59 protein-coding genes, 3 pseudogenes and 1 riboswitch are annotated in these 54907 nt (G+C 47.6%); of the genes and pseudogenes, 24 read left to right on the forward strand and 38 right to left on the reverse strand.

Going from position 1 to position 54907, the window contains the following annotated elements; all coding sequences use genetic code 11:
- Positions 1–143: 143 nt before the first annotated feature.
- Positions 144–1331: an amidohydrolase gene (locus ABD734_RS09900; protein ID WP_344703856.1), complete on the reverse strand. Its 1188-nt coding sequence runs from the start codon at positions 1329–1331 to the stop codon at positions 144–146.
- 180 nt (positions 1332–1511) lie between these two features.
- Here ABD734_RS09900 and ABD734_RS09905 point away from each other — a divergent pair, with 180 nt between their 5' ends.
- Positions 1512–2813 carry an acetamidase/formamidase family protein gene (locus ABD734_RS09905; RefSeq protein ID WP_344703858.1) on the forward strand — a complete coding sequence of 434 codons (1302 nt, stop codon included), beginning with the start codon at positions 1512–1514 and terminating at the stop codon, positions 2811–2813.
- A gap of 35 nt (positions 2814–2848) precedes the next feature.
- Here ABD734_RS09905 and ABD734_RS09910 read toward each other — a convergent pair whose 3' ends face one another.
- The 4 genes from ABD734_RS09910 to ABD734_RS09925 form a co-directional block, all read right to left on the reverse strand.
- Positions 2849–3214 (reverse strand): PH domain-containing protein, encoded by a 366-nt coding sequence (locus ABD734_RS09910; RefSeq protein ID WP_344703860.1) that lies wholly within the window; start codon positions 3212–3214, stop codon positions 2849–2851.
- Positions 3215–3341: 127 nt separating this feature from the next.
- Positions 3342–4679, reverse strand: coding sequence for a sodium/glutamate symporter (locus ABD734_RS09915; protein WP_344703862.1), 1338 nt, complete (start codon positions 4677–4679; stop codon positions 3342–3344).
- Between the two features lie 101 nt (positions 4680–4780).
- Positions 4781–5755, reverse strand: coding sequence for an MsnO8 family LLM class oxidoreductase (locus ABD734_RS09920; protein ID WP_344703864.1), 975 nt, complete (start codon positions 5753–5755; stop codon positions 4781–4783).
- 26 nt (positions 5756–5781) lie between these two features.
- Positions 5782–7560: an SLC13 family permease gene (locus ABD734_RS09925; RefSeq protein WP_344703866.1), complete on the reverse strand. Its 1779-nt coding sequence runs from the start codon at positions 7558–7560 to the stop codon at positions 5782–5784.
- A 258-nt stretch (positions 7561–7818) separates the two neighbouring features.
- On the opposite strand from ABD734_RS09925, the gene ABD734_RS09930 reads away from it, so the two are divergent.
- From ABD734_RS09930 to ABD734_RS09940, 3 genes are all read left to right on the forward strand, one after another.
- On the forward strand, positions 7819–8034 hold the full coding sequence (locus tag ABD734_RS09930) for a hypothetical protein (protein ID WP_344703868.1): 216 nt from the start codon (positions 7819–7821) through the stop codon (positions 8032–8034).
- Between the two features lie 86 nt (positions 8035–8120).
- Complete coding sequence (locus ABD734_RS09935) at positions 8121–8594, forward strand: glutathione peroxidase (protein ID WP_344703870.1); 474 nt, start codon at positions 8121–8123, stop codon at positions 8592–8594.
- Positions 8595–8657: 63 nt separating this feature from the next.
- Positions 8658–9236: a pyridoxamine 5'-phosphate oxidase family protein gene (locus tag ABD734_RS09940; protein WP_344703872.1), complete on the forward strand. Its 579-nt coding sequence runs from the start codon at positions 8658–8660 to the stop codon at positions 9234–9236.
- A gap of 39 nt (positions 9237–9275) precedes the next feature.
- On the opposite strand, the gene ABD734_RS09945 is transcribed toward ABD734_RS09940, so the two are convergent.
- The 3 genes from ABD734_RS09945 to ABD734_RS09955 all read right to left on the reverse strand — a co-directional run bounded on the left by ABD734_RS09945 (position 9276) and on the right by ABD734_RS09955 (position 12118).
- Positions 9276–10727 carry a protein adenylyltransferase SelO gene (locus ABD734_RS09945; protein ID WP_344703874.1) on the reverse strand — a complete coding sequence of 484 codons (1452 nt, stop codon included), beginning with the start codon at positions 10725–10727 and terminating at the stop codon, positions 9276–9278.
- Positions 10728–10884: 157 nt separating this feature from the next.
- The gene (locus tag ABD734_RS09950) at positions 10885–11403 is read right to left on the reverse strand and encodes a hypothetical protein (protein ID WP_344703876.1); all 519 of its coding nucleotides are present in this window, start codon (positions 11401–11403) and stop codon (positions 10885–10887) included.
- Positions 11381–12118: an SDR family NAD(P)-dependent oxidoreductase gene (locus tag ABD734_RS09955; RefSeq protein WP_344703878.1), complete on the reverse strand. Its 738-nt coding sequence runs from the start codon at positions 12116–12118 to the stop codon at positions 11381–11383. The genes ABD734_RS09950 and ABD734_RS09955 overlap by 23 nt, the downstream gene beginning before the upstream one ends.
- A gap of 155 nt (positions 12119–12273) precedes the next feature.
- Positions 12274–12372, forward strand: a riboswitch (TPP riboswitch).
- A gap of 61 nt (positions 12373–12433) precedes the next feature.
- Here ABD734_RS09955 and ABD734_RS09960 point away from each other — a divergent pair.
- On the forward strand, positions 12434–13012 hold the full coding sequence (locus tag ABD734_RS09960; RefSeq protein ID WP_344703880.1) for a YkoF family thiamine/hydroxymethylpyrimidine-binding protein: 579 nt from the start codon (positions 12434–12436) through the stop codon (positions 13010–13012).
- 37 nt (positions 13013–13049) lie between these two features.
- On the opposite strand, the gene ABD734_RS09965 is transcribed toward ABD734_RS09960, so the two are convergent.
- Positions 13050–13481: a VOC family protein gene (locus ABD734_RS09965; RefSeq protein WP_344703882.1), complete on the reverse strand. Its 432-nt coding sequence runs from the start codon at positions 13479–13481 to the stop codon at positions 13050–13052.
- A gap of 191 nt (positions 13482–13672) precedes the next feature.
- Between ABD734_RS09965 and ABD734_RS09970 the strand changes: the two genes are divergently transcribed.
- Positions 13673–14590, forward strand: a complete 918-nt coding sequence (locus ABD734_RS09970) for a DUF7916 family protein (protein WP_344703884.1) — start codon at positions 13673–13675, stop codon at positions 14588–14590.
- 87 nt (positions 14591–14677) lie between these two features.
- Positions 14678–16167: pseudogene (locus tag ABD734_RS09975) on the forward strand (glycosyltransferase).
- A 75-nt stretch (positions 16168–16242) separates the two neighbouring features.
- Here ABD734_RS09975 and ric read toward each other — a convergent pair.
- Complete coding sequence (ric, locus tag ABD734_RS09980; RefSeq protein ID WP_344703886.1) at positions 16243–16935, reverse strand: iron-sulfur cluster repair di-iron protein; 693 nt, start codon at positions 16933–16935, stop codon at positions 16243–16245.
- 474 nt (positions 16936–17409) lie between these two features.
- On the opposite strand from ric, the gene ABD734_RS09985 reads away from it, so the two are divergent.
- Entirely contained in the window at positions 17410–18483 is a 1074-nt protein-coding gene (locus ABD734_RS09985; RefSeq protein WP_344703888.1) for a YkvI family membrane protein, read from the forward strand.
- Positions 18484–18525: 42 nt separating this feature from the next.
- Here the strand turns inward: ABD734_RS09985 and ABD734_RS09990 are convergent, their stop codons facing one another.
- On the reverse strand, positions 18526–18729 hold the full coding sequence (locus ABD734_RS09990; protein ID WP_344703890.1) for a hypothetical protein: 204 nt from the start codon (positions 18727–18729) through the stop codon (positions 18526–18528).
- 173 nt (positions 18730–18902) lie between these two features.
- On the opposite strand from ABD734_RS09990, the gene ABD734_RS09995 reads away from it, so the two are divergent.
- On the forward strand, positions 18903–19091 hold the full coding sequence (locus ABD734_RS09995; RefSeq protein ID WP_344703892.1) for a hypothetical protein: 189 nt from the start codon (positions 18903–18905) through the stop codon (positions 19089–19091).
- Between the two features lie 31 nt (positions 19092–19122).
- Here ABD734_RS09995 and ABD734_RS10000 read toward each other — a convergent pair whose 3' ends face one another.
- On the reverse strand, positions 19123–20601 hold the full coding sequence (locus tag ABD734_RS10000; protein ID WP_344703894.1) for an aldehyde dehydrogenase family protein: 1479 nt from the start codon (positions 20599–20601) through the stop codon (positions 19123–19125).
- Between the two features lie 113 nt (positions 20602–20714).
- Between ABD734_RS10000 and ABD734_RS10005 the strand changes: the two genes are divergently transcribed.
- Positions 20715–21920, forward strand: coding sequence for an RNA polymerase factor sigma-54 (locus ABD734_RS10005; protein WP_344703896.1), 1206 nt, complete (start codon positions 20715–20717; stop codon positions 21918–21920).
- A gap of 12 nt (positions 21921–21932) precedes the next feature.
- On the opposite strand, the gene dapA is transcribed toward ABD734_RS10005, so the two are convergent.
- From dapA to ABD734_RS10030, 5 genes are read right to left on the reverse strand one after another with little or no spacing between them, the layout of a single operon-like run.
- Positions 21933–22814, reverse strand: a complete 882-nt coding sequence (dapA, locus tag ABD734_RS10010; protein ID WP_344703898.1) for a 4-hydroxy-tetrahydrodipicolinate synthase — start codon at positions 22812–22814, stop codon at positions 21933–21935.
- On the reverse strand, positions 22798–24228 hold the full coding sequence (nhaC, locus tag ABD734_RS10015) for a Na+/H+ antiporter NhaC (RefSeq protein ID WP_344703900.1): 1431 nt from the start codon (positions 24226–24228) through the stop codon (positions 22798–22800). Before nhaC ends, dapA begins: the two co-directional genes overlap by 17 nt.
- Positions 24229–24245: 17 nt before the next feature.
- Positions 24246–24980, reverse strand: a complete 735-nt coding sequence (locus ABD734_RS10020) for a hypothetical protein (protein ID WP_344703902.1) — start codon at positions 24978–24980, stop codon at positions 24246–24248.
- A 14-nt stretch (positions 24981–24994) separates the two neighbouring features.
- Positions 24995–25996: a proline racemase family protein gene (locus ABD734_RS10025; RefSeq protein WP_344703904.1), complete on the reverse strand. Its 1002-nt coding sequence runs from the start codon at positions 25994–25996 to the stop codon at positions 24995–24997.
- Positions 25993–27171 carry an NAD(P)/FAD-dependent oxidoreductase gene (locus ABD734_RS10030; RefSeq protein WP_344703906.1) on the reverse strand — a complete coding sequence of 393 codons (1179 nt, stop codon included), beginning with the start codon at positions 27169–27171 and terminating at the stop codon, positions 25993–25995. The genes ABD734_RS10025 and ABD734_RS10030 overlap by 4 nt, the downstream gene beginning before the upstream one ends.
- A 133-nt stretch (positions 27172–27304) precedes the next feature.
- Between ABD734_RS10030 and ABD734_RS10035 the strand changes: the two genes are divergently transcribed.
- The 4 genes from ABD734_RS10035 to ABD734_RS10050 all read left to right on the forward strand — a co-directional run bounded on the left by ABD734_RS10035 (position 27305) and on the right by ABD734_RS10050 (position 30521).
- Entirely contained in the window at positions 27305–28669 is a 1365-nt protein-coding gene (locus tag ABD734_RS10035; RefSeq protein ID WP_344703908.1) for a sigma-54 interaction domain-containing protein, read from the forward strand.
- Between the two features lie 91 nt (positions 28670–28760).
- Positions 28761–29027, forward strand: coding sequence for a (2Fe-2S)-binding protein (locus ABD734_RS10040; protein ID WP_344703909.1), 267 nt, complete (start codon positions 28761–28763; stop codon positions 29025–29027).
- Positions 29024–29356 carry a (2Fe-2S)-binding protein gene (locus ABD734_RS10045; RefSeq protein WP_344703910.1) on the forward strand — a complete coding sequence of 111 codons (333 nt, stop codon included), beginning with the start codon at positions 29024–29026 and terminating at the stop codon, positions 29354–29356. Before ABD734_RS10040 ends, ABD734_RS10045 begins: the two co-directional genes overlap by 4 nt.
- Complete coding sequence (locus ABD734_RS10050; protein WP_344703912.1) at positions 29349–30521, forward strand: NAD(P)/FAD-dependent oxidoreductase; 1173 nt, start codon at positions 29349–29351, stop codon at positions 30519–30521. The genes ABD734_RS10045 and ABD734_RS10050 overlap by 8 nt, the downstream gene beginning before the upstream one ends.
- Positions 30522–30614: 93 nt before the next feature.
- Here ABD734_RS10050 and ABD734_RS10055 read toward each other — a convergent pair whose 3' ends face one another.
- From ABD734_RS10055 to ABD734_RS10075, 5 genes are all read right to left on the reverse strand, one after another.
- Positions 30615–32495, reverse strand: coding sequence for a glycosyltransferase (locus ABD734_RS10055; RefSeq protein WP_344703914.1), 1881 nt, complete (start codon positions 32493–32495; stop codon positions 30615–30617).
- A 254-nt stretch (positions 32496–32749) separates the two neighbouring features.
- The gene (locus ABD734_RS10060; RefSeq protein WP_344703916.1) at positions 32750–33442 is read right to left on the reverse strand and encodes a copper homeostasis protein CutC; all 693 of its coding nucleotides are present in this window, start codon (positions 33440–33442) and stop codon (positions 32750–32752) included.
- Between the two features lie 120 nt (positions 33443–33562).
- Positions 33563–33814, reverse strand: a complete 252-nt coding sequence (locus tag ABD734_RS10065) for a GlsB/YeaQ/YmgE family stress response membrane protein (protein WP_344703918.1) — start codon at positions 33812–33814, stop codon at positions 33563–33565.
- 234 nt (positions 33815–34048) lie between these two features.
- Entirely contained in the window at positions 34049–36184 is a 2136-nt protein-coding gene (locus tag ABD734_RS10070) for a bifunctional glycosyltransferase/CDP-glycerol:glycerophosphate glycerophosphotransferase (protein WP_344703920.1), read from the reverse strand.
- Positions 36171–37790, reverse strand: a complete 1620-nt coding sequence (locus tag ABD734_RS10075) for a glycosyltransferase (protein WP_344703922.1) — start codon at positions 37788–37790, stop codon at positions 36171–36173. The genes ABD734_RS10070 and ABD734_RS10075 overlap by 14 nt, the downstream gene beginning before the upstream one ends.
- Positions 37791–37955: 165 nt before the next feature.
- Here ABD734_RS10075 and ABD734_RS10080 point away from each other — a divergent pair, with 165 nt between their 5' ends.
- Positions 37956–38825 (forward strand): YsnF/AvaK domain-containing protein, encoded by an 870-nt coding sequence (locus ABD734_RS10080; protein ID WP_344703924.1) that lies wholly within the window; start codon positions 37956–37958, stop codon positions 38823–38825.
- A 37-nt stretch (positions 38826–38862) separates the two neighbouring features.
- Here ABD734_RS10080 and ABD734_RS10085 read toward each other — a convergent pair whose 3' ends face one another.
- The 6 genes from ABD734_RS10085 to ABD734_RS10110 form a co-directional block, all read right to left on the reverse strand.
- Positions 38863–39381, reverse strand: a complete 519-nt coding sequence (locus ABD734_RS10085; protein WP_344703926.1) for a hypothetical protein — start codon at positions 39379–39381, stop codon at positions 38863–38865.
- An 86-nt stretch (positions 39382–39467) separates the two neighbouring features.
- Positions 39468–39980 carry a hypothetical protein gene (locus tag ABD734_RS10090; protein WP_344703928.1) on the reverse strand — a complete coding sequence of 171 codons (513 nt, stop codon included), beginning with the start codon at positions 39978–39980 and terminating at the stop codon, positions 39468–39470.
- A 188-nt stretch (positions 39981–40168) separates the two neighbouring features.
- Positions 40169–40531, reverse strand: a complete 363-nt coding sequence (locus ABD734_RS10095; protein WP_344703930.1) for a hypothetical protein — start codon at positions 40529–40531, stop codon at positions 40169–40171.
- Complete coding sequence (locus ABD734_RS10100; protein ID WP_344703932.1) at positions 40531–41064, reverse strand: acyl-CoA thioesterase; 534 nt, start codon at positions 41062–41064, stop codon at positions 40531–40533. The genes ABD734_RS10095 and ABD734_RS10100 overlap by 1 nt, the downstream gene beginning before the upstream one ends.
- 118 nt (positions 41065–41182) lie before the next feature.
- The gene (locus ABD734_RS10105; protein WP_344703934.1) at positions 41183–42061 is read right to left on the reverse strand and encodes a LysR family transcriptional regulator; all 879 of its coding nucleotides are present in this window, start codon (positions 42059–42061) and stop codon (positions 41183–41185) included.
- 121 nt (positions 42062–42182) lie between these two features.
- On the reverse strand, positions 42183–42614 hold the full coding sequence (locus ABD734_RS10110; RefSeq protein WP_344703936.1) for an RDD family protein: 432 nt from the start codon (positions 42612–42614) through the stop codon (positions 42183–42185).
- A 223-nt stretch (positions 42615–42837) separates the two neighbouring features.
- On the opposite strand from ABD734_RS10110, the gene ABD734_RS10115 reads away from it, so the two are divergent.
- Together ABD734_RS10115 and ABD734_RS10120 are read left to right on the forward strand one after the other, a co-directional pair.
- Positions 42838–43089 carry a hypothetical protein gene (locus ABD734_RS10115; RefSeq protein WP_344703938.1) on the forward strand — a complete coding sequence of 84 codons (252 nt, stop codon included), beginning with the start codon at positions 42838–42840 and terminating at the stop codon, positions 43087–43089.
- A 69-nt stretch (positions 43090–43158) separates the two neighbouring features.
- The gene (locus ABD734_RS10120; protein WP_344703940.1) at positions 43159–43467 is read left to right on the forward strand and encodes a monooxygenase; all 309 of its coding nucleotides are present in this window, start codon (positions 43159–43161) and stop codon (positions 43465–43467) included.
- Positions 43468–43496: 29 nt separating this feature from the next.
- On the opposite strand, the gene ABD734_RS10125 is transcribed toward ABD734_RS10120, so the two are convergent.
- The 3 genes from ABD734_RS10125 to ABD734_RS10135 form a co-directional block, all read right to left on the reverse strand.
- Positions 43497–43958, reverse strand: a complete 462-nt coding sequence (locus ABD734_RS10125; RefSeq protein WP_344703942.1) for a hypothetical protein — start codon at positions 43956–43958, stop codon at positions 43497–43499.
- 216 nt (positions 43959–44174) lie between these two features.
- Positions 44175–44438: a hypothetical protein gene (locus ABD734_RS10130; protein ID WP_344703944.1), complete on the reverse strand. Its 264-nt coding sequence runs from the start codon at positions 44436–44438 to the stop codon at positions 44175–44177.
- Between the two features lie 36 nt (positions 44439–44474).
- Positions 44475–45419 carry a nucleoside hydrolase gene (locus ABD734_RS10135; protein ID WP_344703946.1) on the reverse strand — a complete coding sequence of 315 codons (945 nt, stop codon included), beginning with the start codon at positions 45417–45419 and terminating at the stop codon, positions 44475–44477.
- 119 nt (positions 45420–45538) lie between these two features.
- On the opposite strand from ABD734_RS10135, the gene ABD734_RS10140 reads away from it, so the two are divergent.
- Positions 45539–46048 (forward strand): hypothetical protein, encoded by a 510-nt coding sequence (locus ABD734_RS10140; RefSeq protein WP_344703948.1) that lies wholly within the window; start codon positions 45539–45541, stop codon positions 46046–46048.
- Positions 46049–46102: 54 nt separating this feature from the next.
- On the opposite strand, the gene ABD734_RS10145 is transcribed toward ABD734_RS10140, so the two are convergent.
- Positions 46103–46528 carry a CBS domain-containing protein gene (locus ABD734_RS10145; RefSeq protein ID WP_344703950.1) on the reverse strand — a complete coding sequence of 142 codons (426 nt, stop codon included), beginning with the start codon at positions 46526–46528 and terminating at the stop codon, positions 46103–46105.
- A 211-nt stretch (positions 46529–46739) separates the two neighbouring features.
- Between ABD734_RS10145 and ABD734_RS10150 the strand changes: the two genes are divergently transcribed.
- Positions 46740–48053, forward strand: coding sequence for a S8 family peptidase (locus ABD734_RS10150; protein ID WP_344703952.1), 1314 nt, complete (start codon positions 46740–46742; stop codon positions 48051–48053).
- An 88-nt stretch (positions 48054–48141) separates the two neighbouring features.
- Here the strand turns inward: ABD734_RS10150 and ABD734_RS10155 are convergent.
- From ABD734_RS10155 to ABD734_RS10165, 3 genes and pseudogenes are all read right to left on the reverse strand, one after another.
- Positions 48142–48978 (reverse strand): annotated as a pseudogene (locus ABD734_RS10155) (aconitate hydratase); the annotation flags it as partial.
- Positions 48861–49538, reverse strand: a complete 678-nt coding sequence (locus ABD734_RS10160; protein WP_344703954.1) for a CpsD/CapB family tyrosine-protein kinase — start codon at positions 49536–49538, stop codon at positions 48861–48863. The gene ABD734_RS10160 and the pseudogene ABD734_RS10155, both read right to left, overlap by 118 nt.
- A gap of 2 nt (positions 49539–49540) precedes the next feature.
- Positions 49541–50227: a YveK family protein gene (locus ABD734_RS10165; protein ID WP_344703955.1), complete on the reverse strand. Its 687-nt coding sequence runs from the start codon at positions 50225–50227 to the stop codon at positions 49541–49543.
- Between the two features lie 259 nt (positions 50228–50486).
- On the opposite strand from ABD734_RS10165, the gene ABD734_RS10170 reads away from it, so the two are divergent.
- Positions 50487–51557 (forward strand): YkvI family membrane protein, encoded by a 1071-nt coding sequence (locus ABD734_RS10170; RefSeq protein ID WP_344703956.1) that lies wholly within the window; start codon positions 50487–50489, stop codon positions 51555–51557.
- Between the two features lie 100 nt (positions 51558–51657).
- Here the strand turns inward: ABD734_RS10170 and ABD734_RS10175 are convergent, their stop codons facing one another.
- Positions 51658–51966, reverse strand: a complete 309-nt coding sequence (locus ABD734_RS10175; protein ID WP_344703957.1) for a helix-turn-helix transcriptional regulator — start codon at positions 51964–51966, stop codon at positions 51658–51660.
- A gap of 1 nt (position 51967) precedes the next feature.
- Positions 51968–52330 carry a type II toxin-antitoxin system RelE/ParE family toxin gene (locus tag ABD734_RS10180; RefSeq protein ID WP_344703958.1) on the reverse strand — a complete coding sequence of 121 codons (363 nt, stop codon included), beginning with the start codon at positions 52328–52330 and terminating at the stop codon, positions 51968–51970.
- 162 nt (positions 52331–52492) lie between these two features.
- On the opposite strand from ABD734_RS10180, the gene ABD734_RS10185 reads away from it, so the two are divergent.
- The 4 genes from ABD734_RS10185 to ABD734_RS10200 all read left to right on the forward strand — a co-directional run bounded on the left by ABD734_RS10185 (position 52493) and on the right by ABD734_RS10200 (position 54828).
- Positions 52493–53116, forward strand: coding sequence for a flavodoxin family protein (locus tag ABD734_RS10185; RefSeq protein ID WP_344703960.1), 624 nt, complete (start codon positions 52493–52495; stop codon positions 53114–53116).
- A 66-nt stretch (positions 53117–53182) separates the two neighbouring features.
- Positions 53183–53623 carry a YtoQ family protein gene (locus ABD734_RS10190; RefSeq protein WP_344703962.1) on the forward strand — a complete coding sequence of 147 codons (441 nt, stop codon included), beginning with the start codon at positions 53183–53185 and terminating at the stop codon, positions 53621–53623.
- Positions 53623–54099 carry a pyrimidine dimer DNA glycosylase/endonuclease V gene (locus tag ABD734_RS10195; protein ID WP_344703963.1) on the forward strand — a complete coding sequence of 159 codons (477 nt, stop codon included), beginning with the start codon at positions 53623–53625 and terminating at the stop codon, positions 54097–54099. The genes ABD734_RS10190 and ABD734_RS10195 overlap by 1 nt, the downstream gene beginning before the upstream one ends.
- 126 nt (positions 54100–54225) lie before the next feature.
- Entirely contained in the window at positions 54226–54828 is a 603-nt protein-coding gene (locus ABD734_RS10200) for a hypothetical protein (protein ID WP_344703965.1), read from the forward strand.
- Here ABD734_RS10200 and ABD734_RS10205 read toward each other — a convergent pair.
- Positions 54792–54907 (reverse strand): annotated as a pseudogene (locus tag ABD734_RS10205) (IS30 family transposase); the annotation flags it as partial. The gene ABD734_RS10200 and the pseudogene ABD734_RS10205 sit on opposite strands and share 37 nt — an antisense overlap.

Consider the following 54907-nt stretch of genomic DNA (forward strand, 5'->3'; position numbering starts at 1 on the left):
CCTACCCTCAATTCCTGAATCATTTTCAGCTTTTCTTCAAATGAATAATATTTGTCAGTCATAAAAGAACCCCCTCCAGGTTTACAGATGTTTTATTTCATCTGTAAACCTGGAGGGGGTCAAATCATCCGATTCCGGTCCAATTACAGTGACGATTCAGGACCGATATGATGCAAAAGTGCCAAGATGAAGACCTTGCCGACTTCGAGCATCGCACGCTCATCAATATCGAATTTCGGGTGATGATGGGGATAGACTGCACCCACTGCCGGATTTTGTGCACCTGCAAAGAAGAATGTCCCAGGTACATGCTGAAGGTAATAGGCGAAGTCTTCTGCAGTCATCATGCGTCCCTTTTCGATGATTGTCACATCTCTCATATGCCTGACGCAGAGTGACTTGAGCATTTCCGTTTCTTCAGCTGGATTGATCAGCGGGATGCAGCCGTAGGTAAAGTCGACATTAACAGAGGCGCCGCTCATCCTGGCAGTAAGGTCTGCAACATGCTTCACTTCTTCGGCAAGTTCATATTTCGACTGGATGTCAAACGCACGTAGCGTACCTGTAATCTGTGCAGTATCCGGGATGACATTCGGGGCGTCACCGCTATGGAAACTTCCTATTGAAATGACGCCCGGGTCATTCGGCCCCCTAAGGCGATGGGTGATCTGCTGCAGGTTCATGACGAGCTGGCTTGCTGTAGCCAATGGATCGATCGCCAGATGCGGTAATGCACCGTGTCCGCCCTTGCCTTGGATTGTGATGGCGAAGTTATCATCTCCAGCCATCGTCCCTCCTGACCTGAAGCCGAGCGTGCCGATCGGATCATCCGTCCATACATGTGCCCCATATATGTAATCGACTCCTTCCAGGCAACCGTCGTCGATCATCGATGATGCCCCACCAGGCAGCAGTTCTTCTCCAAACTGATGGATGAATACGATATCACCATGCAACTGGCTCCGGTGCTCTGCCATGACTTTTTCAACAGCCATGAGAGTGGCCGTATGGGCATCATGACCGCACGCATGACTGATGCCATCATACTTCGAGCGGTACGGGACATCTTTTTCATCATGGATTGGCAGAGCATCAAAATCAGCCCGCAGCGCCACCGTCGGCCCCGGATGTGCCCCCTTCAGATAGCCAACCACCCCATTCAGCCCCACATCACGCCTATATTCGATGCCGAGCGTTTCAAGGTGTGCAATGATATATTCCGGTGTATCCTTTTCCTGATACGATAATTCCGGATGCATATGTAGATGACGACGTATTTCGACCATCTCGGGATACAGTGATTCGAGCTGTGCAAATAGAATGTCTTTCATCGGTTCCCCTCTTTTCACATCGTTCATACTCATATTATTCCATAAAGCACGCCTGGAAGGAATGTCTTTTAGTGGCAGATCATGATGACCTTAAATTTTCTGAATTGACACACTAATAGTTCGTATGCATGGCATTTTGATGGTATCATGGAAGTGACAATATGAAAGGGTGTGTCTAAGATGACGAAGCAATCAGCTAAGCAGACGGTCTATGTAGACAAATTTACAGATGGCATCCTGGATCCGACGGAAGATATGTACTACAAAGTCAAAAATGGCGGCCATATCATCGCCAATACAGCCCCGGGGTGCTGGGGCCCGATGATCACTCCTGAATTGAAGGGTGGACATGAAGTGACGAAGCCGGTATTCGTGGAAGGGGCTGAAGTCGGGGATGCGGTCGCCATCCGCATCAATTCGATACGGGTCACTTCCATGGCGACCGCTTCAGGCAATGACAAGCCTATGGAAGGACGGTTCAACGGTGACCCATTCATTGCAGGAGTATGTCCGAACTGTGGTGCCAAAAACCCCAAATCCGTCACAGAAGGCATCGGCCAAGGCGCCGTCCGGTGTGCAGAATGCGGTGAAGATGTCACGCCATTCACCTTCACCAACGCCTACACGATGGTATTCGACGAAAAACGCTCTGTCGGCCTGACACTCGATAAGTCAGGTGCTGAAAAGGTGGCCCACGCAGGCAGACACTATATGGCCACCCCTGAAGATTCCATCCAGCATCCGGTTGTAACATTCGCCCCGCATGATATACCAGGCGTCATGGCACGGGTGATCCCTTTCCTTGGCCAGCTCGGCACCACCCCAGCCCGCCCGATGCCTGACTCCCATAATGCAGGGGATTTTGGCCAGTTCCTGATCGATGCCCCGCACGACTACGGATTGACTGAAGCTCAGCTAGTCGACCGGACCGACGGTCATATGGACGTCAATCGGGTCCGCGAAGGGTCTACTGTCATCTGTCCAGTCAAAGTGGCAGGAGGCGGTGTCTACCTTGGAGATATGCACGCCATGCAGGGCAATGGGGAAATCGCAGGTCATACGACGGATGTCGCCGGTATCGTCGACCTTCAAGTCGACGTCATCAAGAACCTCGCCATTGAAGGCCCGATCCTACTGCCGCTTACAGAAGATCTGCCGGCATTGGCCAAACCGTTTACTGATAAAGAAAAGAAAGAAGTGCGCCGGATGGCCGAAGCTTGGCACGTGCCGGAACTTGAAGAGAGCTATCCCGTATCCTTCATCGGCACAGGCGCCGATCTCAATGCCGCTACATTGAACGGCATGGAACGCGCAGCGAAGCTTTTCCGGACGGATGTCCCTGAGATCATGAATCGTGCCACCATCACAGGCAGCATCGATATCGGGCGCAACCCTGGGGTGGTGACCGTCACCTTATTGGCACCAAAGAGATATCTTGAACATGCGAAGCTGCTCAAGCAAGTAGAATATATGTATAAATGATAAATGCGCACCCTATCAGGGTGCGCATTTATCATTTATAGTACAGCTTGGGCAATCAGACGATCGAACCGTCTGATGTCGACTTTACGGCCCAGATTGATTTTGATGTTGCCGACTTTCGTCCAAAGTTCCACCTCGGCGTTCGCATCGAACATGCCGCCGGCATTCTCCGTCGACCACATATGGATTGCACTATACGGGAGGGAATACATTTCAACTTTCTTCCCCGTCAATCCTTGAGCATCCCTCATGATGATTCTGCGGTCAGTGAATATGGCCGAGTCGCGCAACGTCTTAAAAGCAGTTATCGCACGTTCTCCGTCAACGAGTATTTCTTCAGCATCCCCAGGAATTTCAGTCTCAAACTGCAGTGTCCAGGCAAATATATGTCCACCTTCCATCTTATCCCCCCATTCCAATAATTCTTCACCATATCTATACCGTCGTCGTATTCCTTTTAATCCATATGCTTCAATTTTTGATGGAATAGATATATCCCCGCTTCAAGGAAGCGGGGATATATCTATCTTAGCCATGGCGTTTCATATGCAGCCATCCTCTCGTATAGGAGAAGATCAGGATGGCGGCACTTGCACCGATTGTAATCAGGGCAAACAACCAATGCTGACCGCTCGCAATGAACAAAGGCGCAAAGGTAATCAAGGCTATTTCAACCGGCGCAATTGGAATATAGGCGAGCCCATAGTCCTCGAGTGTATTACTTTCAAGGCGAGGATCGACGATGCGCAGCAACGCGATACCCATCGCGACGGCACCCGTTATCCAACCGAATGTGAATATACCCTTCTCGAACCAGTTTTCCTGGAAATAGTACTGGGAGACGAAGCGGTAGAATACGTACGTGAACAGTATGCCAAACGCCATCAAAATACTGAACGGCACGATGTTTTGAGCCACCACGGTCAGATTGATGGAGGCAATACCGAACGCCACCAGGACATCGGTTGCACTCCCGCTTATCTTGGATACGACACCTTTATCGATATACTTATCCATATCAGCCGATTGCATCAGCAGGCTCAGTATCAGACCAATCAAAAAGGCGATTGAAAAGGCGGGGATCGACAAACCAGCGTATAACGATTCGCCAAACTTGCTCAAGTAGTAACCGATCATGCTCACGAACATTACGAGTGCAATATGGAAAAGAAGTGGGTCGATCGAAATGGCCGAAACCGTGTCCTTACCCATCCACTCGCGCTTATCTTCAGGGACGAGACCTGTCCTCAACTCTTCTGGAAGGTCATCGAATTTCGAAATGTAGTTGGCATAGCCGGCGTTGGCACTTCTCTTTATGAGCAATAGGCCGACGCTGATTGCGAGTATCGCACCAAGCGTTGCAGAGGTCATCGCAAGTGATGTCGCCTCTTCCCATCCCTGCTGTTCGAATGCTCCGCCGATTGCTGCAGCAGTGCCGTGCCCACCGACGAAGCCGGCAGCGAGTATCAGTCCGAACCCGTTATGTAGATCGAACATCGGGCCAAGAAGCAGCAAAGCGAATATTAGTCCGAGGCCCCACATTAGGAGCATCGCAATCTGGGAATATGACCATAGCCCGCCTACTTTATTGATGGTCTTTTTTATATTGAAGCGGCCCGTCGTCAACGGGATTGAAGCAAAGACGATTGTAATCAGTACACCCGGATAATCTCCGATGAAATCAGAAAACGGTAGCCATCCGAGCATATTGGGACCGAGTATCAATCCCAGGATACCTGCTATGATGCTTGCCGGCATGAAGGACCGCTGCAGCAAACCGATGCGTGCGCGGAGGAACATGCCCACCAATAGCAGCATGGCGATGAGACCGACATCGGTCACAAGATTCCATACTGAAAATTCCATTTTTTCAACACCTCTTTCTAAAATCAGCTTCTGTAATATATCATGAATCCAATTGAAATTGGAAGCGGTTCATCATAAATTTCATGATTTATGAATATAAGCTATAGATAGAGGGCCGCCACACGCTCATATGAACGCTGTTTTTCGTCTAAGTCATGTATATTGCATAAAATGAGCCAATCTTCACACTCATAGTCTGTCCGCAGTTGATCAAGCTTATCCTTCACCGTGCGCGGGCCGCCGATGATCATGCGCTGCCTGTTCTGCTCGATCTGTTGTTGTTCCTTCTCATTGAGCGCACTATATTTCTCAGCCGCCTGTGTTGGAGTCGGCACCTGGCTGTCCAAACCCTTTTCCGTATTCAACAGCCATATATCCTGCGTCTTTGCCAGATCTTCTGCATGGGCATCATCTTCCCCACAGATGACGAATACGCATGCCCTCACATCATCCTGTTCCATGAAGCCCGGCTGAAACGCATCCCGGTAGGCCCGGATTGCCGCAGTGCCTCCCGCCGGCTTAAGGAAATGTCCGAATACGTAGCCAATGCCAAGTACACCCGCAAGCACCGCGCTGTCTGTACCGAGGCCTAAGGAATAGAGCGACGGCCGGCTTATGGTGCGCGGCGCCGCCTTGACCTTGGCGCTGCCGTCCAGATAATGGATGAGCGCGTTCAGCTTATCGGGATAATCCGCGAGCTGGTTGGGTTTATCGTCTGCGAGCCGTTTGCGGATGAACTCTCCCCCACCTGGTGAGCGCCCCATTCCGCCCTCGATGCGCCCCGGATAAAGCGCCTCGAGCTGGGCAAGCTGTGAGGCGACTTTGAACGGACTATATTGGGGTAATAGGATGCCACCGCTCCCCACTTTTATATGTGAGGTCCGTGAAGCGGCAGCGGCCATCATGATTTCGGGTGCGCTTGATACCATGCCACGCGTGCCATGATGTTCTGCAAACCAGTACCGGGTATAACCCAATGCTTCAGCACGCTGCACCATGCCAATGGTATTCTCGGCCATCTCTTCTGCACTGACACCGACTGGTTTTGCCATCTGTTCCAGTATTCCTAGTTTCATCAATTCCTATCCTCTCTATCAGTACTCTAAAACCAGACCGTGTAGATTATAAGCGTCGAAATCACCATCGTCATCGCCGACAGTGGTGCCCCGACTTTGATGTAGTCCGTGAATTTATAGCCCCCAGGGCCGTAGACGATCAGGTTGGTCTGGTAACCGATCGGTGTGATGAAGCTCGCCGAAGCTGCAATTGCGATGGTCACCATGAGTCCGATGGGCTCAAGTGCCATCTGCCCGGCCATCTCCATCGCAATCGGGAACATCAGTACCGCAGCCCCAGTGTTGGTGATCAGTTCCGTGAATATGTTCGTCATGATATAGAGGATCACGATGATGCCGAGCACCCCAAACGGACGGGCGGTCTCAAGCATATTTCCCGCAATCATCTGTGCCAACCCCGATTCAGTCATTGCAGCACCGACACCGAACGCGCTCGCAATCAGCAGTATGACATTGAACTGGATGTAGGACAGCATCTCGTCAGGCTCGATCAGCTTGAAGATCATGAGCAGTACGACCGTGATCAGCATCGCTTCGAACATCGATAGGAAGCCAAGTGTCACTGCAGCGATCATGCCAAGCAGCAAGATGAGTCCCCCAAGGCCCTTGGCCTTGCTCTGCTTGAGCACTTCTGGCGGGGTGAGGGTGGTCATAACATAGAAGTCTCTTGCGTGCGCATGACGCTGTAAAAATGTTCTGTCCGCCAAAATCAGAATAGTGTCGCCCGGCTTCAAAACGATGTCCCCGACCCGGCTTTTGATACGCTCATTATTGCGGTGCACCGCAATGACGCCCGCGTTGTATCTGGAGCGGAAGCGCGCTGATTTTATCGTTTTGCCGAGTAGTGACGACTCATGGGAGATGACACCCTCGACCAGATGGAAATGATCATCCTTAAGACTATCGAGTGTCTTGTCGGTTCCTGTCTTCAACGTGACACCTTTTTGCTTTTGGATAGCGGCAATCGTATTTAAAGTACCAGAGAACACGAGATGGTCACCTTCTCTGATGATTGTATTGGCGTCCACTGGAAATATGCGATGGTCCCCGCGGATGACTTCAATGATGTAGACACCCTTCAAAACAGCTTCCGTCGTATCCACAATGGAGCGATCTACATATTCGAAGGTCTTCCCTATCTCGGCTTCGGCCAAAAATTCCTTCACTTCTTCACGGATCTGCTCGCCGGCGCCGAGCGTATCAGGCAGCAACCGGTAGCCGATAGTCACGATATAGGCGAATCCTGCTGCAGCGATCGGCAGCCCGACAATCGTCATCTGAAAAAAGGAGAAGCCGCCATAACCTGCTTCAATCAGGAGGCCATGGACCACCAAGTTGGTCGAGGTGCCGATGAGTGTAATCGTGCCGCCGAGTATCGTTACGTAGGATAAGGGTATCAGGAATTTGGAAGGGGCAATCCCATTCTTAAGACACCATTCCTTCAAGACCGGTGTCAATGTCACGACGATTGGTGTATTGTTTAAAAATCCGGAAATGATGGACACCGGAGCCAGCAGCTTCAGCATCGACCGTTTCGGCGTTTTATTGCCGGTAAGCAGACGATCAACATACCCTTCGACGATGCCGTGCTTTTGAATGGCACCTGCCACTATGAACAGCAACAGTACAGTCAGCAGCCCTTCGTTCGAAAAGCCGTCCAAAGCCTGCTCAGTCGAGATGACGCCTGTAAGCAGGAAAACTACGAGGAAGAAGAACACTACAAGGTCCGCCCGTGCCAACTCGAACACCAATGCAAGCAGCATGATGATGAGCATCACAGCAACAAAGATCATCTCAGCAGTCATCAGCTCCCCCCTTTCCCCATATGGTATTAGCAATATGATAGCATATTTCACAGCCATAAAATGTTAAACGGAATAACCTGAGCTAAAAAAATGTGTCTAATTATTGTACACCGAAAACGCTTTAATTGTAATAATTCAATTTATCATGAATAAAACACCCTAAATGCGGTTATGTACAAGTATCAGCCGAATGGCTACAGTCAAAATATGATGGTCATTCTGAAACAGCAGATTCATAGGAATGGAGGATAACCGGATATGGATAAATTCTCAGGCCAACAGATCAGATCTTTGATTGAAGAGAAGAAGGTAAGCGGCGAGTTGCAGCAGCCGTCCCAATGCATGCACTCCGATATCGTCAAATGCTATGAAGACGGTCGGGCACATCGCTATGTATGTATGAATTGCGGCTATGCCGACAAGAACCGCGCCGCTTTTTTCGCACAGATCAACACAGATCAGCAAATGGGCTAACGTAAATACGGTTATGAGCCAAATGAATGCGCTCATGTGCCGTATTACATATAATGATAGATAACTTCCAGAAAAGGAGCATCCATATGAATATATATGATATAGAAGTAAAGAAGGCGAATGGCGAAAGCTATTCACTTGAGGACTACAAAGGAAAGCCAATGCTTATCGCAAATACCGCCAGCAAATGTGGACTGCGCGGCCAGTACGATGAATTGGAGACTCTACACAAGGAATATGAGGATCAGGGCCTGATTGTCCTCGGTTTTCCTTCCAACCAGTTCAATAACCAGGAACCAGGTTCCGATGAAGATGCTGAAGAAGCCTGCCGCATCAACCATGGCGTCACATTCGACATCCATGAAATCATCGATGTCAATGGCGATACGGCCCATCCCCTCTTCAAACATCTTAAAGAAGAGTCAAAAGGCATGATGGGTGATAAGATCAAGTGGAATTTCACAAAATTCCTAGTCGACCGCGAAGGCAATGTTGTCTCACGCGTCGCACCGACGACCTCTCCACTCAAAATGAAAGATGATATCGAAAATGTGCTATAACATATAGTGGGCCAGGCTTGAAGCCGCGCCCGCTATTTTTGTACGCATGAAAGGAAGATACAGATGTCTCACAGCGAATACACCCTTCAAGATATGTATGGCACCACCAGACGTGCACTCGCTTTCTACGACAACCAGATGCTCGACTGTATAAATGGAGAAATGCAACGCTTCATCGCCTCCCAGGAGATGATGTTCATCGCCACTGCCGATGCAAGCGGCAACTGCGACAATTCATTCCGCGCCGGCAATAGTGGGTTCGTCCGGGTACTCGATGAGACGACTTTAATATACCCGGAGTACCGTGGGAATGGTGTTATGGCAAGTCTTGGGAATATTTACGAAAATCCCCATATCAGCTTGCTGTTCATCGACTTCTTCACCCACCACATCGGCCTGCACGTCAACGGACGAGCTGACATAATCGAGGTTGATCAGCTTCACGATTACTGTGACGCGAAAACCATCTCCGACATTATGGAAGAAGAGGACGGGCGTGCCGAACGATTTGTAGTCATCCAGGTCGATGAAGCTTATATCCACTGTTCCAAGCATATACCGCATTTGGAGAAGCGATCGGGCCCCTTGGATCAAAAGAAAGGCGGCGACTTCTTCAACGCCAGAAGAAAAAAAGATATGTAGAAGAAAAAGGCATCCCCACAGAAGGGATGCCTTTTGAATTCATGTGCCGCAGAATGTCATCGTGATTTTTTCATCATCTTCCGGCGGCTCTTTATATTCCTTGTCATGCCCGTCGTCAAACGGCGTCGCAAACGCCTCTATCATTTTTGTGGCTTTGCTGTAGTCCCCTTGTTCGACGGCAAGGTCCAATGCCTCCTCCACGAGATGGTTGCGCGGGATGACTGCGGGATTGACCTGCCTCATCTGTTCATATGCCGATTCGACCGTCAAATCCTGCACCTCAAGCCTCTCTTCCCATCTCCTGCGCCAATCTTTAAAGCGTTCACTAGCCATAAGCGCATCATCATTCCACCCGTCAAGAGACAGCGTGCGGAACGTTTTCGTAAAATCAGCCTGGTGATGGCTCATGAGATCGAGCAGCTCCATTCCAAGCGCATCATCTTGACTTCCACTGCCGTCGAGGCCGAGTTTATCGCGCATGCCTTTTTGCCATTTTTCATTATACAGTTGGCCGAATCGGCTGAGCGATTGTTGGGCGACCTTCACCGCTTCTTCCTTATCCTCATGGAGCAGCGGCAGCAGCGTCTCAGCAAACCGCGCAATATTCCACTGGCCGATCCCCGGCTGGTTCTGGTAGCTATAGCGTTTTTGCGCATCTATTGAACTGAAGCATGTCTCCGGGTGATAGACATCCATAAAGGCACACGGACCGTAATCGATTGTTTCTCCGCTTATCGCCATGTTGTCTGTGTTCATTACACCGTGGATGAAGCCCACATGCTGCCATTTGCTGATCAAGTCAGCTTGACGCTCTATGACGGCATCCAAAAATTCCCGGTACTTGTCCGGTTTCGATGCAATTTCTGGATAATGGCGGCCGATTGCGTAATCTGCAAGCATCCGCACATTATCGTCTCCCTCAGCACGGGCTGCATATTCGAAAGTTCCAACACGGATATGACTCGATGCCACACGGGTCAATACTGCACCCGGGAACATCTTGCCGCGGCTCACCGCTTCCCCTGTCGTAATAAGTGCCATGGCACGGGTCGACGGTATTCCAAGCCCATGCATCGCTTCGCTGATCATGTACTCCCGAAGCATCGGCCCGAGTGGCGCACGCCCATCCCCCATGCGGGAAAACGGCGTACGTCCGGAACCTTTCAGCTGAATGTCCATCCGTGCGCCTGATGGTGTCACCTGCTCACCGAGCAGTACTGCACGGCCATCCCCGAGCATCGTAAAACTGCCGAACTGATGCCCCGCGTAAGCCTGTGCTATCGGTTTACTGCCTTCTGGCACCTCATTCCCCGAGAGGACATCAGTTGCTTCCATCTGAAGGTTTGCCGCATCCAGACCCAATTCCCCCGCCAATTTCCAGTTGAAGAGGACCATTTCCGGAAACTCTGCACTCTCCGGTTGTGTTTCTCTATAGAAGACTCCCGGGAGTTCTGTATAAGTGTGTTCCAATTGCCATCCGCTTTCAGTCATAATATTCGCCCCTTTTACGTGGTATTCTGTCTACCCATTTTATCAGAGTTGGTACAGCATTAATAACTATGGGTATATCTGCTTTCTGCTGATAGTTGATTTTTAATGTATGAAAACAAAATGCCATGACTTTTGTGGTCATGGCATTTTTGACATCCTACGTATAATTTCTCTTTATTTTTTTATTCCAAGCTTTTGAAAATACTTCATTTCTATCATTCCATGCCGTTAATTCATTCAAAAGATAATAATAGTCCTGGTCGGCAGTCATGACGCTTCTGGTAGTCAATTCAGTGTCGATATCATCATCCTTGACGATGACCTTCCAATCACACTCCACCTTGGCAGAAAGCGGATCGCCTTCTTTTATCGTATAGACGTTCCTATTTTCGGTGCCGTAGGTGATATTCAGGTTTGTAAGTGTCCGGAGACCTTCATCTGAATATTCTTCGAGCACCCATGTGTCTTCAGTCAATTTCTTTATGACATCACGTGTCCTTGAGCCTTCCCGGAGGACTTTTTTATCGATAGGGGCTGCTGTTTCTGCCTGCACATGCTTCAAGGTCACTTCCGAGTAGTCATTTATGACTGGGGTTCCAAGCACGGAAGCATCGAAGTCGACAGTCAGTACAGGTGCCTTGCCCCCTATAAACCTACTGGGCGGTGTAACCGCCATCTACAAGGAGGGTTGTGCCGGTCGTAAAGTCATTCTCCGCCAGGAATACCACTGCATGTGCAATCTCTTCAGGCTTGCCGAGCCTACCGATTGGGTGCTTATCGACGAGAGCATCATAAAACTCTCCCAATGCGTCCTTATTCACCATGTTGGAATCAACATAGCCCGGAGCTACTGCACTGACGCGGATGTTATCCTTGGCATATTGTAATGCGACGGATTTCGTCATTAAGTTTATTGCGCCCTTGGAAGCGTTATATGCAAATGCTGTCGGTTCGCCTACACTGCCGAGAATGGATGCGGTATTGATGATTGCGCCGCCTCCAGCCTTCTGCATTTCAGGAATGGCATGCTTCGAACCGTAGAATACGCTATCTTGATTGACTCTGATCACTTTATGGTAATCTTCGTAGGAAAGCTTGTGCGTCTCGCCCTGGACACCGATTCCGGCGTTGTTGAACATGATATCCAGATGTCCAAACTTTTCCACGGCGAGAGCAACGACTTTTTTAATATCCTCTTCCACTGATACGTCGGTCATCTGAAACACAACGTCACCATGGCTTTTCAACTTTTCTTCTGCTTTCCTGCCCGCTTCCTCATCGTAGTCTGCAATTACGACTTTTACCCCTTTTTCCAAGAACGCTTGTGCTGTGGCGAGTCCAATACCGGAGCCGCCTCCTGTAATGATTGCTACTTTGTCCTTAAGATCCAAAGTGCATCCTCCTTTTAATGACCGTATCCGTTCACGATACAGGTACCCAATTATCTCAATTTTCAAACTTTATAACGCAATTTATTTTTAATCATCTCAAGCTATCACTTGTAGTCGATTGATGATCACATGTATGATAAAGATGAAACTGCATACCGATGCACTGGGGGCGCTATATAAAGCTGAGACGGATTACCGGACCCCTACGACCCGATCTGGATAACACCAGCGTGGGGAAGTGCAGCTGATATACCTTCATGCTGCATTCCTATCGGACTGCAGTTTTTTATATCAATATTCAGGAGGTATGGCATTATGGGAAATGAATACGGTTCAAAACAGCCGGTAGGCTGTCAATTCAATTTGAGTGTGATGAGCGACGACTTTGTGGATGTCATCCTATCAGCTTTGGAGGAAACTGAAACTGCTGAAGTCATGATGGTGACGGATGACGTATCATCGTCGGTGCATGGCCCTATATCCGAAGTTTTTGCTGTTGTGGAGTCGATCTACTTAAACGCCGCACAGACTGGCAAGCACGTGGCGATGAGCGGTACATTTTCGGTTGGATGTCCCGAAACCCACGAGGAGAATGATCTCGAAACACCGACTGGTTCGACGGCGCCGCGTAGAGGTGTGGCGCAACAGGCCGGATGCAAATTCGCGCTCTATCCGCTGGGGACTGAGGACTATATGGAGATTATCCAATCCCGAATCAATGCAGCAGCGAAAGAAGGTGTGAAAGTGAGTGCCAGCCATGGTGCCACAAGACTGGATGGGGACGTCCACGATATCTTCAATGCCTTGGAATCGGCGTTTTTGAAAGTACAGGAAGCGGCAGGACATACCGCCATGACCTTCACCCTCTCATCAAACAGTCCTTCCAACCGCTGATTGAATACGGCCCGCCTCTTTGAGGCGGGCCGTATTTCTATATGATCAGCATATCGTCCTCATCAAAATCCCAATCAGAACCATAGGCGACTTCCCAGTAATAGCCGTCCGGATCTTTGAAATATCCGCTGTAGCCACCCCATGAGGTTGGACTCGCTTCCTTGGTGACGATGCCACCTGATTTTTTGGCCCTCTCCAGTATATGATCGACCTCCGCTTCAGATTTCGCATTAAATGCCAAGGTGATGCCGTTGAAGCCATGTGTCACATCCATTGCCTCCGCCCCGGTCTCCCTGGCAAGCGTGTCGAGCGGATATAATGCCAGTTTCGATCCCTTCATCCTGAAGAAGATGATTTCTATCTCATCCTCATCACCCATTATGATCGACTCCAACCCAAGTTTCCGGTAAAAGGCGACAGCAGCTGAAATATCTTTGACGCCAAGTGTAATCAGATTGATTCTGTCCATGGCCATTCCCCTTTTCAGATAAGGTAGTATAGAAGATGTAGTTTTACATTGTAAATATACCATATATATTTGGTGCTGACAGAATATGGTGCAAAATATATTCTGAGCGCACCCTCCCCGCCATCCGCTTCAAACTGGTCAGCGGGGATATTTTTATATAGAATGAGGGCAAAGAAGGGAGACGATCCATTATGAAACGATTACTGGACTGTAATGCATCTGATTTCAAAGGCATGTCCGGCCGGGATCTGAAACAATCCATCCAGGCAAGTGAAGGCCGGGTGATGCTCGCAGAGACGATGGCCACAGTGCCCCCACTCTATCCGGACATCACCAATGCAGAACTGGCCGCTTCATTCGGAGCGGACATGCTGCTGTTCAACCTGCTGGATGTCTTCGAACCGAAAGTAGAAGGACTGGAGCCTTCTGCCGACTTGGAGTTGATGCAGGAAATTAAACAGCTTACAGGACGGCCGATCGGACTCAACCTTGAGCCGGTCGATCTCGATGCCGAGGAGATTGAAGCGCTCGACACCATCAACCGCGGACGCATCGCATCCAAGGAAGCACTAACGGCTGTAAAGACCCTTGGTTTCGACTTCATCTGCCTTACCGGCAATCCAAAAACGGGTGTCTCAAATGATGAGATCGCCCTAGCCATAGCGCGTGCCCGGGAGATATTCGGTGAAGATATATTGATCATCGCCGGCAAAATGCATGGAGCTGGTGTAGCAAATGAAACAGGCAGTACAATCATCACCAATGAAACCCTCAACACTTTCATCCGTGCAGGCGCCGATGTCATTCTGATGCCGGCACCCGGCACGGTGCCCGGGATCACCGTAGAAGACGCCCAGCAATATACCACCCATATCCATTCACAAGGTGCACTTGTTATGTCAACGATTGGTACCAGCCAGGAAGGTGCTGATGCCGCGACTATCCGCCAGATTGCCTTGAACGCCAAGATGGCCGGTGCCGACATTCATCACATCGGAGATGCGGGCTTCTACGGAATCGCAGTGCCGGAAAACATTATGGCCTACTCGATTGCCATCCGTGGCCGCCGCCATACTTATGTGCGCATGGCCCGCTCCATAAACCGGTGAGGATGCACGCAGCTGATGTATCCTGGTGATATGCCACAGACATAAATGGAACACCACCAGGTAATAGAACCCAGGAGGATAAATGTGATGATCTATACAGTTACTTCGACGCTGCCCGAACAGCACGGCGGAAGAACGAAATCATTGTTGAGCAGAATCAAACTGCTGCAGGATGAACTCGGTGTCCAATCGACGATCCTTACGACCAATTACAATATCAACTATCCTGATATATATGAGGTGTTCAGAAAAAGGGACGTTGTGCATGAGAACACACAATTTGAAAACATATACGATTGGCTCTCAGGCTATAAATTATTCGATATAAAGAAAACGTTGATCATAAACAAACCCAAGATAACCGAAAGTGAAGTTGACATTGAAGGGTTGACTGCAGAACGTGTCGATGACGATACTGTGCGCTACTACAAAGGTGACGAATATACCCTCTACCGCAAGTTTCATGAAGATTCCCGCGTGCTTAAATTTGAGGATTTCATGAGTCCCATATCCAAGAAAAAAGTCGAGAGGAGAAGCTACAACAAATATGGCGATCTCCACCAGATCACGCGGTACGACCCAAAAACCTTCCATAAAATTTCAGAAGAATTTTATGACGTCCATGGAGATGTCTACTGCATCAACCATTACACCATCAAAGACGATGAACCCCGTCTTTCCTTAATAGAACTGCTGAAAGATGACAGACCCTATAAATTCTTTGCGATGAGAAAAAACTATTCCAATATTATTTCGAAGAAAGATTCAGTGAAGGTGATATTGTCTTCAATGACGCCCGTCTGCTCGACCGCCCGCTCCTCTCCAATGATAGCGGGACGAAAAATGTTCTGGTCTTCCACAGTTCCCACCTGGCTGACACAGGGGAAGGGATACGCGGCTCCTATAAATACGCTTTGGGAAACAGCGACAAGGTTGCAAGCTATCTCGTATTGACACATCATCAAAAGGAAGACATTCAGAAAGTGATGGACATATCGGACGAGAAATTCAGCGTCATCCCCCATTTCCTCACCCCGAGTAAAACGGTCAGGGGGAAGGTTAAAGAACAGTTTGTCTATATAGGCCGTTTCAGCGCTCAAAAGCAGCTCGACCATCTGGTCCGGGCTTTCAAAATATTCAAGGATGCAGGATATGAAGAAAGACTCGTCCTTTACGGCATGGATGAAGGAAATCAACTCGCCTCACTCAAGAAACTTATCGCAGAACTCGAGTTGACAGACCATGTGGACATCCATGGCTTCACCAACAACCCTAAAAAGGTATTCGCTGAATCCAAAGCTTCTCTGCTCACAAGCAAATTGGAAGGGTTCGGGTTGACGGTCATGGAAAGTATAGATGCCGGGTGTCCGGTCATATCCTACGACGTCCGATACGGCCCCCGTGAAATCATTGATGAAGGCAAAACGGGCTATCTGGTCGAGCCCCAGAACATCGAAGCATTCGCTGAATCGATGATGAAGATATCCGATAATGGCCTGGAATCAGTCGAGATAAGTGATAGGCTCCATAAGGAGACCGCTGTGGAGAATTACAGAAGGTTGCTCGGACAGCTGTAAATTTTCATATAGATGGCCAAAACAGAAATAACCCTCGGGATACATATATACGTCCCGAGGGTTATTTCCATTCAACTACATTGCTTTCCTGACGCGTTCAAACAAGACATGGTTTTCAAGATGGACGTGATCGAATGTATCCTTCTCAATTTTTTCAAGTCGTGTATAGACAAGTCGGTATGTGCCACACGCCTCACTGTGCGGTGTGAAATCGGAAGTGATCTGACGCAGTTCTTTTAGTATATTGCCTACCGTTTCATGTTCGCCTTCCAATTCACTGACGTGCGGCTGAAGTTTATCACTTATTTCTGATGATGGATTTTCCATGTATTGAATGATCATCGGGAAGACGACATGGTCTTCCTCTTCTGTATGTGTCATCATCTCACTGCGCAGCTCCTTATACAGTTCCTGCAGACGGACAAGATGGGGTTCGTTCGGACCATGCTTGCGTGCAAGCTTTGTGACATACGGACTGAGCGCCTGGAATTCATCCAACAGTTCCTGGTGGTATCTGTTCTGGATGAAGGTGATGATGCCTTTTTCATCAAGATATTTTGGCTGTATGCCGGACTCGTCGCGCGTCTCTATTGCGTTTATCTCTCCCATCAAGCCCTCTAAGTCGAGGCCGCGGGCCGCCACTGCTTCTGATAGTGAAATCTTACCGCCACAACAGTAGTCAATTCTATTTTTCCTGAATATATCTGCGCTTTTTGGAATTTCATTAACGATGTCCCGTACCCACATTCCGTGATTTACAGTTGTCATGATAACCCTCCTGTTTTAAACATTCATTTTTTATACATGTTTAATATAACACACATTTTTCTACTGTGATTGCGTTTTCAATGTGATTTGTTGAACATTTAGTGACAATGATAAGTCAATGAAATGGCCATAAGGTTTCTAAATTAAATCATATATTTTTACACTTGCATTATTCTGGTCTCACAACATATTCATCCACATAGTTTCATTGATAAAAAAATCACACCCTATCCCTTGTACGGTCTAGTATTACAAGTATATAGTGATAGCGCTTTCAATTGTTTTATAGAAATATTATTTCATCTATAATTAAAATAAATTTCACGATAACTTACGTCATAACAGTTTGACACTTTGGTGTGCTCTATGTTTAATATAGTACTGTTGAAATATATTTCATAATAAAAATTTAAAATCTGTCATTCCGGTGTATAGCGCCGGAGTGGCCCGCAACTTCAAGAAGGAGAGATTTGTTTGAGTAATCAACAAGAACCGCTGAAAATCGGGTTTGCCTATGTAGGGGTAGTGCTCGGTGCGGGGTTTTCTACAGGTCAGGAGATCCTGCAGTTCTTCACCAACTACGGTATGATGAGTTACTGGGCGGTCCTGCTTTCAGGGATGGTCACGATGTTCATCGGACGCCAGGCATCAAAGCTCGGCAATCGTCTGGATGCGGATTCGCATCTTGAACCGATCAACGAACTGTTTGGGGAAAAGCTCGGAAAGGTCATCGACTACATACTCGTCTTCTTCCTCTACGGCGTCATGGTCATAATGCTTGCAGGTGCCGGTTCGGCCTTCAATGAAAGTTTCGGCGTGCCTTCATGGCTCGGTTCGCTCATCTTGGCCATCGGTGTTTTCATCACATTGAACATGAGCTTCAATAAGATTCTTGTAGCGCTCGGTGCTGTCACACCTTTCCTGATCGCTTTCGTCATGATCATCGCAGCCTACAGCTTCTTCAATCCAAGCGTGCCATTTGCACAAGTGGAGGAATATACTGACGTGACGAAGACGCCTTCAGCCGCCTGGTGGTGGGATGCATTGACCTACAGCGGTATCGTCCTTGCGATGGCATTCAGTCTGTTGTCCATCATGGGCGCACAGGCGTCTGGCATCAAAGCAGCCCGTAAAGGTGGGTTATTCGGCGGTATCATGCTGATTCTATTGCTCGTGCTGATGAATGGCGGACTGCTCGCAAGGATTGACATCACCAACCCTTCTGAAATTCCATCGCTTGTCCTAGCACGTGAAATCCATCCTATACTTGGATTCGGGTTATCGATCGTCATGCTGCTGGTCATCTATAATACCGCAGTCGGCATGTTCTATCCGTTCCTGTCCAGATTTTCCGAGCCTTATACGAAACGCTACCGTCTGCTGCTCGGCGGCGGACTGATCTTAGGATATTTCCTGAGCCTGGTCGGCTTCGTCGGCCTCGTCAATTTCTTCTATCCAATCTTAGGTTATGTCGGATTGCTTCTCGGGGCTGCCTTAACCGTAAGGTGGGTCGCAAGCAAAGTATCGAGCAAACAACCTGCACAATAGAAATATCCCCATCGATGGACAAAAGCCACCGATGGGGATTTTTTAGCCTATGCTGCGAATCAGTACGGATATGATGTAGACCACAATCGCGCTTGAGACGAATATTATGGTGAAGCGCCAGTATTCACGGCTTGGATATTCCGTCACGCCAAGCTTTCTGAGTACGGTAGTGATCGTTGCTGCGGAAAAAGCGATGCCCCCGATGCCAAACAGCATGAACGAGAGGATGATGAGTAGATCTGTCATGGAAATCTCACTTTCTGAGTAGTATATCCATTACTCTATCAGATTCCTAGCTTCAGATATAGTTCAGCATATTCATATATGACAATAAAATGAGCACTTCAAGAGAGCATCATCCGCGCCTTTAGTGTATAATTACATTAAAGGCGTAATCACGTCCTAAAAGGAGTGGTAGCATGAAGAACTCGACCAGACTGCAGGAGTTTCCGACCATCCCCTATCTGTCTTCCGAGCTCCATAATCCACCCGTCTCAACGTACGAGCACACTTTAGGGCACTACCGCGGTGCCAAAGGCAGACCAAAGTTTTTGGACGATAGGCCAAAACGCAGTAAAGATGGACAGAAGAAACCCCACTCAAAATAATATTCTGAGTGGGGTTTTCGTGCTTATATTACTACTGCTTCATGTTGACGAAGACGCTTTTAACTTCTATATAGTTTGAAATGCCGTAATCTCCGCCCATTTCACGCCCAATGCCTGACTTCTTATAGCCACCAAATGGCATTGTTTCAAGTTCCAGGCCGAAGTCGTTGATCCACACGGTGCCGGATTCCAGTTTACTTGAAATATAGTGGCCAGCTTTTATGTTCTCCGTCCAGACGCTCGCGGCCAGACCGTATTCGCTGTCGTTTGCGCGTTTTATCACTTCGTCCACTGTATCAAAAGGCAGTATGGACATGACAGGGCCGAATATCTCTTCACGCGCTATCGTCATATCATCCTCCACATCGGCGAACACCGTCGGTTCTACGAAGTAGCCCTTACCTTCCGGACTGTTGCCGCCGGTGACCAGGCGTGCACCCTCTTCTTTTCCTTTTTCAATGTAGCCCATCACCGTCTCGAGCTGCTTCTTGGACACAAGCGGGCCCATATCGGTGTCGGCATCGAGCCCCGCACCAAGCTTCACCGCTTCTGCCCGCTTCTTCATCTCTTCGATCACTTCTTCATAGATCGGCCTTTGGACGAATACGCGTGTCGTCGCGCTGCAGTTCTGGCCATGGTTATACATCGTGCCGTCGAATATGCCGTCCAGTGACGACTCAAGGTCCGCATCAGCAAGGACGATGCTCGGCGATTTCCCACCGAGTTCGAGCGTGACGCCGGTTATATTCTCCGCCGCCTTCTCCATTATCGTCCGGCCCGTTGCGGTGCTGCCGGTAAAGGCAAGCTTGTCGACACCAGGATGCGTGTTCAAGGCGCCGCCCACTTCCCGGCCGGAACCGGTGATGATGTTGACCACACCGTCCGGGAAGCCGGCTTCCTTGAATAATCTGCCTGTATAGAGCAGTGAGAGAGGCGTCTCGGAAGCGGGTTTGATGACTACGGTACAACCTGCCGCAAGAGCTGAACCAAGCTTCCATCCCGCCATTGCGAGCGGGAAGTTCCACGGGATGATCTGGCCGGCGACCCCTACCGGTTCGTGGAGGGTGTAGGTGATATGTTCTGTTGAGACATTCGTCGTCTTGCCGGATATTTTGGTCGCCCATCCCGCGTAATACCTGAAATGCTGGATGGTGCCGTCTACATCATCTTCGAGGGCGACCTTGTAGGGCTTGCCGTTGTCCAAAGCTTCCAATTGGGCAAGTTCTTCACGGTTCTCCTCCAGCAGATCTGCGAATTTATGGATCAGGCGCTCCCTATCGGCCGGTTCCATGCGCGTCCATTCCCCATTATCAAATGCATCACGCGCCGCTTTAACCGCCTGATCGACATCTTCCTTCGTCCCCGCGTCAAGTGACACTATCTTCTCTTCTGTCGCTGGATTCGTCACATCGAATGTATTGCCGCTGTTTGACTTCCTGTATTCACCATTGATGTATTGTCCGCTTGCATTGTCAATGAATCGTGTGACATTGTCTTTCAATTCCATCATCTATGACACTCCTTAGCATATTAGAAATTTCTTAATACTCACATTATTGATTATACATATCTTTTAAAGGGATGTATAATTGAACCAGACATATCATACTAGGAGGCATAAATATGCTGACTCTTGAAAATCATGTTTCAAACGATCAGACGCTGGCATTGAACCATTACCTGTTCCATGGCATCCAGCTATTTAAATTCAACCAGCAGGAATTGAACCGTTACATAAAAGATAAATGCGCCGCCAATCCCCTTATCCTGATCGACGAGGAGAAGATGCCGCTCGAGACCTTGGCGTACCATCACGACGTAAGTGGCCCAGATATTCTCGCTGAGATGCTTCTCGATTTTAAGTGCACCCTCCCGCATGGCGACTTCGGGATCATCCGTACACTGATATACTCCTTGGATTCAAATGGATTTTTGGAAGCGGATCCACCCAACATCGCAGAGATGGAAGGTGTTCCGCTGGGCCAGGTGCATGTAAATCTCGAAAGATTAAAGACGTACGACATGCTTGGTGTCGGTTGCAGTGACGCGATGGACTATCTACGCTTTCAGCTTATAAATGACGGGAGCTATGATGAAGCACTGTTCCAATTGTTTTCGAGTCATCTGACATCGATTGCCCATGATGATTTCAGCTTTTTGGCGGACAGCACTGTCTCAAAGGATAAATTCCTTGATTACGTAGACCACATTAAAACACTCGGCCTGTCACCGTTGTCCTCTCGTGATGACGCAGCAATCGAGCCGGATGCCTTCATCATCCTTGGAGCAGATGATGACATCCATATCGAAATTCCTGATCATCTGGTGGGCAGCATCACATTCGAGCCGCTTACATTGTCTGCTGAGGATCCTGAATTCGACAAATTGATGGATGGATTCCAGAGGGAATATGAAGAGCTCGTCTCGATCATGAATGCCAGAAGCCGATATATGCATGAAGTCTTGAGCGTAATCGTCTTTATGCAAAAAGAGTATTTGTCGGGCAGGAGCAGTTATCTTGAGACCCTTGACCAGACCATCATTTCGGATAACACTAGCCTGAGTCCAGCTACAGTAAGCCGACTCCTCGTCAATAAGTACATCTCCACCCCGCTTGGCGTCATGCCGCTTAAGGCTCTGCTGTCGAAAGAAGCCGTGTCCGGTGCTTCCCGGAGCAAAGTGATCAATATGATCCGGCAGATTGAGGGCTTCCCTGGAATGCCGGATGCCCGCATATCCAAAATTCTCGAGCAGCGCAATATCTATATTTCCCGACGCACCGTCAATAAATACAAAAATGAGATACTATCTGGTCTGAAAGAGGCGTAGGACGCCTCTTTTTTAATCCAATTTTTCCATATATGCCTTCAATTGCGCCGTCTCATCGTCAGTCAGTCCGAGCCGTGGCTTCCTGGAAGGCCCACCATTCAAACCTTTCAAGTCCATCGCTTTTTTGACGATTTGGACGAATTTCCCGGAATTCTCGAGGAACTCGCACAGCGGCAACAGATCTTTGTTTATCTCTTTCGCCGCCTCATAGTCACCCGCTTCGACATGTTCAAGCATCTTGGCCGCACTGTTTGGTGCAATGTTCCCGGCCACAGACACCCATCCCGTGGCGCCGTGCAGGAATGATTCCAATGCCAGATCATCAGAGCCGCAGAAGATATTGAAATTCGTATTTCTGGCGATATCTCTAAGCTTTCTTATATCTCCACTCGATTCCTTGATGTGCGTCACGTTGTCGAGTGTCTGATCGATCTTATAGATTGTTTCAAGATCGATATCTATGCCTGATGTGAATGGATTGTTGTACAGCATGACTGGAGTCGATACGTGGTCGTTGACATCCTTGAACTGGTGGTAGATTTCATTTGATGTCGGACCACCATAGTATGAGTTGATCACAAGCAGCCCGTCCGCACCATGCTTCTCTGCATGTTCTGCGTATTTCAGCATCTTATCCGTACGTTCATCGGAGACGCCTACAAGCAGCTGGGTATCTGTATCTTTAACCATTTCGCTGACCAATTCAACAATCTTCGCCTTTTCATCATCATCCAGCGAGACGAACTCCCCGGTGCTGCCGACAATGACCAATCCGGATACTTTCTGTTCCAGATAATAGGAAACGTTCTCCTTCAATCCTTCGTAGTTCACTGAATAATCTTCGTGCATCGGTGTGATGAGTACTGGGAAAACGCCTTTAAGTTGTTTGTTCATTGTTATTCTCCTCCATTATTTTAGTATCTTCTTTTTTCAATATGAATTTCCCTGTATAGCCGTAGATCAGTGTAATGATCATGACGAGGAATCCGTACCAGAAGAACGGCAAGTATACGAGAGTCGAGACGCCGAGCGTCGTCGCCATGAACACACCGCCATCGGACCATGGGACCATCGGCGTCGTTATGGTGCCCCCGGCCTCCGTATTCCTGGACAGCAGCGAGCGGTCAAGGTTGAGCCGGTCGTAGTTCTCCTCCGTTATCTTCGTGCCGGTCAGGAGCGACACGTATGCCGCACCGCCGAAGAAGACGCCGAAGAACGCGGCCATCATCGTCGTTAAAGTGACATTACCCGTGTTGGTCGCCCAATTGGCCAGAATGTTGCCGATCACTTCAAGCGCGCCGATCGACTGCAACAGTCCACCGACCCCGAGTGCCAGTATGATCAGTAGAATCACTTCCAGCATGAAAGTGACGCCGCCACGGTTAAGCAGGTTGTCGATGAACGGGATGCCTGTCTCCAGCGAACTGCCGCTGTAGAGCGTCTGTATAGCCTCGATGAATTCATACCCCTGGAACCATGTCGCCCACAAGCTGCCGAGCAGTGCGCCGAACATGATGACCGGCACCGAAGGCATCTTCAATATCAATAGCGCGATGACGACGAATGCAGGGATCAGCATCACCCATGAGATATTGAAAGTCTGTGACAGTCCCGCCATTGTCTCTTTGGCGACCGTCAGGTCACCACTGCCACGGGACAATATCGCCCCGACCACCCAGTACAGCAATGCTGAGATGATAAATGCCGGCACCGACACGTACAGCATCGATTTGATGTGGCGGAACAGATCAACCTTCGATAAGGATGCGGTCATAACTGTAGTGTCGGATAGTGGTGACATCTTGTCGCCGACGTAGCACCCTGAGATGACAGCGCCTGCCACCAGGTAGAGGGGCAATCCGAAGCTCTCGCCGATGCCCATCATCGCGATGCCGGCCGTGCCCGCGGCACCAAAAGACGTGCCGGTCGATAAGGCTGTAATCGTACAGATGATCATCGCCGCCATCAGGAAAATACTCGGACTGATGATGTTCAGGCCGTAGTAGATCAATGTCGGCACGACGCCCCCGGCAATCCATGAGCCGATCAGTGCACCGACTGCGATAAGGATCAGTATGGCCCCCATCCCTTCATGTATGCCCTGGAGCAGCCCACGCTCCATATGCAGGTAGGAATTTCCGAGATAGATGCCGACACCCATGATCATGAACCAGATGGTGAGCAGGGCAAGCTGTATCGGCAGTTCCAGTACGAGGATGAACGAAAACATGATGATGACGAACATCACAAGTATAAAAGCCAATATTTTGCCGCTTGGAAGTTTCCTTTCCCTTGTCCCCTTTGTCATATTAAAACCCCTTTGAATTATTTGATGATGAAGCCGCGCGTGTATATATCCGTTTCATCAATATAGAATTGTGAATTCGCTATGAAAAAGTATGGATGATGATACATGCCTTCATCCACTTCCACCACTGCGCCGTTAAAAGCTGTGACTACCGTGTCAGGACGGACGCTGTGGAGCAGGGAGATCACTTCATGGACCGGATGCGCCACGATATCACCACCTGCATCAAAGACCAGATGACGCCCTCGATTGATGTACACGGTATAGTCATGCTGGCCTTCACTGCCGAGTGTTTCTTTGATTTCAGCGAGATGGTCTATCTCCAATGCGACATCCGTTTCAAGCAGCGCGATTGTTTTATCACCCGACCGGAAGGATTTGCCCGCTTCAGCGACCTCGGCAAGAGGGGTGGATGCAAGTTCCCGGGATTTCAAATTGAATGTGCGTCCATCGCAGATGACGCTGTACGTTTCCCGCTCAGGCAGCCGTCCGCGGTCGACCAGAGTGCTGACCAGCGTCTTCAATAAAACTTGCTGGTTATGAACGCCAGCGAAACTGTCGATGTAAGTGTGGAGCGCCCCACCTTCCATATGATAGCCCATCAAATTGACATATTTGCTGCCACGGGGTTCCCGGGCCATCAGCTGCCTGACATCGAACCCTTCCGGACCATAATCGAGCTGATCAGTCTGCACGATGCGCATCAGTTGGCCATGGACATGTACGTCATAACTGTCTATCACTTTATTCATCAATCTAAGCCTCCTTATATTTCCGGAATAAGCAGGTACCCTTGGCTGAGCGGGTCATCCGGATCCATATAGAAATCATGCCTAGCCATCAGCCATGCCGAACCCGTTATCCTGACCTTCAGATAACCCACCCCGTCCTGCTCTGCCTCAGACAGTATCTGGGCTGAAAACTTCGACCCCGTTATGCTTTCATGGATGAACGCCTCCCCGACCTCCATGCGCCCTGCCTCGTGCAGCGTCGCCGCCTTGGCGCAGGTGCCGGTGCCGCACGGCGAGCGGTCGATGCCGCCTGGCGGCACGACGACGGCGTTCCTGACCGGATCACCCTCCTCGTAGAGCTCCATATGGGTCAATTTGTTGATGAAGGAGAAGGACGGATGCCTGACTTCGTGCGTATCATTGATGATATCTCTTATGGCCATGGCCTTCATCACGATTTCCTCGGAACGATCCACGTCAAGCGCCACACCGATATCTGAAGCCTTGATGATGCCGTAGAAGTTGCCGCCATACGCCACATCGCAGCGGATATCCGTGTAGCCGCCGGCATCGACATGCACTGTTTTGAGGTGGAATGAATCGGTACTGACGAAACTGACGGATTCGACTTTGCCATCCTTGACGGCGCACGTCGCCTCCACAGTGCCTGCTGGCGTATCAAGGACGATGGTGGTGATGGGTTCCTGCCACTCTACATATCCGAGTTCGACCAATGCTGTGCATGTGCCGATCGTGTCGTGGCCACACATCGGCAGGTAGCCGCCCGTCTCGATGAAGATGACGCTGAAATCTGCTGCATCATCCAGCGGCGGAAGCAGGATTGTCCCGCTCATAACGTCATGTCCCCTCGGTGGGTTGACCAGGAATTTGCGGATATGGTCATGGTTTTCTTTCATATCGAGCATCTTTTCCTGGATGGTCTGTCCTTTCAATTCAGGCATCCCGGCCACAACTGTCCGCGTCGGGTTGCCGCCGGTATGCGTATCGATGGTGACGAATTGTTTGCTGCCCTTCATGTATGTATCCCCCCTTTGAAACGGTTGATGTCAAGCGGTGACAAGTCTTCCTCTAGAGTGCCGTCGAGCATCTCAGCCATCCAATGGCCCGTCACGGCACACAATCCGATGCCGTCTCCTTCATGGCCTGCTGCCACATAGAATCCATCCACATCAGTTTCCGATACGATCGGAAGATGGTCCGGCGTCCAGGGCCTCAACCCCGAATAACTGCGGATCATGGACATGTCTTTCATACTTGGAAAGAAATGTATCGCCCGCTTGGCGATCAGTTTGATGATATTGTGGTCCACCGTATGGTCGTAACCGATGAATTCACGGCTGCTGCCGAGCAGGAAGTTCTGGCTGTCTGTGGCCTCATGGACCAGCGCGATGCCGTAATCATTCATTTCTTTATCCGCCACCCGTTCTTTACCGAACTTGGTCATCAGGTAGCCGAACTCCTGGATTTTCCGCGTGCCCATCAGCTCGGCCCGGCTTGATACAAGTATATGGCCTTTCCTTGGTGTGATCGGGATGTCGATTCCAAGCATCCGCCCGACATGCGGCGCGTATATGCCGGCTGCATTGATGACGCGCTTGGCTGTGAATGTCTTCTCATGCGAGCGGACGGTAAAGGCATCCCCATCCTTCTCGACAGACGTCACTGGTGTATATTCATAAATGTCACAATCTTTCTTTTTTGACTGATGGGCAAATGCATATGTCAGCATATAGGGGTTTAGTGTCGCATCATTCGTGCATTCTATCCCGCCCACAAGATGATCCGAGAAATGTTTGGAATCATTCTTAAGATCTTCACGGTCGAGCTTCCTGAAAAATACTGCCTTATCGTTTACCCCATTGTGCTGGTCGACCCAGCTGTAAGCCTGCTCAAGCTCCGCTTCATTCTCGCACAGGAATATGCTGCCTGGCTGCCTGTATTCAAAAGGCATATCCAGTGCGTCGGGAAGCGCGTGGATCAGTGCCTGGCTTTTTATCGCCATGCGGCTGTCGAAGCCTGGTTCCTTATCGATGAGCAGCACATTGCCATCACATTTTGAAGATGTGCCCGACGCAAGCCCCCTGCTTTCCAGGAGTGCCACTTTGAATCCCTTTTCAGCAGTATGGTAGGCGATGCTTGCGCCGATGATGCCGCCGCCTATTATCAGGACGTCATAATGCGGTCGATTCATAGTCTTGCCTCCCCTCTACTGACTACTAAGAAAAAAGCGTGCCACATTTAAATGACTGTATTTCTTTTGTAATTTAATATAAACTGTAAAGAAACATATAATTTATTAAAATTTCTGATAAAGGATGAATAAAATGTTTGAAAAGCACTTGATTGATGAATTGATCAACTTCCATCATCATTCCTTTACCATCATCAACAAAAATGAGGAAATCATCTATTTCAGCAAGCGCGCAGAAGAAATATTCAATATGCAGTCAAAAGAGATCAAAGGTCTTAAAATTTCCGATGTGTTCCATAAAGACAAACTCGTCATCCTCCAATCGCTGCGCAATAAGCGCATCATAGAAAAGAAGGGCCATCAGGCCACCCCGGAAATATTCGTCGATATCAAATCAGTGCCGCTCATCATAAATGGACAAGTGGAAGGGGCTGTAGTGTCGGAAGTCGACGTAACCGAAGAGGTGCGGCAGAAGGAAGAGATCAAGAAGCTGCAAACCCAAGTGGAGACGCTATCGACCAGCGTCAAAAAGATCCATTCCGAAGATCCGTTTAAAAGCATCGTCTATAAAAGTGCACAAATCGAAGGTGTCAAAAATCAAATACGCCAAGCGGCAAAAACAAAAGCCAACATACTGATCACCGGCGAAACTGGTGTCGGCAAAGAATTGTTCGCCCGGGCTGTACACGACCTTGCATTCAAAGATAAACCGTTCATCCCAATCAACTGTGGGGCGATCCCTTCACATCTATTCGAGTCCGAACTGTTCGGGTACGCAAAAGGGGCCTTTACCGGTGCGAATAAGCAAGGCAATAAAGGCAAGATAGAAGCGGCCAGGGGCGGCACGCTGCTGCTTGACGAAATCGGTGAGATGCCCATCGATATGCAAGTCAAATTCTTGAGGGTCCTGCAGGAGAAGCATTACTTCAAACTCGGCAGCACAGTCGAAGAAGCAGCAGACTTCAGATTGGTTTCCGCAACGAACAGAAAGATTGCCGATCTGCTTGCGGGTGATGATTTCAGGTCAGACTTGCTGTACCGCATCAATGTCATCAATATACATATTCCACCACTCAGAGAGCGTCCCGACGATGTCGAATCCCTATTCTTCTATTATCTGCTACAGATTTCGCAGAAATATGACATTGAGATGCGGTACGCGGATCGTCAACTCGTCAACTTGCTGAAGGAGTACCATTGGCCGGGTAATGTCAGGGAACTCATCAATATCGTCGAACGCCTCGTCATCTTCTCAGGCGGCTCCCACCTCGATCCAGACATTTTCCTCAAGTACTTGGATGAGGTGGATGAAGCGCGTCCGCACACCTATCCGAACCTGGACGGCGATACCGCATTGAAAGGATTCATCGAGCAGGCTGAGTCGGAATATTTAAGTCATATGCTCGACAAGTTCGGCTCCAACATCGAGCAGACCGCAAAAGCCCTGTCCATCAGCCGGCCGACACTCTACTCGAAAATAAAGAAATATAATCTATAGAACCCGTTACTTCGCCAATTTTATAATCCGACTGGCACAACTATTTCTTATTGATATGTATAGAAGCACAGAAACGATAGGAGGATCACAAATGACTGAAGATTTCATCGTCTGCAGATGTGAGAACATCTACATGTCGGAATTACAGAGCATCATCGATGAAGGGGCGACCAACGCGCGGGAGTTGAAGTTGAAATCCCGTGCCGGAATGGGCTTCTGCACCTCCCGGACATGCGGTCCGTTCATCGAAAAGTTGACCGGGGACCATAGTGCGGAACCGACCTTCATCAATCTCAAATCGCAGCCCCCGATACGGACGCTTTCATTTTCAGAACTGATGGAGGGGGGAGCGGAATGACGAGACGGATTACCCACCATGCCATTCTAGGGTCGATCGATGATGACAAGATTCCGTTCAGTTGGAACGGCCAGATATTGTATGGCAGTCGTCGCGACAGCCTGACATCCGCCCTGCTCGCAAATGATGTTCGCATGCTGAGGCGCCATGAAAAGGACGGAAAGCCACGCGGTCTCTACTGCAACATCGGCCACTGTTCCGAATGCCGGGTGACGGTGGACGGCCACTGGAATCAGCGGGCGTGCATGACACCACTTGAAGAAAATATGGCTGTAGAGTCACAAGGCATGCTTCCGCACCTCACAGAGGGAGGGAAACGCGATGTTTGATACGATAATCATCGGCAGCGGCCCTGCCGGATTGAGTGCCGCAAATATATTGAAGGATGAGCAGAACGTCCTCATCATCGACGAGTATTATCATCCAGGCGGCAGGCTGCTCGGCCAGCTCTACGAAGAAAAGCGAGATGTATGGTGGAACGGCCAGGAAATCGCCGATTCGCTCTTTGACGGCGTCAAAGATTCGGTGACCTTCAAACCATCCACGTCCGTCATCAATATAGAAAAGAAAGATCATTTCACCATCCATACGACTAGGGGCACATTCGAATCATATAACGTCATCGTCGCCACAGGGGCCCGTGAGAAATCATTCCCCCTGCCGGGCTGGGATCTGCCGGGTGTCATGACGGTCGGAGCGGCACAAGTCCTGACCAACTTCCAGAGGGTCGCACCGGGCGAGCGAGGGGTGATCATCGGCATGAACCCGCTGTCTCTAGTAATCGCCCTCGAACTCGGCTATGCCGATATAGAGGTCGCTAAAGTCTGCCTGCCGCCAGACAACCCATTAAATGAACAATCCCCGATGGACGCATTTGAAACATTGTTGTCACTGGGTGGACTTGCGCCCTCGAAGTTCATCGCCTCAGCCAGCCGGCTCGGTGCCAAAATTCCTGCATCCCATAGGACTGCGGTCAAATTATTCCCAAAAAGCGGTGTAAATGCCATGGGGTTGCCGATTTCCATACGCGAGAAAGTCACACGCATCAATGGCCAGGAACAAGTCGAATCCGTCACCGTCCATGAGGTCGATTCGAAGGGCCGTATCTTATCGAAAAAAAGCCGGACGATACCGTGCGATTTCGTATGCATTTCCGACGGTCTCGCACCGCTGAGTGAAATTTGTTCCCTAATGAATATGAAGCATGTCTACATTGAATCACTCGGCGGCTACGTCCCTCTCCACGACAGCAGAATGCGTACCGAAATAGAAAATTTGTATGTGGCAGGCAACATTACAGGGATAGAAAATGCGAAAGTCGCCATGCTGCAAGGTGAATTGGCCGCTTCACAAATACTTGGGAACGAGGCAAACAGCCGCACAATCCTTGAAAAGATCAATCATGAGCGCCATTACGCTAAAGTGAAGTTCCATCCTGAACTCACCCGCGGCAAAGAACAGCTGGAGAGCCTGTGGCTTGAATATGTGAAATAAAAAGAGCGGGCAGGCCGATTCAGGCCTGCCCGCTCTTTCAATGATGAGGCTACTCTCTCGCAAAGTACAAGCGATGATCTGATTAAATTAGTATTAATATATCACTTCTACATAATCTAAATTCGCTGTCATATAAACGTTCTCTCCCACTTCTAATCTTGGAGTCAGTTTTCTTGTGTATACTATATTATTGACCTTCATTGTTTCTCCTGGTTCCAACGTCTTCAAGGGGTCGGTTTTAAAAGAAACTGATTCGTATAGTTTGCATTTTTTAATTACTCTTACTTCTTTCGGAACTTCGAAGACATAGCCATCGACCAAGTCATCAGTTAGCTCTTTCACAAGTTTCTTATTAGCTGAAATGATGTACCCTTCCTTAGTTTTAAGCCTCGGTGTACCACGTTGAGATTTGACAGTATCGGCAATTGAAATACGTGTCCCCACTTTCAATCTTTTTGGCGATATATTTTTGAAATCTTCATCAAGATAAGTATTTATATCTTTTACTACAACTATATACTGAGGTAGCACAGTAATATAATTGTCAGCTGGTCTCAAAGATTTTTCGGATCTTTGTTTAAATTCAACTTTAAAATTTTGTCTCTTTTGCTGGTAATCCTCACTCGCGTTTGGAAGCGAGGAGTTTACCAATATCGACTTAAAACCATCGTATTTAATCCGCAAGTTGATTTCTGGATTTCCATCGAATTTTAAATCATTGGTTCGTATATAGATTTTGTTATCCTCTATTTTATATTCTATACCTTGCTGCGTCGATTCATCGGATATTTTTGACATGGACACTTCATTGATATCAACCTGCGGTTCTTTATAGATATGGATTATTTCGTAAAAATCGTTATTAAGATAATGGCTGCCTCCATAAACGGCGAAGCATTCCGACGTAACATCTTTAAGTCCAGAAAACTTAGATGGAAATCTCTGATGAATCACACCATTATCAATATAAAAACTTTTCCGTCCTTCTATAATCAAATGTTCAAGATACTCTTCCAGATTTGTTTTATTAGTGTTAAATAGATGATAAATATTTTTAAATCTATTTATCTCAATATAATCTTCGATATTGAGGCCATTTTCCGAAAAGGTTTGAATAACTTCTTCAAAAATCTTATAATATTTGTCTTTTTCTAAGCTGACGAGAAAAGTTTTAGTGTGGAAGAAACGACGTATAAAATCAACTTCGACAATTCGGGAAAGTATTGAGTTTTTGGCTGATTTAGGTATATCAAGCTTCATTATTTTTCTCAGCAAGGTTAAATTAATTACTGCTTTTTCAAGAATGCTTGTACCTCTGACCAAAGACACATTTTCTGCGTGACGATTGACGTGATATACTGACTCGTCCGTCATGGAAGCATTCCTACACTTCGATATAAGCTCTGTGAAAAACAACTTATCTTCGCCAAACAACATGTGTTCGAATTTTATATCATTATCTATTACTACAGAACGTTTAAAGATTTTCCCGGGCGGGCCTACTGCCCTAAATATTTTATCTATCTCATATGGAACTAATTGGTTCTCATTTTTATAGGATGTGAAAGTAGCCAATTTAGTAATACCTTTGTTAGTATGTTTATAACTTTGACCAAAGCCGATATCCGCCCCATTTTCTTCCATTTGAAACAGAAGTTTAGGAAATCCTTTACTATCCAACCAGTCGTCTGCATCTAAAAGTGCCAAGTATTTTCCTTTAGCTTTCTCAAATCCTATATTTCTCGGATAGGAAGGACTCCCAGAATTTTCTTCTAATGGGATTATTTTTATAAATTCATGCTCCCTAGAATAATTATTCATTATTTCAAGTGATCCATCACTTGATAGGTCATCTACACATATTACTTCTATCATTTCTTTGTCTATATCAAGATTTATTAAAGAATCAAGACATTGATGAAGGTATTTCGCCTTATTATATACTGGAACTACGATACTTATTAGTTTTTCCAAGTCATAACACCCCACATGATATTGTATATACTCAGCAATTATTATTTATTATACCTGAAAAGTTTATTTTCGACACCATCTGTTACCAGTCTCGCGTCCGACATAAAACATTTTTCTTATATCTCTTTTTTAAAAGAAAAAATTTAAAAGAAAAAATCATTATCGATTTACTAGGATAGTAGGGTATCAAAATTTACAAAACTACTCCAGAATTCGCATTCTTATCGGCTATATATAAATTTTATGACATTCCCCTATTTATCTCGATCTTTAACCATCAGTAATTTTTTTTCTGAAATGCGCCCTTCATAGGACTGCCCTTCTCTGATGCCGGTGCCGAAATGGAGTGCAGCCGGAGTGAGTGCATCCATTACCTGAGAAACATTTTCCGTGTTCAATCCACCCCCGGGCATGATCATAGGCAAGCCATTTCTGGTTTTTGCCATCAATTCCTTCAATGTTCCCATATTTTTTACTGAAGGACCTTGTCCACCTGAAGTCAATATGGTCTTGATTTTGGGATGCCGCATGATGACTTCAAGCGCCGCCGGCTGATCGTCCACCGCATCGAACGCCTTATGGAACGTCACATCCAGATCGCCGCTTTCTGCTAGCAGCATTTCCAATGTCCTTTCATCGATTACGCCTGATTCCCTCAGGCATCCGAGGACGATGCCGGCCGCGCCACATTCTTGGACTGTTCTGATGGATGCCCGCATCTCTTCTACATCTTCACTCGTGTAATGGAAGGAGTCGCCGTGGGGCCGGATCATGACATTCACCGGGATATCGGAGTGCGCTACAGCTTCTTGGATCAGTTCCGTGCTTGGCGTCAGGCCATCCTTCTCCATATCTGCACACAATTCTATGCGGTCTGCCCCGAAATCATTCAAATCTTGTACATCCTGCACATTTACCGCGATGCCTTCTATAATCAAATTTTCCACCTCATTATCATCGTTGATATCATCATACCAATAAGAGCGCTTTGTGGCTCCTCAAACCATTCACTTAATGTAGTATGTATAAAAAAACCATCCCGCGGAGGGATGGTTTTGTGTGCGTCTCTACGCTTTTCTCAGTGCCTTCATGACGAATGACACGATCAGGATAAGGATGATTGCACCAAGCAATCCGCCGATGATGCTGACCCCACCAAGTGTTGGGCCGAAGCTCAGTCCGATTGAATTCGCAATCGCGGCACCGACTAATCCTGCAATGATGTTTCCGATGATGCCGAATGGCACATCTTTACCGAGGATGACTCCAGCGAGCCAACCGATGATGCCCCCTACGATTAATGTAATAATCCAACCCATTATCAAAACCTCCAAATATTTTTATATCATAACTGATTACAAATATTAGATACCACTTCGGTGAAATTTCAAACTTATATTTCCTAAAATTTATTTTTGTTATCAGTCAGTAACATTTCTGTTATATATCATATTCTAGAAATATGGCATTTTATAATCACCGGGGCCAGGTCCCTTCTCCATACATTAAAGAAAGGCATACCAAGATGGTATGCCCTGCTGACGATTTCACCCTCACTTATCAAACACGATGTCCACGACCTTCTCGGCTGCCCTGCCGTCATCCCAGCTGCAGAACCGATCATAGAATGCTTCGTACCGTTCTTCATAGTCGGCGACTATCTGATCGATGTTCTCCACCGCTTCAAAAAGTTCATCGTTGTCCTTAAGAAGCGGGCCGGGCAGTTCCGTTTCCATATCAATATAGAAGCCACGCAGCTGATCCTTATATTTCTCCAAATCATAGGTGAAGAAAAGTATCGGCCGCTTCAAATTCGCATAATCGAAGAAGACGGATGAGTAGTCGGTGATGAGCATATCGGAAATGAGATACAGTTCACTGACATCATCATATCCAGAAACATCATACGCGAATCCTTCCAGGCCAGTCAGGTCCATCTTGGACGCGACGACGTAGTGCATCCTGAGCAGTATGATGTACTCATCGCCGAACCGCGCCTTCAGCCGTTCAAGGTCGAGCTGAAGCGTAAACCTGTATTTTCCCACCTTATAATATTCATCGTCCCGCCATGTCGGGGCATAGAGTATGACTTTCTTATCCCTCGGCAGATCGAGCTTCTCCTTGATGCTCCGGATGATGACCGGATTATTGTCGTTGGTCAGCACATCGTTCCGCGGATAGCCGGTTTCAAGCATTGTATTGTTGAACCAGAAGGCCCTTTTGAAGATGGCTGATGAATAGGCGTTCGGGGCAATGAGATAATCCCATTTATCCGTTTCATTGTTGAAGTTCCTCTTATAGCGCACAGCATTGGTCCCCGGCATGTGCACGGCCTCCATGTCGCCTGCCAGACGTTTCAGCGGCGTGCCGTGCCAAGTCTGCAGATATATCTGGCCTTTCCTTTTTATATAGCTGTTCGGCATGCGTACATTGCTCACGATGTGTTTGGCCCGGGCGATATAGTAATAGTATTTCAGTGAAAAGCGCTTCACTGTAGCAGGTCTACCGGGGATTTTCTGATCTTTGTTGATGACCCAGACGAGTTTATGGCCCTTCCTGTTCTTAAGCATATACTCATATATATATTTAGGGCTGTCGGAATAGGCCTTCCCCTGAAAGCTTTCAAACACCACGAGATTATCTATCATATCCATTTTGTTGAATATGCGTTTATAGATTAGTTCTTTACGGCCTTTTTTGGTTCTGATCCCTTTTTGGATATCCCTAAGCAGATGGTGGAAGTTACTCAAGCTCTTAAATATACCGACCTTATTAGTGCGTATCGCCCTAATGTCATTCAACAGAACCCTATCTTTATTCTGCAATGATTCAGGGCTGATCTTATTGATGCTGGCAGCAAGATCATCGAAATATTCATCAATGAATGAGTCATCCTTAAACTTCACGACGAGGTGTTTACGGTAGAAGTTGAGCAGTGTGTTATCTAAAAATCTTTCTGCCTGAGCACTCAGTTCCATTTCTTTAAGACCATTATAGACCATAAACAGGTCAGGCATACGCTGCTCTACCGGCAATTGTCTTAAGGAAGGATGGTTGATTGGATCATTTCTTCTCCTTCTGAAGTAGATTGCTTCACTAACGTAAGGTACTACTGCGATAGACTCCAGTAAGGGCACCATAAATGTAAGGTCTGAAAAAGTCATGACTTCCTCGTTAAATCTAATACCCAATGAATTGATATATTCCTTAGAAACCATAAAGTTCAATGAGGAATGATTTCTTATCAAATTATATTTTCTAGCCCCGAACATTCTCACTTTATTGGTACCGGGCATGATGATGGCAAAACTTGAACCGAAGTCGGTTCTTTTCATTCTCGCTCTGATAATGGGATGTTGTCCTATATTTTCTGACAGTAGCTGCAGCATATTCTCTGAAATATAATCGTCGCTATCCAAGAAATAAATATAATCTCCCCGAGCCATATCAATTCCTATATTACGTGCTCTACCTACTTTAAGATCATGTTTGACCTCTACGAATTTAAAACGCTCATCTTCTGTATATTTTTCTCCAGTTGCCCTTTTAAGGGCATCTATATCTGAATGAAGGATCAGCACCTCATAATCTGTATATGTTTGCTTATGAATCGATTCAAGAGTTTCATTAATATAATTTTCATTATTTTCTGCTGGCGTGATGATTGAAATCATTTTATTTTCTAGCACCTCGACTTTCGTCCTGTTTCATTAACTCATCTACTAAAGTAAACCATTTTTCCCGGTAACTATTAATATCGAATTTTTCATCCATTTTATTTCTTGCTTCCCTACCCATCTGCCTCGTTTTCTCAGGATTTTTAAGCATTGATATCATTCGTTCGGATAATGTGACAATATCTCCCTTTTCAATTAGATAACCGTTTTTTCCATCATCAATCATGTCCGAGGGTCCATAACGGATATCGTAACTGATGACAGGCGTTTCATTGACCATACTTTCCATTACTGAGAGGGAAAAACCTTCAGCTTTAGATGTGACGGCAGAAAGCGCACCAGACTGGTAGACTTTTTCGGGATTTTGAGTATATCCTTTAATGGAAACATTTTCTTTGAGTTCGAGGTCATCGACTAAATGAAGGTAATCCTTCTTTTTATTGCCTCCACCCCAAATCTCAAGTTGAGCTTTTGGTAAAACTTCCACAACATTTTTGAATGCTCTGATTATATGATCAATATTTTTAATACTTGAAAATCTAGAAATGATCACTACTTTCATCATGTCACGCTTCAAGGAAAGCCGCCTGCCTCGAAGGACATTTTTAGCCTCTCTGATGGTTGCACTAATTAATGTTTTTATTGTTTTTTCACCATGACGTGCTTCATAGTAATTTGGAATGACATGAATCTTTTCTTCATGGCCAAAACGTTTGGCAATATCCATCTTCTGCTTCTCAGTCAACACGACAAGTGCATCCACTTTATCTATATTTTTTATAGCAGATCTGTTCCGGATATTCAGTTCCGATTCAGGATCATCAGGATTTTTGAGATGATTCGAGTGAGGACGGATGACACGCTTCGTTTCAGTATTCCCTAACCGTATAAGTAATTCATCGGTAGAACGCGTATCTGAGATCAGAACTGGTGGAATTTTCGTTTCCTCTACCACCTCTTTCAACCACTCTGTCTTATGTTGATTAGTATCACCGTCAGTCTCAGATAAGATCATATGATTTTTCGCAAGGCTTATGACATCTACCCTCTCCTCTGTTTCAGGGTTCCACCACATAATCAAAAAGCTGTTACCATCTTTATCCAAGAAGACATCTTTCTTCATTTTATTCTCTTCGAGGCTGTAATACTTTACCCGGGTCATATCTCCATAATAGTTATAATGTTCCCTGTGTGTACGATTGCCTTCGCTGTTGAAATAATCTATAAAATCGAGTGTGTCATCGCTCCTCAAAGAAATGTATTTCTCATACTTGCCTTCTCTATATAGACGATATGCATTACGGGAGTTGCGTTTGGAGACTCTAAACTCTTTTTCATAGTCGGATATATTCACCTTTATACCATCTGTTTTTATTTTTTCATCTTGATAGCCCGCCCGTTCATCAAACAAGCTACGTATACGCACATTCCTACTCACTTTATTTTTCTCTTTTAACTTACGGACTATTTCCGGAAAACGAGGTTCGTACCTGAAAGTCAATATATCTGTGTCGTATCCCGCATCCGCAAAAGTGCTCGCCTGCCTTAAGGAAGCATGGGTCAACCCCCCTCGATTGAGATCTACAGAGTTAAGTAAAAAAATAATTTTAGGTTTCATCTTTATCATTCCTATTCTAGTCCATGATAAATGTATCTACGATGCTTAATCTATTATACATTATTCGTGCCCATGCCTTCCACCGTTTAGCGGCGTGTGCCATGGGTATTAGTCTACTGACTGGGGCATCACTGCCCAAATGATCAGGAACGGGGGGAATTACAGATGGCGATTATAGAATCTTTTTCGAATGAGCGGGATCTGCTCGGACGCATAGAACACCTGAAACTAAAGGGTGTCGATGAGGCACGCATGACGGTCATCACCAAGGATGATCCCGGTGAGCGGGCATTTGATCACCTCGGCGTCAAACAGCGGAGTACGGAGGTGGACACGTGGGACCGTATCGTTTCATGGTTTGCGGATGAAGACCCGGAGACCCAGGCGATGAACAGCCTCCGCTTGAGTGAAGCCCAGCAGGCAGAATACCGGCAGGCACTGATGGACGGCAAGCTGCTCCTCCATATAGATGAGCCGGATCCCGTCAAGGGCGGTTTCTTCCATGATGCGGACAAAGCCGATTACATCGATCCATCAGACAGTGAATACAGCTATTGGACAAGCAATGGAAATGACAAACGTAAAAGGGAGGCGCGCTTCGCCAAAGATCGACAGGCAGAAGCACGCACTACTTCTCCAGATCACGATGAGGAGACCATTGAGCTGCGAGAAGAACGTGTGGATATTAACAAGGAAACGGTCCAAACAGGCGAAGTCGAGGTCAATAAGTCTACGAACATACGGATGGAGGAGTTCGATGTACCCGTCAATCGCGAGGAGGTCACGGTCGAACGCATTCCAGTGGAGGGCAGCCCATTAGCTGAGACCTATGAAGTGGCGAAAGAAGCTGGCGTCGAACGCATCCCCATCACCGAAGAACGCGTTCGGGTCATCAAGGAGCGTGTCGTGACTGAAGAGATCGTCATCCGCAAACAGACTGTCGAAGATGTGGCACACATCCGGGAACCCGCGCGCTACGAAGAGGCTGATGTTACCAAAAACCTTCCAAAAACCGATGGGGACTACAGAAGATAGAAAAAAACCCAGGCTTTTAGGCCTGGGTTTTCAGTTATCATTTTGATATCGTCCTGTTGTTTTTGATGGCTACGTGGAAATCCTCGAAGCATTGGAAGTGACTAGGATTCATATTGCGAAACGTATGGTTGCGGACTGCACCTTTTTCATTTAGAACCCTTAAGAATAATGCTCCGGATTCGTATTTGGATTCAGCCAAACCATCCATCACTTCGTGGTCCAGTTCCTGGATTTCAGTAAAATGGAAATGACTGATCTCCCAATCGGCTTCTCCTTTTCCTTCCTTTAAGATGGAACGATGAACCACCATTATTTCATCCTCAAGCAGGAAGTAGAGCCCGGTACGTGTCAAATTGATCAGACAGGTGCCCAGGCAATGGGCGTCCTTCTTCTGGTATGAACCAAAGACCGGCTCATGTTCCAGGAAATTGTTGGCTTCAGTGATGAAATCCAGTTCCTTTCCTTCCAATTCATATGAAGCACCGACGACTTCTGTCATGGATTTTGGCAATTCTATATCATTAAAATATTCATTGACAAGATTATAATGGATCATGTTGCGGTTCCTACCTCTCTTATTTCATATCAGAAATATACCATGTTTAGACATATTTTAAAATGTATTAATAGTTCCGCTGCCAACTAGTTCATGCGACTGGCTTGGCGTATCATCTGCAGACGCTGGAATTGCTCGAGGTGGGCAGGGTTCAAGTTACGCAATGTATAGTTGCGGATCTGGCGCTTTTCATTAGTCACTTTCATGAACAGCACGCCTGACTCCTTGTCCGCCAGATCATCACGGTCGAGCTTTTCCATATCGAGCGTCTGTATATCATCAAATGAGTAGCTTACCATCTGCCACTCGGCGATGCTGCCGAACTGCTTTAGGAGCGGCGTATGTATGGCGGTTATCCCATCATCCAGTAACGCATAGATGCCTACTTTGGACATATTGATGACACAGCTGCCAAAACAATGGGCAGTCAGGTCCCATTCCAGACGGCGATCTGTAGGGGTCGCGAGAAAAGAGAGTACACTGTCGATGAAGCAGCCTTCCTCCCCAGGGAGCTTGTTTTCAAGAGCCATCAGTTCATTGATGTTCCTGCAGTCGATCTGCTCTTCCAAAAAAGCATTTACAACATGATACCGGATCATATCAATTCCCCCCTTGGTTTTGTAGTGAGACGGGTGCAGTTCAGTGTACTGCTCATGATGGGTAGGCATTTCACTTTGATTATACAACATATTAAAGTAATTATATATCATCCTCATGTAAATTTATAGTAAGAGCATAAGCCCACAAAAAAGAGCGATCCTTGATCAGGACCGCTCTTTTTAATCATTTAACTTATGATGGCATTATTGACCACTTTTTCAGGTTTCGCACCGAGTATCATCAGGAATATTTCCGGGGAATCGATATGGCGGTTTTGCTTCAGTATATCGAGGAACAGTTCGAATCCTTCGACGCGCCTGAGCTTCTCCACTTCTTCAGCCAATATATCAAGCACAGAGGACTTGATGAATTTCGGTGTTGGCTCATGTGCCTCCCCTGTCATCATATCGGCCAGATACTTGTATTTGACCTGCAGCTGACGGGCAAAGCTCGTGACGTGTTCAAGCCTATGGTATAGGATCGGATGATTTTCGCTTAAGTGCGCCAGGTCTCTTTCGATCTCACGTATTGTTTTTCTGCTCGCGTACATTATCGGTTCACCTCATCCCATGGTTTGTCGACACTGATCTTCGTCGTCAGTTCCTTGCTGTGTATGCGACGGTCCTTGCGCATGGCCGTCCGCTTCTTGTTGGACTCGTACAAGTACTTCTCCTCGTCCGTCTCCGGTATGATGCCAGGTACCGGAATGGGCCGTTTCGTCTCCTCATCGAGTGCCACGAATGTCAGAAAAGCTGTTGCTGCGACGTTGCGTTCTTCTGTCACCAGATCTTCCGTGATCACTTTACAGAAGATTTCCATGCTGCGGTTGCCGGTCGATGACACGAATGCTTCTATGCATACCGATTCAGATTGCGTGATCGGGCGCAGAAAGTCGATTGAGTCGATGGATGCCGTCACGCATTCCCTTACCCGCGCGTGGCGCCTTGCGGCAAGTGAGGCGACGTTGTCGATGCGCTTCATCAGCACGCCGCCGAACAGTGTATCGTAGTTGTTCAAGTCATTCGCAAATACCTGATCGATGCTGATGACTTTGCTGTCTTTCGGATTTTTATATTCAACCATTTAAGAAATCACCTTTCGTCTTACTGATGATTCCATTGTAGAACCTGAAAACCCTTTCTGAACAATAGTTTTATTAAATGTCGCATATAGCCTAAAACGATGAAAGCGGTCCCTTTAATCAGGCAAACGTCTCCTGGAAGTGCTTCAGCCACTCTTTTGTGATGAAGTTCATGTAGCGGTCCCGGTTCCAGATGATGCCAAGGCGCCAACGCATGACAGGTTCTGTTATCTCGACCGCCACCGACGGCGCGCCTAGCAGCTGCGCCACGCTCTGAGGTAATATGCACACCCCAAGCTCCGACTGGATCATCTCTTCGATGAAATGCCATTGTGAAGTCTTTGCGATCACCTTCGGGGTAAAGCCTGCATTTTTGCATGCCGAAGTTATGATTTCATTCAGATAGAAGTCTTCGTTGAACATGATGAAATCCGAATCTTTGAGTGAGTCAAGCCCGACGTTGCTACACTCAGCCAATGGATGGTTCGGATGGACGACCAGGCACAATGTTTCAGACAGGAAAGTGAAGGCATCAAAATCAGCACCTTCAGTCGGCAGTACGGTAATGCCGATGTCGATATCATATTGCCTGAGGCGCTGTTCGATTGTGCCACTGCCGCTTTCAATCAGCTGGTAGGTGATCTTCGGATATTTGTCGTGGAACGTCTTCATGATCGCCATCAACGGGCTGACATCCATGATCGGCGGCAGGCCGATACGGATGTGCCCGTGCTGTACACCGACCATGTTTTTCAGGTCATATGCCAGTGCTTCATGCATGCGGAGTATCTCTTCAGACTGGTCATAGAACATCTGGCCGGCATCCGTCAGTTCAAACTGCTTGCGGTTCCGATTGAACAGCCGCACACCGAGTTCCGCTTCAACATCATTGATCGCCTTGCTGATCGTCGGCTGGGATATGTAGAGTTGATGTGCTGCCTCAGTCATGCTGCCATGCTTGACGATGGCCGTGAAATAGCGCATATGCTTGATGTCCATGGATTTTTCCTCCCCTAGGGTTTCATTGGCACAATTATACAGCGGTTTCGTTCAAATGTGAAAGACAAATAGCCAGATACATAAAAAAGCCTACCGCAACAGCGGCAGACTTCAACGCATTCTATGACATTTGTTTGAATGCTTCCGGTTCGTCAAAAGTGACATAAGTGCCGGCAAGCAGATCATGGATCGACCGCTTGTCCTTACGCACACTGACCATAATGGCTGACGCAATGGCTGCGAGACCGAACGTCACGCTGTAGATGAAGAACCCGAGCACTTCGCGTATGATCATCGGCAACAGCCCGGCTTTTGAACCGTCCACTTTGACGACCCGTATATTCAGCACGCGTTTAGCGATTGTGTACCCGTAGAAATAGACAGGCAGCAGAATGAAATACGCTAACCCTGCGATGCTTTCACCCGTCTGGGCACTCGCGCTTGATGTATCGACTTGGAAAACAAATAGGATTGTGCCGACCACCATGCCGACAAGCAGCGCGTCAAGCACCCGTGCCCCGAGCCGCACCCAAAATCCTGCTGGATTGGACATTTTTTCACCTCAAAATATTTTTCTTTCCCTATTGTAGCACTGCCCGGTAATGTAATGCATGTCTGACTGTGCATTCTCCTGATTTTCGCCACATTAAATAAGGTTGAATGGTCAGTAGCCCCCCACCGGTGGGTTAACGTGCCACCGTCGCATGTGTTAAAATACTCTATATGTATATGGAGCTGCCGGGCAGCATCTGCCTTTATAAGAATGGAGGAAACGTATGGCTGAGAAAAACAATCGACAAAATCATGAAGGCAGCAGGTCCGCCCTACTCCTTGGCTGCCTCGGACTCATTGGAGTGGCAATCATCCTCTCAGGCATCGCCTATCTGATCGCCACGCTGATACTCGGTGAACCCCCTGAACCAAAAGATGTCGACGAGATAAAAGATGAAGTCAGTTTCATGCTGGAGACGGTCCGCCCGTCCCTCAGCGGCAAGCTCGCCACCGCGCGCACGACTATAGGCATGTAAGCGGACAACACCCCTCTATATCCATTATAGTGGAAAGAGATAGATATAGATAAAGGGAGGCGTGATGAAATGGCAGTCATACTGCAGGTTGATTTCGAAATGGACGGCCCTTTCGGCGAAGATATGGCCGAAGGGTTCAGAGATCTTGCCGAGAGCATCAATGAGGAACCTGGGTTCCTCTGGAAGATCTGGACGGAGAACGCAAAAGAGAAGGAAGCTGGCGGCATCTACCTCTTCGACACGCAAGAGGCGGCAGAGGCCTATCTGAAGATGCATACCGAACGGCTCCGTTCATTCGGCATCGACTCGGTCAACGGCAAAATCTTCAATGTCAATGAACCGCTCACTACCATCAACGGCGGACCGCTTGCACCATAAAAAAAGAAGACCATACCGGTCTTCTTTTTTTATGGTTTTTTAAGCCCGCGCTGCTCAAACACTGCCGCTTCGACGGCTTCATATGTATCCATTTCTCCCCGCCTTTTCATATCAAGCGCCATCTGCTCCCGCACCTTGACAGGCTCATGCGGGACAAACCGATCATGCCGCGAGTCATACTTGTATCCACGCTCTTCCATCACGCGTTTGATGGTCCCCATATGGAGCATGTGTTCACTCAGCAGATACATCTTCACCAGCCTGTCGCTCGGGAACTGTCGGTAATATACGCAACGGGCCTCCTCGCGTGCCCGCGCCACCGCTATCTTATGCTGACCCCCTCTATAGATCCGGGAAGCCGCTTTTTTGACAGCCGAGAAAGTGCCGCCTGCAAGCCACTTTACCTGCCCGGCATTATACTTCCTGACTTTATCCATCCTGACTGCCACCCGCTGTGCATTCGACCGTACCTTCCCCCAGTTCATCTTCATGGATGCACCCCTTTGCTTCCGTACTCGTATGTTCATAGAAAAAACACAATATATGTAATATACATCATATTACCCATATTTTGTATATCTAATCCTATTAGGAGAAAATAAATTGCTCCTCTAGCGTCGGTTTAGCCTGATGTATTATTCTGTTTGTCGTCACAGACGCGCTTTCTCATCCAGCCCATAAAACATCATGAGAAGTGCATAGTCATGTTACTCCCGCTTCAGCCGATCGACATATTGTTTACCTTCAACCAACGATAAGCCGAGTGTCTGCCGGGCTTTCTTGATGGCTTTGATCTCCTCGCCTTCCCTGACCATCCGGCGCAGTTCATGATCGACAGGGTGGCCTTCGCCATCTGCCGTAATGAATTTCTCCTGTCCACTCTTAAGCCGCCTGACCTCACCATTCAATTTTGAATTCGTATACAACAGATAAACAATGATTCCCAGCAGCAGAGGAATGATATATGCCATGATATTCCCTCCCCCTATCTGACATCAATTCTTGCGTCATATTTTACCTGACGCATTTTTCATCACATTCAAAAAGTCCTCGACAAATCTAGCACTGTCAACTTCAAGGCTGACATTGACATTCGGTTCCTCGCCCCATAAACCACCGAAGTCGCAGACGGTCTGGCCGTAATTCAATGGACTGACGGTATCGACATCGACATAGTGGTGCTCGGTCCTAAGGAATCCACGGTTCAAAGCGAAACCGACCGCCAATGGATCGTGCAGCGCGCAGCCATCGAGTCCGAACTTATCCATGCTGAAGGTGCGGTAGATTTCAGTCGACTGCTTGATGAAGTCGTAATACTTACTGCCCTTAAGCGTCTCAATGTCGCGGGCTGTCAGCACAGCTTGTTTTGTGACATCCAAACCAACGAGCGTAACATTCGCGCCACCATGGATGACGATGCGCGCCGCTTCGGCATCCGTGAATATATTGAACTCCGAGTTCGGTCCACTGTTGCCCTGACCGGCTCTCGATACGATGCCACCCATGATGACGACTTCCTTCAATAGCTCGCCAAGCAGCGGTTCCTGTTTGAATGCCAGTGCAACATTCGTCAGCGGCCCCACCGCAATCAGCGTCACTTCCCCCGGATGATGCCTGGCTGCCTCCACGATGAAGTCAGGTGCAAATTGCGCCTCGCACATATTTTCGTACGGATAGTCTATGAGCGCGCCACCAAGGCCATCCTCCCCATGTATATGATGCACATGCCGGGACGGTTTCATCAAAGGACCCGCGGCACCGGAGAAGACCGGCACATCTTCCCGCCCCAACATGCTCAGCACCTTCAAAGTATTGCGGTTGACCATATCAAGTGGCACATTTCCGTCCACTGTTGTGATGCCCAAAAATTCTAGCGCATCACTTTCCAAGCCGTACATGATGGCCAGCGCGTCATCAATTCCCGTATCGACATCCATAATCACCTTCTTCATGAAAGCCCTCCTTTTTACGCCATTATAGCAGAAGCGGTAGGGGTCAGACGAGCCTGGAACGTCTGGAATATGCTAAAATAAAGCTGATATATCTATTATAAAAGGAGCATCTGAAAGTTATGAAACGCTTATTCATTACGGCACTGATCTTCTCCATGGCAGTTCTCTCGGCATGTGGTGAGGACAGTGAATCTTCAGGATCCAAGGATCAGAATGAAACTTCGGAATCTGTTGAAGCCAGTGGATCTTCGGAAACAACTGAAAAGGATTCATCCGCTGAAGAACCAAAAGTGACGGTAACTGACGAGCAGAAAAAAGCACTGGAGGAAAAGTTTGACGGCATCGCCCATAACCCGTTCGTCGAATCAATCGAGCCACAAGACGAGGATTATACACTCATTCATATAGTGGTCAGCGATAAAATCAATGAACTCGATAGATCCGCGGCCGAAGGAAAACTTCAGGGCGTCGGTGAATCGGTCCGTGAAGGTACAAGTGGCATCCTCTTCGACAGTTCCGCCAAGAACTTGCCGATGGTCAAGTTCATATCGCCGGATGACGATCTGCTTGGCCAATACGACAACCGCAATAGGGGTGCTGATATTCACTTTGAATCATTCGATTTCTAATGGTGCGCATAAAAAAGTTCCGGAGCTGAATGCTCCGGAACTTTTTTACTTCTTCTATTTGTCCGGCTCTGCCGGTTTGGAGATTTCTTCAAGTGCTTCTTCGGAATCCTCTGGATCTTCTTCATCCACCGCAACATCCCCTAATGCGACGATGCCGACTACTTTGTTGTCCTCTATAATCGGCAGGCGGCGTACCTGTTCCTGGGCCATGATGTTGGCTGCTTCTTCAACGTCCATATCCGGTGTGCCGGTGACGAAGCTTGAAGACAGGATACGGTTGATCGGCGTCTCCAATGAAAATTGGGACGCAATGCCGCGGATGACCAAGTCACGGTCTGTGATGATGCCGCGCAGATTGCCGTCTTCAGTGACAGGGATGCTCCCGACATCGAGTTCCATCATTTTGGATGCCACTTGCTGTACTGTCGTTTCAGGTCCGCATGTTTCGATTTCAGTCGTCATGATTTCTTTGACTTGCATCAATAATGCCTCCTATTCAATCTTAATATTACATTCATCTTACATATATCTAGTACCCGCAAGAAGCAGACCTTAATCATTACATTAATATCCACAATATTCTAAATGTTTAAATAAAACCTTAAAGGAAATTTAGTATAGTAAGAGCACCTTCAAGCGCCAAAAGAGTGACAGCAACGCCCCATCAATATGATTAAAGGAGGCCAATGACATGAGTGAACGTAAAAGAGTCTGGTTCGAAGAAAATGACAGTCGGCTGGATCCCGCACTCATTGAACAGCTGCGCCAAAGCGAAAGGAAGACGTACCGCACGGCACGCACCGAAAAGATTCCGATCATCATCCGTTGCAGACAGGACACCGCCAATGAGGAGATGGATCAGCTGCTCAAACAATGCGGTGAAGATGTCCATAGCCATCTCGATCAGGAAATGCGCCTCATCAACAGTGTAAAAGGTCAGCTTACTCCGAAGAAGATAAAGGAAATCAAAGATCATACAGCCGTTGAACGCATCTATTACGACCGGCCCGTCTCCGCCTACCTCGACATCACCAATGAACAAATTGGTACTGCCGCCATCAGGGAAAGACTTCAGATCAGCGGTGCCGGGGTGACCATCGCTGTGCTCGACACGGGCATCCATCCCCATGAGGATCTGACGACGCCAAGTAACCGCATCATTGCATTCCACGATGTCATCAACGGCGAGACTGAACCGTATGACGACAATGGACACGGCACGCATTGTGCCGGAGATGCTGCAGGCAATGGGGCGATGTCGAACGGCAAGTACATCGGGCCAGCCCCGGAAGCATCCCTGGTTGGTGTCAAAGTGCTTGACGAGGGTGGAGGGGGTAGCCTCTCAAGCATCATCCAGGGCATCGAGTGGTGTGTCGACTACAAAGACATCCATGGCATCGATATACTGTCCCTCTCTTTAGGGGCGCCTGCCCAAGAATCCTTCCGGCTGGATCCATTGTCGCTCGCGGTGCAGGAAGCGTGGCACTCAGGCCTCATCGTCTGCGCTGCCGCCGGCAACAGTGGCCCGACCCCATCAACCATCGGCACCCCGGCCATCAACCCCTTCGTCATCACCGTCGGTGCAGCAGATGACCAGGACACCCTAGAGCGGACCGACGATGAAATTGCGGAGTATTCTAGCCGTGGCCCAACAATCGACCAATTCATCAAACCGGATATCTACGCGCCGGGCACCAACATCATCTCGCTTCTCGCGCCCGGGTCGACCACCGAGACGGAACTCGCCGATCAGATCATCGGCGAACATTATGTCCAGATGTCCGGCACCTCCATGGCGACGCCGATCTGTGCAGGCGTCATCGCCTTGATGCTGGAAGCAAACCCGAACTTGAGCCCGAATGATGTCAAAAGCATCCTGCAAGTCATCGGTGAACCTGTCTTCAATCACCAGTGGGGCTACATCAATGCCCAAAGGACGGTCGATGCGGCCATACGCTATCAGAAGGATATGAAGGCACCAGTGCCGGATACTGGTCCAGCCTAAAGCGCATATTATGATATTAAAATAAAGCCGGTTGAGGGTACTCTCAACCGGCTTTGTCGTATCTACAAATAAGTTATCTTATATGCTTCTATTGGCGCTGCTTCGCCCAGTTGATGATGCCACCGGCGAGCAGGATATCAAGATCGCGTCCAGTCAGACTGTGGTGGACGGTGATTTCTTCATCCGCGTCTTTCAGTCGAATGGTGAACGTATCCGTGTCCCGGATGGTCTGATGGATGTTGCGGAATTCCAGCACATCTCCTTGGGAGAGCTTCTGATGATCGCTTGGATCATCGAATGTCAACGGCAATATGCCGAAGTTGATGAGGTTCTGCAGGTGAATCCTTGCAAAGTCCTTGACCAGCACAACACGTAAGCCGAGGTACCGCGGCGCAAGTGCTGCATGCTCACGGCTTGACCCTTGCCCGTAGTTGTTGCCGGCAACGACCATATGGCCGCCTGCGTCCTTCTGTTTTTCGGCCCGCTCGATATAGCCCTCATCCACTCCCTCGAAGACGAAGGAGCTGATTTTTGGAATATTACTGCGGAATGGCAATACTCTTGAACCACCCGCTAGGATTTCATCCGTAGAGATGTTATCTGCCATCTTGAGCACTATCGGCAGTTCGAAATTATCTTCTATCGGATCGAAATCAGGAATGGACGACACGTTCGGTCCTTTTTCTATTTCAATATTTTCCTTATCTTTAGGCGGTGCTTCCAGCATGACACCTTTTTTGACCGCAGCCGCTTCCGGGATTTTAGGATACTCCATATCAAGCGTCCTCGGATCGGTGATGACACCACTTAGGATTGAAGCGGCGGCAGTTTCGGGACTACATAGGAAGACACTGTCTTCTTTTGTTCCGGAACGGCCCGGGAAGTTCCGTGGCGTCGTCCGCAGACTGTTCTGCCCGGTAGCTGGCGCCTGTCCCATACCGATACAGCCGTTACAGCCCGCCTGGTGCATCCGGGCACCGCAAGCAGTGGCGGCGAATCGATGATGACCATGTCGTAATGCATGGAGAACGTCTTCAGCATATGTATCATCTTGTTGGATGATAGCAGTTCTGAAGGATTCGGAGGAATGGGGCCGGAAGTAATGATATCCAGGTTTTCCACTTCGGTCTCCTTGACGATGTTCTCCACAGGTACATCCTGGACGATTGCTGTGGACATACCACGCTGATTGGTGACTTCAAACGTATAGTGCGTTGTCGGGCGGCGCAGGTCTGCATCGATCAGAACAGTGCGCTTACCGGACTGAGCATAGGCGACAGCGAGATTGGCTGCGGTAGTAGACTTGCCTGCACCTGGTGTGGCTGAAGTGACGAGAACAGTTTTTATTTCAGTATCGATATTCGAATACATGATGTTCGTCCGGACAGTCCGGAATTGTTCACTGACTGGGGATTTAGGCTGTCTTTCCACGATGAGTTCCCTCGGGCCGGATACATAGTTGCGGGATTTGTTTTTACCAAACATGATCAGTTTCCTTTCTGACTATCGAATTTCGCAATCGTACCAAGTACCGGCAGCTCAAGGTGTTTCTGGATTTCTTCATCTGTAGTAATACGCTTGTCAAGAAATGCCCTGAGGAATGCGATACCGAGTCCAAGCAGTCCACCGAGAATCATACCGATGGCGATGTTGATGAGCGGATGTGGAGATACTGGTGACGGTTCGTCACCAACATCTGCCGGCGCAAGAATGGAGACGTTGTCGACATTCATTACGTCCATCACACGCTCTTGGAACACCTCAGCAATTTCATTCGCGATGGTTTCAGCATTTTCAGGGTTTGGATCAGTGACCGTGACGGTCACGACCTGTGACTGGTCCTGGTTGTTAACGGTGATCTGGCTGGCGAGTGCGCCTGTATTCTGTTCCAGATTAAGATTACTTACAACATCATCGAGCACTGTCGGACTTTTGATGATGTCCCTATATGTATTGATCAGCTGAAGGCTGGCCTGTATGTCCTGATTGTTGACGGCTTCTGATTCCTGGGATTGACTGACGAGGATTTGTGTGTTGGCTTCATATTGCGGGGTCATGAAAAATGCGGTGGCGAATGCAGCGGCTGCACCAAAGAGCAGTACAAGGGCGATGATCATCGCCAGGTTCTTCTTGATCACTTCAAGAATGTCTTCCAAATTCAATGTTTCTTCCATGTTGGCCTCCATATTTATATGTAGAAATATTATATATGTTTACAGTTTATTACTATATCAGATTAAGGTGGATTTTTGCACAGTATTTCGGGAATTTATCAATGAAAGCGATTTTATCGAAATGTTCTGTCTAATGATGTCTCCTTCATAATTATGTAAAATATTTCACTATTTTGTTGAATAATTCGCAGAATATTGTTTATATTTTAATATAACGTCTATATAACTAAAGTCAAAAACCAAATACGGAGGAGATTTTTTGAGTTATCGACGAGAATCAATGATGATCGGATTTGCCTACACGGGGGTCATTGTAGGGGCCGGATTTTCCACAGGCCAGGAAATACTCCAGTTCTTCACGAACTATGGGACATGGAGCTATGCTGCAATCATACTTTCGGCACTGATCATCATGTTTGTCGGCCGGCAAGCGGCTAAACTTGGCTACCGATTGAAGGCGGATTCCCATGAGGAACCGATCAACACGATGTTTGGAGATATGATTGGAAAGACAATCGACTACATACTTGTCTTTTTCCTATATGGCATCTCGGTCATCATGCTGGCTGGTGCAGGCTCAGCTTTCTATGAAAGTTTCGGAGTGTCACCGTGGCTCGGTTCGCTGATCATGATGATTGCGGTGTTTATCACACTGCTGCTCGACTTCAATAAGATTGTCGTGGTGCTTGGTGCAGTGACACCCTTTTTGGTCGCTTTCATATTAATTGTGGCGGCTGTGAACATCTTTAATCCCACCGTTACGTTTAGTGAAGTGAATCAATATGCGCAGGCGGACCGCACGCCGTCCGGAAGTTGGCTATGGGATGCGTTGACATACAGCGGTCTGACGCTTGCGACGGCTTTCAGTTTCCTGTCCATCATGGGCTCGGAGGCAACGAAGCATAAGGCGGCGCGCCGTGGGGCACTGGTCGGCGGCATGATCATTCTGCTGCTGATGGTACTGATCAACGGGGGTATGCTAGCGAACTTGGATGCGGCGAATCATGCGGCACTACCAACCCTATTGCTTGCAGACGCGGTGCATCCTGTAATCGGAACCGGGTTGTCGGTCGTCATGCTGCTGGTGATCTACAATACGGCAGTTGGTCTGATGTATCCGTTCCTGACACGTTTTACAGTAGCCTATTCCAAAAAGTATACGATTATGCTGATCATTGGCTTATTGTTTGGCTATGCCTTGAGTTTCGTCGGCTTTGTCGACTTGGTCAATATTTTTTATCCAATATTCGGTTATATTGGTCTGTTCATTGGAGCGGGCTTGACCATCCGCTGGGTGGCCAATAAGTTTTCGAAGAAGCAGCTGGTATAAATCCGAGCCAGCAGGATGTTCTGTCAGCTTTTGTGTGAAAGCTGAAAAAATTGATAATAGTTGATTACACACTAAAAAAGAGCCTTAGAAAGGCTCTTCTTTAATGCTTTATCAATTCTTTTTCCTCTGTTTCTATCTTCAATCTAGCGCCTGTCCCTGTCTTTGCCAAAATACTTTGCAGTCTATCGATTGTAATGTTTTGATTGCCATTCTCCAGACGGGAGATCACAGACTGCTGAACACCTACCCGATCAGCAAATTCTTTTTGTGTTAATCCGAGACTTAGTCTCAATTCAATCAGTTGTGCCCTCAACTCGTGATTGCGGATTTTCACCAAATCTTCCCTAACATTTTTGAATTCCGGATCCTTTTCAACTCTTTTTTCTGCATAACGTTTCGCAAAACCCACACTACTCACCCTTTCTACTCACCCAATCATCGCGCAGTCTAATCGCATGATTAAGTTCTCCTTTTGGGGTCTTTTTACTCTTTTTAACAAACCCATGTGTCAGCAACAACAATGTACCCTTCCATCTGAAGAAGAAAATTCTATAGATATTGCTGCTATGTTTTACGCGCAACTCGTAGATATCTTCATTTCTAAAGTAATCTACATGAGGATGTCCCCACCTTGGACCAAATCTTTCTAACATTTCAATATCCCGTAAAATCTTATCGGATGCTTTGGCTGGCAAAGCATCGAGAAAAGCTTCCAAAGGTGAATGGTCATTTTCTGTCTTGTAATCTTCCGTGTCCCACTCAAGATTATCCATATAGTTAATATACCTCATAAGTCATATTATAATCATTATAAGCCGAAAATGGTGTCGTGTCCACAGTTCATCCACTACCATTGCTTTATAATACTGAATTTGCGTCAAGATTAAGAGAAGAGAATTGGTGGTAGAGATAAGTATTATGCAATTGGGGGGTATATGATGAAATTGAAGGCATTAATACTCAATACGACACTGAAGTATGGAGATGAACAATCGAATACCGAAGGGTTGGCACGCGAAGTCATGGATATCTATAAGCAAAAAGAGGTCGAAGCTGAAATCGTGCGCCTGAACGACTACAACATAAAATACGGCATCACGGATGACGCGGGTGAAGGCGATGAATGGCCTCAAGTTTTTGAAAAGGTCAAAGCGGCTGATATCGTCCTGATTGGCACACCACTGTGGCTCGGTGAGAAGAGCAGCATCGCAACACTTGCGATCGAGCGCCTGTATGGCAGTAGCTCGTTTACGGATGAGAATGGCCAGTCGATTTTCTACAACAAAGTGGGCGGCGTCATCGTCACAGGCAACGAGGATGGTGCTAAGCATGCGGCCGCTTCAGTACTGTACGGCCTATCCCACATCGGCTTCACCATTCCGCCGAACGTCGATGCCTACTGGGTCGGCGAAGCCGGCCCAGGCCCATCCTACATCGAAGCCGGTCAGGACAACGACTTCACTAAAAAGCATGTGGAGATGCTCGCCTACAACACCATGCATCTGGCGCGCATGTTCAAAGAGACGCCGATTCCGACACAAGGCAACGCGCTCGAGTGACAATCCTTGGAAACTCTGCGCCCGATTGGCTATGATTAAAGTAATACCACTTAGGAGGATGACACAATGGAATTGACAGTTTATCTTGCAGGACAGATCCACGATGATTGGCGCGAAGATGTTAAACGTCTGGCTAAAGAGAAGGACTTGCCACTCCACTTCGTCGGACCGCAGACGGTACATGACCGCTCGGACAATGTGGGCGAAGCAATCTTGGGTGAACAGCCGAGCGGCTACTTCAAGGATGATGCCGCTTCTGCCATCAACAATCTAAGGACCGAAGTGCTCATGAAAAAGTCAGACGTCGTCATCGCGTTGTTCGGCGAGAAATACAAGCAGTGGAATACGGCGATGGATGCGAGTGCAGCGGTCACGCTCGGCAAACCGCTCATCATCGTGCGCCCGGAAGAATTGATCCATCCACTCAAGGAACTCTCCAACAAAGCCAACGTCACGGTTGAAACCATCGAACAGGCGTTGGATGTGCTCGCCTACATCTACGAATAATGCAGGTGTTCAGAGTGAGCCCCGATCATGACATCAGCGCCCGGTATTTGGATAACCGCCGGCTATCGAAGCAGGTGCTCGAACTGTATCAAATACTGCGCGTCAACCTCAGCCTGATCGGCGTGCTTGATACCAACACGCGGTACCGGCACCACCCCATCGTCAAGCACATCTATAATGAAGGGCGTCCGTACATTACGGATACCTTCCGTTTGCTAGACGCGTGCGACAAGGAGCATCAGCGCCGCGGTGGTAAGCGCAGCCCCGCATTCCGGGAAGACTTGGATGCTTTGAAGCGCCTTATCGAGCACCATGCCGGGGACGGGCTGTGGCACGATGATCCATTGCCGCCCCACTATGTCTACGGGGACGTCCGCATCGAAGGAGTGGCAGCTTATCGGGCGTACATCGAGCTATTGAATGCCAAATGGCTGGCGGATACGATTGCGCCACGGTGTGGTATGCACATTAAATAACTACTCTGTTGTACTGGGTTAAAGAAACCCAGTATTTTTCATTTCAAAGCATTATACTTTCTTTCTTTTTGTTAATTAATAAGTTATGATTATTAATTAGTGTAAAGCAATATAGGAGGATGCAGAGTGAGTATTGACAAAAAATTTAGAGATTTCTTAAAGTATGTATTGCCTAAAGATATCCAGAAAAAACTAATCAAACAAGTTATTTTTGATGCCGTTGAGTGTAATAAGGAAGATGTATTAATTGACTTAAAGTTACAGAATTTTTATAAAAATAATTCAAAAAGCAAATTAAAGGTTGTACTTTCTGATGATCAAATAATCTATGAACTTCCTTTCCGTTTTAAAAAAAATGGTCTTCAAATTGAATTGGATCATAATATTCTCAAAATGATTAAAGACTATTGCCTCATAGAAATTATTTTTGAAGGGAAATCATTGAATATCCAAAGTTATGATGAAGAGTATTCACAAATGCAAAAAAACGCTTTCTTCTCAAACAAGCGTTTCTTTAATATTACAGCTCATGGCAATCTTATGATTTCAAATATATTGCCTGAATATAATAGCGAGCAGCCTGTTGATATCAATGATATACATACAAGATATAATTATCTTTCTTTTGTAGTTGGGGAAAATAACAATAACTCCTCTATATATAATTTAGCTTTTTTATATAATTTCGTTTGTCAAAATAAGCTAGACAGTTCCTTTTCACCCATGTAACTCAAAAAGACTTCCAATGGTGTCCGGTAGTTCAATGATTTTCTCGGTATGTGGTTTCTTCTTGAAGCGACAGACGAGA

It is taken from the genome of Salinicoccus jeotgali, assembly GCF_039538805.1.
GTDB classification, from domain to species: Bacteria; Bacillota; Bacilli; order Staphylococcales; family Salinicoccaceae; genus Salinicoccus; species Salinicoccus jeotgali.

What these genes read in the sequence shown, in the direction of transcription:
- ABD734_RS09900 (WP_344703856.1), bottom strand. Translation starts at nt 1,331, where the DNA reads ATGAAAGACATTCTATTTGCACAGCTCGAATCACTGTATCCCGAGATG.
- ABD734_RS09905 (WP_344703858.1), top strand. Translation starts at nt 1,512, where the DNA reads ATGACGAAGCAATCAGCTAAGCAGACGGTCTATGTAGACAAATTTACA.
- ABD734_RS09910 (WP_344703860.1), bottom strand. Translation starts at nt 3,214, where the DNA reads ATGGAAGGTGGACATATATTTGCCTGGACACTGCAGTTTGAGACTGAA.
- ABD734_RS09915 (WP_344703862.1), bottom strand. Translation starts at nt 4,679, where the DNA reads ATGGAATTTTCAGTATGGAATCTTGTGACCGATGTCGGTCTCATCGCC.
- ABD734_RS09920 (WP_344703864.1), bottom strand. Translation starts at nt 5,755, where the DNA reads ATGAAACTAGGAATACTGGAACAGATGGCAAAACCAGTCGGTGTCAGT.
- ABD734_RS09925 (WP_344703866.1), bottom strand. Translation starts at nt 7,560, where the DNA reads ATGACTGCTGAGATGATCTTTGTTGCTGTGATGCTCATCATCATGCTG.
- ABD734_RS09930 (WP_344703868.1), top strand. Translation starts at nt 7,819, where the DNA reads ATGGATAAATTCTCAGGCCAACAGATCAGATCTTTGATTGAAGAGAAG.
- ABD734_RS09935 (WP_344703870.1), top strand. Translation starts at nt 8,121, where the DNA reads ATGAATATATATGATATAGAAGTAAAGAAGGCGAATGGCGAAAGCTAT.
- ABD734_RS09940 (WP_344703872.1), top strand. Translation starts at nt 8,658, where the DNA reads ATGTCTCACAGCGAATACACCCTTCAAGATATGTATGGCACCACCAGA.
- ABD734_RS09945 (WP_344703874.1), bottom strand. Translation starts at nt 10,727, where the DNA reads ATGACTGAAAGCGGATGGCAATTGGAACACACTTATACAGAACTCCCG.
- ABD734_RS09950 (WP_344703876.1), bottom strand. Translation starts at nt 11,403, where the DNA reads ATGGCGGTTACACCGCCCAGTAGGTTTATAGGGGGCAAGGCACCTGTA.
- ABD734_RS09960 (WP_344703880.1), top strand. Translation starts at nt 12,434, where the DNA reads ATGGGAAATGAATACGGTTCAAAACAGCCGGTAGGCTGTCAATTCAAT.
- ABD734_RS09965 (WP_344703882.1), bottom strand. Translation starts at nt 13,481, where the DNA reads ATGGACAGAATCAATCTGATTACACTTGGCGTCAAAGATATTTCAGCT.
- ABD734_RS09970 (WP_344703884.1), top strand. Translation starts at nt 13,673, where the DNA reads ATGAAACGATTACTGGACTGTAATGCATCTGATTTCAAAGGCATGTCC.
- ric (WP_344703886.1), bottom strand. Translation starts at nt 16,935, where the DNA reads ATGACAACTGTAAATCACGGAATGTGGGTACGGGACATCGTTAATGAA.
- ABD734_RS09990 (WP_344703890.1), bottom strand. Translation starts at nt 18,729, where the DNA reads ATGACAGATCTACTCATCATCCTCTCGTTCATGCTGTTTGGCATCGGG.
- ABD734_RS09995 (WP_344703892.1), top strand. Translation starts at nt 18,903, where the DNA reads ATGAAGAACTCGACCAGACTGCAGGAGTTTCCGACCATCCCCTATCTG.
- ABD734_RS10000 (WP_344703894.1), bottom strand. Translation starts at nt 20,601, where the DNA reads ATGATGGAATTGAAAGACAATGTCACACGATTCATTGACAATGCAAGC.
- ABD734_RS10005 (WP_344703896.1), top strand. Translation starts at nt 20,715, where the DNA reads ATGCTGACTCTTGAAAATCATGTTTCAAACGATCAGACGCTGGCATTG.
- dapA (WP_344703898.1), bottom strand. Translation starts at nt 22,814, where the DNA reads ATGAACAAACAACTTAAAGGCGTTTTCCCAGTACTCATCACACCGATG.
- nhaC (WP_344703900.1), bottom strand. Translation starts at nt 24,228, where the DNA reads ATGACAAAGGGGACAAGGGAAAGGAAACTTCCAAGCGGCAAAATATTG.
- ABD734_RS10020 (WP_344703902.1), bottom strand. Translation starts at nt 24,980, where the DNA reads ATGAATAAAGTGATAGACAGTTATGACGTACATGTCCATGGCCAACTG.
- ABD734_RS10025 (WP_344703904.1), bottom strand. Translation starts at nt 25,996, where the DNA reads ATGAAGGGCAGCAAACAATTCGTCACCATCGATACGCATACCGGCGGC.
- ABD734_RS10030 (WP_344703906.1), bottom strand. Translation starts at nt 27,171, where the DNA reads ATGAATCGACCGCATTATGACGTCCTGATAATAGGCGGCGGCATCATC.
- ABD734_RS10035 (WP_344703908.1), top strand. Translation starts at nt 27,305, where the DNA reads ATGTTTGAAAAGCACTTGATTGATGAATTGATCAACTTCCATCATCAT.
- ABD734_RS10040 (WP_344703909.1), top strand. Translation starts at nt 28,761, where the DNA reads ATGACTGAAGATTTCATCGTCTGCAGATGTGAGAACATCTACATGTCG.
- ABD734_RS10045 (WP_344703910.1), top strand. Translation starts at nt 29,024, where the DNA reads ATGACGAGACGGATTACCCACCATGCCATTCTAGGGTCGATCGATGAT.
- ABD734_RS10050 (WP_344703912.1), top strand. Translation starts at nt 29,349, where the DNA reads ATGTTTGATACGATAATCATCGGCAGCGGCCCTGCCGGATTGAGTGCC.
- ABD734_RS10065 (WP_344703918.1), bottom strand. Translation starts at nt 33,814, where the DNA reads ATGGGTTGGATTATTACATTAATCGTAGGGGGCATCATCGGTTGGCTC.
- ABD734_RS10075 (WP_344703922.1), bottom strand. Translation starts at nt 37,790, where the DNA reads ATGAAACCTAAAATTATTTTTTTACTTAACTCTGTAGATCTCAATCGA.
- ABD734_RS10080 (WP_344703924.1), top strand. Translation starts at nt 37,956, where the DNA reads ATGGCGATTATAGAATCTTTTTCGAATGAGCGGGATCTGCTCGGACGC.
- ABD734_RS10085 (WP_344703926.1), bottom strand. Translation starts at nt 39,381, where the DNA reads ATGATCCATTATAATCTTGTCAATGAATATTTTAATGATATAGAATTG.
- ABD734_RS10090 (WP_344703928.1), bottom strand. Translation starts at nt 39,980, where the DNA reads ATGATCCGGTATCATGTTGTAAATGCTTTTTTGGAAGAGCAGATCGAC.
- ABD734_RS10095 (WP_344703930.1), bottom strand. Translation starts at nt 40,531, where the DNA reads ATGTACGCGAGCAGAAAAACAATACGTGAGATCGAAAGAGACCTGGCG.
- ABD734_RS10100 (WP_344703932.1), bottom strand. Translation starts at nt 41,064, where the DNA reads ATGGTTGAATATAAAAATCCGAAAGACAGCAAAGTCATCAGCATCGAT.
- ABD734_RS10105 (WP_344703934.1), bottom strand. Translation starts at nt 42,061, where the DNA reads ATGGACATCAAGCATATGCGCTATTTCACGGCCATCGTCAAGCATGGC.
- ABD734_RS10110 (WP_344703936.1), bottom strand. Translation starts at nt 42,614, where the DNA reads ATGTCCAATCCAGCAGGATTTTGGGTGCGGCTCGGGGCACGGGTGCTT.
- ABD734_RS10115 (WP_344703938.1), top strand. Translation starts at nt 42,838, where the DNA reads ATGGCTGAGAAAAACAATCGACAAAATCATGAAGGCAGCAGGTCCGCC.
- ABD734_RS10120 (WP_344703940.1), top strand. Translation starts at nt 43,159, where the DNA reads ATGGCAGTCATACTGCAGGTTGATTTCGAAATGGACGGCCCTTTCGGC.
- ABD734_RS10125 (WP_344703942.1), bottom strand. Translation starts at nt 43,958, where the DNA reads ATGAAGATGAACTGGGGGAAGGTACGGTCGAATGCACAGCGGGTGGCA.
- ABD734_RS10130 (WP_344703944.1), bottom strand. Translation starts at nt 44,438, where the DNA reads ATGGCATATATCATTCCTCTGCTGCTGGGAATCATTGTTTATCTGTTG.
- ABD734_RS10135 (WP_344703946.1), bottom strand. Translation starts at nt 45,419, where the DNA reads ATGAAGAAGGTGATTATGGATGTCGATACGGGAATTGATGACGCGCTG.
- ABD734_RS10140 (WP_344703948.1), top strand. Translation starts at nt 45,539, where the DNA reads ATGAAACGCTTATTCATTACGGCACTGATCTTCTCCATGGCAGTTCTC.
- ABD734_RS10145 (WP_344703950.1), bottom strand. Translation starts at nt 46,528, where the DNA reads ATGCAAGTCAAAGAAATCATGACGACTGAAATCGAAACATGCGGACCT.
- ABD734_RS10150 (WP_344703952.1), top strand. Translation starts at nt 46,740, where the DNA reads ATGAGTGAACGTAAAAGAGTCTGGTTCGAAGAAAATGACAGTCGGCTG.
- ABD734_RS10160 (WP_344703954.1), bottom strand. Translation starts at nt 49,538, where the DNA reads ATGTTTGGTAAAAACAAATCCCGCAACTATGTATCCGGCCCGAGGGAA.
- ABD734_RS10165 (WP_344703955.1), bottom strand. Translation starts at nt 50,227, where the DNA reads ATGGAAGAAACATTGAATTTGGAAGACATTCTTGAAGTGATCAAGAAG.
- ABD734_RS10180 (WP_344703958.1), bottom strand. Translation starts at nt 52,330, where the DNA reads ATGGATAATCTTGAGTGGGACACGGAAGATTACAAGACAGAAAATGAC.
- ABD734_RS10185 (WP_344703960.1), top strand. Translation starts at nt 52,493, where the DNA reads ATGATGAAATTGAAGGCATTAATACTCAATACGACACTGAAGTATGGA.
- ABD734_RS10190 (WP_344703962.1), top strand. Translation starts at nt 53,183, where the DNA reads ATGGAATTGACAGTTTATCTTGCAGGACAGATCCACGATGATTGGCGC.
- ABD734_RS10195 (WP_344703963.1), top strand. Translation starts at nt 53,623, where the DNA reads ATGCAGGTGTTCAGAGTGAGCCCCGATCATGACATCAGCGCCCGGTAT.